Origin of the sequence: Verrucomicrobium sp. BvORR034 (assembly GCF_000739635.1) — a bacterium.
In the GTDB taxonomy this organism is placed as follows: domain Bacteria; phylum Verrucomicrobiota; class Verrucomicrobiia; order Verrucomicrobiales; family Verrucomicrobiaceae; genus Verrucomicrobium.
Genome location: NZ_BATQ01000017.1, coordinates 1 through 44,611 on the forward strand (window position 1 = coordinate 1; position 44,611 = coordinate 44,611).

The window sequence follows — 44,611 nt, forward strand, 5'->3', positions numbered from 1 at the left end:
CCGAAAATCAACCGCAATGCTGTCCGCCTGCGGTTGTCCATCGTATATTGAGCCGAAACCGGCTGAAAACTTTCCTTTAGGTTTCAGATTGGGATTGAGAATACGATATTTTACTCTGCGCGAAACATCTCATTTTTTGTGGGCCAAGGAGGATGTGGAGGCCCTGCATGGTAAACTTAGGGCTATCATTCAGACATTTATCTTGAATGATTCCGCGCGTTATGAGCAGCGAGATGCGTTGCACTCTGGGCCCAATTTTGTGTTTGAGATTCGAACTCCCGAGGCCGAGTTGATGCTTAGATATGTTGTGTTGGATCGGCCTCGAGTTGACCTCGCCGCCGAATGCTATTTCTGGCTTGTGAAGAAGTTTCCGGGCGAATGGATCAAGAAGGTAAACTGGTTTGGCCAGTTTGACCGGTGGAAGTAGGGAGGGGTCACTATTTCACGCTTGATGTGAACTCCTGGTGGGTAAATGGAATGTTGATCGAGATGCTAGTGCCAGAAGACAGACTATTTCAGCGGCTTGCCATAAAACTGTCAACTTTTTGCACACTGACACCATTTCCCCGGCCGCATAGTGCCAAGCTCAGGCTCCGGCGCGGTGGGCAGCAGCGTTGCAGGCCGGAACAGCGTTGCACCCGACCCACGCTCACGAACGCCGCTTGAGCAGCAACCACAGCAGACTACCAGCCGCCGCGATCAACACCACGATGATGCTCCATGGTGTTGATGAGGCTGGTTCTTCGCTCGGTGTCGTCGGTGTGGGCTTTGGTTCGGGTGCCTTTGGCGCTTGTGGCAGCGGCTTTGTTTCCCGAACATCAATTTCCTTTGGAGTTGGGGATTGCGCCGTTTGGGCCTCATCAAATTTGCGGATGGCCTCTGCAGCCTGTGCTTGCACAGAGGGCCACATATCGTCGTTTCTTGAGACTTCTAGAAACTGATTCAAGTATCTCCTTGCGATGGTCTTATCACCGTTGGATTTCTCGAAGACATTTATTATTCGGCTGGCAGTGAGCCACTCTTCGACAGGGACACGGACAAGCTCGGCACCCAAAACTTCGTGGGCAGATGAACCCATCGAAACCAGCTTTTCCATTTTCAATACTTCTTCACCATACAGATCAACTCCCCGAGGCAGTAGCGCGAGAATCTCCTCCTTGGACAGAGTTTTTTCTTCACTTCGCACGCAATTAAGAAGTGAAAACCATGCCAGGAAGAGGAATATGAAACTTCTAAATGCTGGCTTAGTGTGCATGCGAGTTGGATAGGATTTTAGTTGCATCAGATTGCTTGAGCCGTCGCGACCCGCTAATCCCGTTTGTGTCCAAAATATTGGGCTGCATTAAGTGCCAAAGCGGAAAGACGCCCGACGCATCTTCATGACCACCGTTGGTGAGCAGGTGCCCAAGTTCATGCGCTGCTGCATACCCACCCCAAGGCGAAAGTGTCGATTTTGACAGAACCACGTTGTAGGTGAAGGAGTCCTCGCTGGCGGCGAATGCAAAATCGGCAATTGCTGCACCACCGGCTGCACCTCCTGCAACGGTAAGCGTGTTCACATAAAATACATGAATGTCGGCATTAGATGCCCCTGTTCCCCATGCGGTTATCAGATCCTTGGCCTCTTGGGCAACAGTCCCGTTTCCTGCAAGCAGGTCTGCAGCAGACGAATCGGTCACGTTTAGCCCAGGGGGGCTCAGATCGACACCAGTTGGCGGGTCTTTTACACCTGCATGGGTGACATTGAGCTTAACACCGCACTGGGCATAACGCTCCTTCGCGATTCTCCAGAAGTCTGTCACGACTGTTTGTGAAATCACTTCTGTGCCTCCAGCCGCCTGCAGTTTGTCTCTCAGAATGACCGTGGTGACATCCACCGTCTTTTCCGCTGGAACTGGAATCTTGGTGCCAAGCGTTTGCCAAGCTCCAGTGCCGATCTTGATCTCCTCGATCTTAAAGTTTCCTCCAAGCTGGATTTTGTGCGTCCGGTCGTCAGTGGCATCGTCAGCTTTTCCATCAACAGAATGATCATCATCAATATCGTCCGACACGAGGAGCAGCGATTTGGAAATCGCATCAGCTCCATCAGTCACAAGATCAAGCTGTGTGGCGTCGTCGTTGTATGGGGTTGTTGCGCTGTGATCTGGGTTGTCCGTGGTCGAAACCTTAACCGAGATGCCGCCCATTGAAGCACCGCCTTTGACGCGGATGAAGAACCGATCTGAGTCTTTATCGATGTCGAGCGTTGTCGACGCGCCCGTCCCCGTGAGGACACCCGTTTCACTCATCTTGCCAACCTTGAGTTTCGAGACCGCTGCCTTGTTTTTATCCACTAACTCCACCGGGAGGAGGATCACTGGCTCCGTTTTTTGTTGAGGCATTGCAATAGGATTGCCTGTAGGATCTCTAACACGCACTGCAGTACCAGCTATCACGCCGGCTTCATTCAAACAAATCAGCGAGAATTGCTGCCATGCCTGAGTCGGGCCGGGAACGGATTGGCCGGCAAGATCCTTCATGGGGATTGATTTCCCGTTCCTCCAGATCATGGAGCCATAGACTCCCACCCCTTGAGAATTCATGTCGTTCACGACAATGGGCACCGTTGTTCGCTTTCCATTGATTTCTGTCACCCAGTTGCTGCTTTCGATCCAAGTGATCAACGGCTGCCCTAATTGTGATGAGGTGGGATTCTTTACTGACGGAGGGGTTTCGCAGAAGCTAGGATCGCTCCAGGATGGTGCTGTGACGTACTGGCGTCTTCCTCTGCCCCCGTACTGAAGGAGCCAAGGATTTCCGGAGGTGCCGGTGACTAGCCGGAGGAGCGCATGTCCACTTCGAGTGAAGCCTCTCACCGACGGTAGGCCAAGGCTCATCATGGGATGGCGGGGGTTTGTAAGCACTGTCACCGTAGGCTGAGTGCCGCTGGGCGCATTTGCCGCGAGTAGTCTGTTATCAAAAATGCGATAGGTGAGATTTCCCACCAGGAGATTCTGGACTTTCAGGCTGTAAGAAGGTGCGCTGACTTCGGTCAACCACTCGCCATGTTTGGAGTAGTTTTCGTTCCTCAACCAGTACTTGCCATTTGCAAGAACGCGCTTCTCATCATCTTTGTATTCTACATCGACTGCGCCGATATCTGTATCGCCCAGTTTCCGCGGCGTTTCCAGGGAGGCGATCCCGCTCGAATCCCACTTGACCACGCCTGTGCGGATTCCCTCTTTTGTAACGTGGCCATAGACCTCTCCGGTATCCGTCAAGCTGAGCAACCCTCCGGCTTCGGCCTCTATTGGTTGTCCTCCGGCGTCCAGATCCTGGAGTGTGATTTCGGTGGTCAACTGTTGCCAGGCCGCATTTTTCCAAACGGCAATCTGGGTCTTTCCGTTCATTGTTCTTGTAGCCAGCACATCGCCCGCGCTATTTATTCTTAAAGGAGTCCATCCGTTTCCGCCGAGAGCAACAATGGCATAGCGTACTTCAGGTGTTTTGGCCCAGTTGACAATTCCATCAGTTGGTAGGGCATCAACACTGTCCATGATGTTGTCGCCGTCAGAATCAGGGTTGTTAGGTAGAGTTCCCAATGCGGCCTCTTCAGCATTTGTAAGTCCGTCTCCGTCCGAGTCATCGGGTGTCGGGGGCGCAGGCGTGTTGCCGCTGTTTGCCATGCCCGTTCCCGAAGCGTATTCCTTGATGTTGGACGCACCGTCTCCATCGGCATCAAGAATTGCGTCGGCTGGATCCGTAGGGTCCAGCCCGGCGGCCAGTTCTTCTTCATCAGGGATTCCGTCCTCGTCCGAGTCCAGCAACCAAGGATCGGTGCCAGCGATAAACTCTTCGAGATTGGTAAGACCATCTCCATCGACATCATCTCCTGCTGACGCTGCTTCCGCATCAGCGAAGTGGAGCATTTCCCAGTAGTCAGGCAACCCATCGCTGTCGGCATCCTCGTCGGCATCATTGACACTGTCGGCATCACTGTCTACAGCTTGCGGATCAAACTGAAGGGTAAACTCAATCGCGTTGCTGACCCCATCAAGATCGAGGTCATCTTCTGCATCATCGTGTAAGGCGTCCAGACCATTCGAGCTTTCCCATTGGTCTGGGAGGCCATCCTGATCGGTGTCAGAGTCCAAGGGGTTCGTGCCCCCTTGGTATTCTTGCAGGTTGGTCAGGTCATCGTGATCGGCGTCGGCTAGGGGATCAATTAGGATGATCTGACCGAAGTGTTGCTGCTCCCAGTAGTCGGGGAGGCCATTGGCATCGAAATCTCCTTCTACGTCCAATGTGGAGTCGTTATCTGTGTCTGCGGTTGTGGGGTCCAGGTCCAAAATATATTCCTCCTTGTTCCGAATGCCGTCCTGGTCAAGATCCTCAAGCAGATCTGTTGAATCCAGCGGATCCAGTCCTGCGTAGTGCTCCCACCCGTCTGGCAGCCCATCCATGTCGCTGTCATCCAGAGTAGGGTCCGTTCCCGCTTGAAACTCCAGTATGTTGCTCAGTCCATCTTCATCTTCGTCTCCGTTTGGGTCGATGCCGACATAGTAGAAGTATTGCAGCTCCCAAGCGTCACCGATGCCGTTCAGGTCTGCGTCTTCGTCCCGATCAGAAATACCGTCGTTGTTGCTGTCCGAATTACTGGGATTTAGCCCCAGGTAATGTTCTACGACGTTGAAAATGCCGTCTCCATCAGCGTCTGACGTGAAGACATCGGCCGCTAATGGGTCCAAGCCATTGGCTGCCTCCCAAGCGTCTGGAAGGTTGTCGCCATCCGTGTCGACGGAGAAGGGGTCGGTTCCGGCGGTGAATTCTTGTAGGTTTGTCAAAGAGTCACCGTCATCATCCCCGCTTGCAATTGCTGAAGTCGCGGAGTTGTAGTAGCGCAGTTCCCAGTAGTCAGGAAGCCCGTCCGTATCCATATCCTCTGCGGCGTCGCCAATCGTATCAGAATCAGTATCCGGATTCCGAGGGTCAAACGCCAGGATGTACTCTTCTCGATTAAGCACCCCATCCTGATCGACATCCGCATAGGCATCATAACCTATTGGGTTGGTTCCGTGCGTGCTTTCCCAACCATCCGGGATGCTATCTGAATCAGTATCCGCCAAGAGAGGATTAGTCCCCAGCATGAACTCGGCCTGCGTATTGAGTCCATCTCCATCAGAGTCCTGCACAGAGCTCAATGTACTGAGGTTTCCGTAGTATCGATACTCCCAAAAGTCAGGGAAGCCATCGCTGTCACTGTCCTCATAGTCATCTGATATACCGTCGCTGTCGCTGTCTGCCGAATAGGGGTCGGAACCCATGAGATGCTCTTCACGATTACGTACTCCATCACCATCGCTGTCTGCATCAGCGTCGTGCGAACTTAGGGGGTCTAGTCCATTCGATTGTTCCCACCCATCAGTCATTCCGTCACCATCGCTGTCATCGCTTCCGAGGTTAGTTCCCAGCTGAGCTTCCTCCAGATTCGTAAGCCCATCCCCGTCATTGTCCTCGTCGCCATCATTGGTGCCATCGTTGTTGCTGTCTGAAGATTGGGGATCGAGCCCTGAAACATACTCTTGGGCATTCTTCAACCCATCGCCATCAGGATCTTCGTCGGGGGTGTTGTAGTCTCGCAAGTTGAGACCGTTGTAGTATTCCCACTCGTCCGGAAGCCCGTCAGCATCTACATCCCCCAAAGAATTTCCAGAAGGCCAGATTCCTTCAGCATCATAGAGAATGTCTGCAAACTCATAGAAGTCGTGAAACCCGGGAACTGTCTCGTCATGCGCAGGGTTTAGAAAATAGAGAAGTTCTTCAAAAGTCAGCACCCCGTCATAGTCGGGATCATCAACAGGGTTGATGTCCGGATATATTGAACCGCTGTACTGCAACATGGGATGAATCTCCACCCAGTGGGATTCAACTACATCCAGCAGGTAGTCATCATCATTGTCATCCAAGTCAACAATTGCAGCATTTAGTGGCCAATTCCGAGAGTATGCTTTGTGATTGGTAAATCCATCACCGTCCAGATCTTGCGCAGCATCTGCTGGGTCGCTGGGATTCAGGCCGTACGTCAGCTCATCTGTATCGGGAATGCCATCTCCGTCGGTATCCGTCTCCCACGGGTCAGGGAGATAGGTGTCTGGAATGCTATCGCTATCCGTGTCCTGCCATGAACCCGCTTGTAGCCGGGGCAGGGGCAAAAAGCAAAGACAGATACATGCAAACAGAGGAATGCTTAAGGAGAGTAGGCCAGGGAGCTTGCGGAGTTGAGCAAAAGCACTGCCAAGTCGACGGGGGGATCGTTTCATGGGTAGATTGTTTGGCGTGGGGCGGCCAATAATTACTGATATTTACAATACTTGCACCAAAAATGCAAAAAATATACCTGCGAAATGATACATATGCAGATGAGCTAAAGAATTGTATTAGGGCGTGTTTGAAAAGGTGAAGGTTTCAGAGTTTCCCTCGGAGGCACCGGACGGCAATGGCCAGGTGAACGAAGCCTGAGTAGGTTTCGATGAGCTTGTCGTAGCGCGTTGCCACCCGGCGGCAGCGCTTGAGGACTTCCCAGAAGTTCTCGACCACATGGCGTTTCTTAAAGCTCTCCGGGTCGTGGGCGACGGGCTCCTTGCGGTTGCTTCTGGAAGGGATGCAGGCTTACAATCCCTCATCCACACACGCCTGACGGGTAAAGTTGGCATCATAGGCTCTGTTGGCCACGAGTTCTACGATACCAGAGCCCTTGCAGCCTTTGATCAACGCTTCTGCCTGGGTGTTGTCGTGACGGTTGCCTGCCGTGAAGCTCAGAGCAAGAAGTCGCATGTGCTCGTCGACCACTCCATGGATCTTGGTGTTGTTTCCTCCGCGTGATTTGCCAGTGAACTGTGGCGCTTGTCCCCCCCGCCGGATTGGCTCCGTCCCGGTGGACCTTGACATGGGTGGAGTCCATGGCCGCAAGCTCAGCACGCCGCCTGGCATTCCAGGGCACCAGGTCCACCAAGGCCTGGGGAAGACCAAGAGAGATCCAACGCCGCCAGTGTCCATAAACGGTGCGCGAAGCCACACCGACATGGCCAAGCGCACGCCAGCTGACGCCTTCCTTGAGCACGAAGAGCAACCGTTGGATCCACCAAGCCCAAAGGGGCAGGCGGTCGGTGGCCGCGTGTCTACGTATGGTATTTAGGCGTCTATGGTTCTTATAAACCCCTCAATCAGAGGGATCGTTCGCTGGAAACTCTCGTCCAAATGCATGGCCCCATCTGTCATCCATCCCGGCCTCAAGTGCAAGACGCAAGCCTTTTCAAACACGCCCTAGACAGTGTCGACCCAACGAACACGGGCGGTGCAATTTTTGTTCGTAGAGCTCTCGAGCGTACGCGTTGAGTTCAGAGCCGAGCGATTCACATTTTTCTTGCCAGTTCCCTAGAGTCGATAATACGCACTGGATTCTGGGGCTGTACATGCCGAAATCTAGGGTGCAATCGATTTCGTCGTGAAAATCCACATCCTAGTCCTGATCCTCCTGGCATTTCCTGGGTATATGCCAGCCAGGAAACGGTTTGATCTGTTTCTCATCGACGGGAGCAAGATCAAAGGCCGAGTGATGTCAGTGACGGCCTCCGAGGTGACCTTGATGAGCGACTTCGGGATGTTGAGGTTGGATCTCCAGAAACTGACTGCTGAGACCAGGGCGAAGCTGACCGAGTCCAACAAACCTGATTCTACGGCTCTTCTGCAACGGATAGCGGAGCGGGAGGCCACGGTGAGTTGATTGCAGCAGGAGAACGAGCAGCTTCGCAGAAGTGCTCTGTCAGCTTCTACTCCCGCCAGAACGTCTGTGGATACACTCTCGTCGGCTACGGGGAATACGGAGCCTGTCTCCCGAATCCGGTTCAGGCCCCCCCTTCTGTGGAGACTCCCGCATCTTCAAGGTGACCATCAGTCCTACCGGTAAGCGGCACAACTCAGGGTGTTGGTACTACGGATCAGGCCGCTCATGTGGCCCAACGGACGGGATTGAATGCAAAATTTGCGGTGGCTGAGGTGCGAAAGGGAATGCCTCCTCCGCTGCTACAATGAAGTTTGTACTACGAACAGCTTCCCCAAGCCTCAAACTTCAAGCAACGACATCCTCCGCCGGACGAACAACGCCCCTGCACCACCCACAAGCAAAAGGCACCCGGTAAGAGGCTCCGGCACGGCGGATATCTGAATGGTCACGTCATTCCCACCGAGCAAGGAGTTGGTGGCGGCGTTTCCGGTATAGCCAATGTCCACGGTGATGCCCAAGTCCGCGAAAGTCGCCCGACCGTCCAGGATGGATTGAGTGTAGGTGGTGCCATCCAGCATCACGTTCAGGAAGTCGAACTGCCCGAGAACTGAGGAGCTGTCGAGGTTGAATAGGAAATAATTCGCCTCGGGATCCGTGCCGTCCAGATCGTGAAAGTAGGCCATGGTGGAGGCCGTGAGTTGCATTTCCAGGGTAGTACCCGTCCCGACCTTCAGATTTCCAGTGAGGGCAATTTGATCATAGTCCTGCCCGGCAATGGGAGACTCTCCAAGGGAGACCGGAGCACCCAAGGTGAACTTGGCAGTGGATCCCGTTTTGTACTCCAGATTGGCCCCCGAGAAGACCTTTGAGTTTCCGGGATGAGTGGCTCCGCCGTTTTCCACGGTAATGTTACCTGTGACTCTACCACTGCCGCCCAAGGTCCCCGTGCCACTCACCGTCACTGCTCCAGTCCCTGTGCCGGAGCCGGTGGTGTTGTTCACCTTCAGTGTGCCGCCGTTGATTTGAGTGCCCCCTTGATAGGTGCTGGCGGCGGTCAGGATGGTCGTGCCTGCAAGGTGCTGCACTTTCGTGCCACCACTGATCAGGATGCCGCTGTTGACCGCAGTCGTAAACTGGTACCCCGTTTCATTGTGGTTGAAGATGATGGTGGAGTCGGCAGGAGGCACCAGATTGTTGGAGTAAACCCACCCATAGACTTCGGCGACGTTCAGCCTCCCTGCGGCTGCCCCCATGCCAATACGCAGTACCCCAACGCTGGAGGGCGTGCCAGGAGCGCTGTTTGTTGGCATACCTCCTACGGTCAGTTTGCCATCACCCGTTCCTAATGCGGATCCTGCTTTCGAAACGCTGACCACCGCCCCGTCAGAAACCGTCAGGGTTCCCTTCCCGCTGGAATCACCAAGCGTGAGATCGCCGACCACATTCAATTGTGAATCTGCGCCAGTCACCGTCGTGGTGCCTTCCTCGTTCAAGTAGGAGCCGATAAAACTGTTGCTGCGGGCGCTGATGACGCCGCCCGCACTGACGACGGCAGAGTTGGTCGCGGAGCTGTCGATCCTGATCCCTCCCGTGAGGTCCAGAGTGGCCGCTGCCTGGGTGAGGGCGTCCCGCCCGGTCACCACGAGAGTGCTGCCTCTATTCACGGCAAAGCTGGAGGTCGAAATGGCACCTCCGTTGCTGATCGTGAAGCTCGCGGTGCGGTTGTTGGAAGCGTTGCCCACACCGATCCCCATACTGGGGTTGTCCCATTTCGAACCCGCACCGTCCACCAACACGGAAACGGTTCCCGACGTGCTGCCGATGCTTGTCGTCGAAATTGTGGGCAGAGTCGGAACGCCGGTGCTGGTGAGCACAGCCCCTGAACGAATGTTGAGGCTGGCGCTACCCGTCGATCCCAGTGTGATCGATCTGCTGACCGTCATGGTTGCGCCCATCTCAAGATTCAAGGTGCCCTGACCGAATTGGCCTATCGAAAGCTCATTGCTGAGAGTCAGGGTTGTGCCACTCCCAGTCACGGTCACGGTTCCTGGTCCAGAGTAGCGTCCTACACGCAGAGCACTTACGCTAAGACTCGATGCTGCATCAACTAGGAGGCTGCCTGCACCAGCATGGCCGATCGCAGTTTCGGACGCTGTCGAGTAGGTGCTTCCTCCGTACGTAACCTCGGCGACCGCCTTCGTCGCGGGAAGCGACAGGACTAGAATCCCAAACAAACGCAGGCCATTTCGAAATCCGTCCAACCATTCTCTCCCGGGTCTCTTCTGCCCAGGCCTTTGATGGGGAGCGATAAGATGTTTCATGATCAGTCGAGTGGTTGCCATCGGTATGGAAAAACAATCAGACCTCCATCTATGCTGGAGTGGACATGGACCTCAACTTGCCAAACCCAGTAGCGACTACGGGGTTCTCCACAAGGGCGCTAAGACTTCATTCAGCTTCACCCCGGTTCTATCCCCTTATGGGCAAACGGTGCTTTGCAGGGCACAGTCATTTTTCGGCGGGCGCTTGGCCGTCAACCCGCCATCAACGACTTGCGCCGACGCGTAAACACCACCCCCACCACTCCGGCCAGTAGAAGGCAGCCGGTAAAGGGCTCCGGAACGGAGGACACCTGGATCGTCATGTCATTGCCGCCGAGGAGGGAGTTGGTAGCCGCGTCTCCGGTGTAACCCACATCCAAAGTGATGCCCAACTCTGCGAACGTTGCCCGACCCTCCAACATGGATTGCGTGTAGGTGGTGCCGTCCAGCATCAGGTTGAGGAAGTCGAACTTGCCGGTGATGGGAGCGGTCAGGTCAAACAGGAAATAATTCCCCAACGGGTCGGTGCCATTGTGGTCGTGGAAGTAGGACAGGCTGGAGGCGGTGAGCTGAAGCTGAAGCGTGGCTCCGGAATCAATGACCAGATTTCCGGTCATCTGAATGCGGTCGCAGTTCATCCCCGCCGCTGGAACCTCTCCGCCTGCGCCTGTTGTGGCCAGGGTGAACTTCGCCGCGGATCCGGCTTCATATTTCAGGCTGCCCACCTTCAAGATTTGGGAGTCACCGGGAAGCGTGGCTCCACCGCTCGCCACTGTGATGTTTCCTGAAATCGTGCCCCGGCCTCCCAGCACCCCCGTGCCGCTCACGTTCACTGCTCCGCTTCCTGTGCCGGAGCCACTCGCGTTGTTCACGACCAACCGGCCCCCGGTGATCAGCGTTCCGCCTTGGTAGCCACTGGCTGCGGTGAAGATCGTGGTGCCCGCCTCCTGCCTCACCTTGGTGCCGCCATTGATCAGGATGCCAGTCCCGGCCGTGTTGGTGAACTGATAGGCCGTCTCATTGTGATTGAAGACAACAGTGGAATCCGTCGGTGGCACCGGGGGATTGGTGGAGGTAAAACCTGTGATCTCGGAGACATTCAATTTCCCAGCGGCCCCACCAGTGCCAATATGAAGCACTGCCACGCCTATGGGAGTTCCTGGATTGGAGTTCGAGCCCCTTCCTCCTACCGTGAGTGTGCCATCGCCTGTGCCCAGTGCAGATGCGGTCTTGGAGACGCTGAACAATGCACCATCGGTCACCGTGAGGGTGCCCCTGCCGCTGGAGGCACCTATCGTCATGTCGCCCACGACATTCACTTGCGATCCTGCACCCGTGACCGTCATCGTTCCTTGCAGGCCTTGGTAGGAACCGATGAAACTGTTGCCCCGCGCGTTGACAATGCCGCCAGCGCTGACAACGGCTGCATCAGAGCCTGAATTGTCGATGGAAAAACTTCTCTGCAGATCCAAGGTGGCGGCCGCTCCCGTTACGGAATCAAGTCCGGTGACCAGCAAAGCCCCTGTTGAAGTGACTCCAACTCCGGTCGTCGAGATATTCCCCCCATTGCTGACCGTGAGAACGCCCGACACACTGATTCCCAAGTTGGGAATGATCCATTGAGATCCTGCACCGTCTACGGTGGCGGACGACGCTCCCGCCGTAGAGGAGTTGCCGATGAAGATCTGACTTGCCGTGCCGATTTCCGAATTTCCATTGCTGGTGAGCACGGCTCCCGAGCGAATGTTGAGGGTGCCCGTGCCAGTCACTCCAATCTCGACTGACTTGTTGGTCGTCATGGTGGCGCCGAGTTCGAGATTCAGGACCGCGCGTCCCAAGTATCCCATGTTCAGTATTTCGCTAACAGATAGCGACGTGCCGATGCCGGTGACTGTGATGATGCCAATGGCGTCTTTGTATCTCCCTACCGTCAGAAAACCCCTGAGGTAGTCATAGCCTTCGTTGATCACGAGACTGCCCTCGGCCGTAAAGCCCACCCAGGCGTTTGTTGGTTGCAGAACGTTGTCACCCGTGCTGGTGAAGCCCGCTTGGGTGGTGCCTGGCAAAAAGAGGATGGCAATAGCCGCACCGGCGATTGCAGTCAGTCGGGTGAAACGACTGGGGGCTGTGCGTATGGCCGCCGGAGCGATGGGGTGATTCTTCATGCGATTCTTCGGCGTCCAAGCTGCCCTTCTGAATATTGGATTCTGGCGACGCCTTCCATTGCCGTGTCCGGAGTGGGAGTACAACTCGACAAACCCAGTAACGACTACGGGGTTTTTAGGGGCATGGCACTTGCGTTGCGGAAGGAATCAGGGAGTCTCTGCGTCGAATGAATTTCCAGCGTCCCACTCCGTGGCTTGCGTTCGCGGCGGTGCCGTTGATCGTGGTACTGGCGTTGGGCTGGCTGCTGCTGGGGTATGCCGGCCACAGGCATGGCGTGGTACCGTTGCCAGGGACCACCGGCTTTACAGTGGAGCACCTTGGGGATGCAGGGGAGGGGCGGACCCTGCGAGAGGTGGAAGCCTTGCCGCCTGATGCATGGACCCCCTGGACGGGCGACAACTACCATGTGGTGGGCCCCAGCCAGGTTCTCTGGTTGCGGGTTGTGTTGCGAAACAACAGTGCCAGCGAGTTGCGCGGCATCCTTGAGAACGACGACTATTTCGCAGACCGCGTTGAGCTGTGGGTTCAGGAGCCAAGCTCGCCGGCAGTTCAGCCGGACGGGCCCTGGCTGTCCGGCGAAGGCGTGGCCAATGTCGACAAGAGAGTTGCTGGCCGCGAGATCGCCTTCCCGGTGACGCTTGAACCCGCGGCCGTCAAGGTGGCATACCTGCGGCTGGAGAATCACTTCCGGCCATTCGTCCGTCTGGTTTGGTGGCCCGATGCCGGGGCCTTTCACGAGTCGAGGTCCCGCGATGGAATGGCGGAGGGCATCTACCTTGGAGGCCTTCTCGCCCTCCTGGGTTACAATGTGCTTTTGTGGCTTCGACTGCGCCAGCCGGATATGGGCTGGTATGTGCTTTATCTGGGATCCGTGGCTGCGTTCATGTTTCTGGCACGCGCACAACTGCCGGCGCTGGGGCTGCCACTGGCTTCACCCGGACTGGAAACAGTACTGACGTTGATGATGGCGCTCAATGGTCTTTTCTTGACCCAGTTTGCACGGTCGTTTCTTGAACTCAAGACTTCCTTCCCGAAGATGGATCGCTGCATGCAAGGATGGGCCGCATTGATGCTCGTGGCAGCTGTGGCGACCCTGACCACGCCGTGGGCATCTACATCCTGGCTGCCATTCGTGACTCTCTCAAGCGGGCTTACCCACACTGGGTTGCTTGCGGTGGCATTGTCTGCATGGCACGCCCGGAAATGGCAGGCGCGGTTTTTCGTGCTTTCATTCGGCTGCCTGTTTGCAAGTTCGCTGCCGATGGTGGCCGTCTGGTTCTTTGAGGGGCTCCTTCGAGATGTGGCCATGCGCGGCCTGATGGTGGGCTCCGCCCTGGAGATGCTGCTGCTGTCTCTGGCCGTCGCGGATCGCTTCGCGAGGGCACAGACGCAACTGGTGGAGGAAACCGAGCAGCGTCGCATGATCGAGGAGGCCTATGCTGATGAGCTTGAAGAGGAGGTCCGGGAGCGCACCCGCGAACTCCAGGCGGCAAACAACGACAAGGACCGCATGCTTTCCGTGATCGGACATGATCTGCGCGGGCCTCTCACAGGGTTGATGCGCTCCGCCGAGCGTGCCTCAGGGGAGTTTTCTCGTGACGCATCACGCACCAGTCGGGCGCTGCTCCTGATGATTGAAGACCTGGTGCTCTGGGCTCGGCTGCGGGCGGCCAAACAAGCGGTGTCCGTTCACCCCGCGGCGAGCTTGGTGGGGCCGGCGGTGGCTCTGCACGAGTCCCTCGCGGAACAGGCGGACATCGTCCTGCTACAGGAGGTGCCAGAAGAGGTGTGGGTGGAAACCGACTTGGTGCTCGTTCAGACCCTGGTGAGAAACCTTCTGGCCAACGCCCTGAAGTTCGCCATGACCCGGGTGGTGCTGAAAGTCGAGACAAGTGATGGCAAAGTGCGCTTTACGGTTGGCAATGATGGACCCGCCCTCTCGCTGGAAGTGGCTGCGCGGCTGGCTGCGGATCTGGATGAACCCGTCACCGCCACCTCAGGTATGGGGCTGCGTCTCTGCCGCGAAATCTGCCGGGCTCTCGAGATCAAGCTGGAATCTTCCATCGGAGCTGAGGGCGGCACGGAGTTCTCATTCACTTTGAAACAAGCCAGGCTGACATCGACAACAGAGGAGGAGACCTCATGAATGTTCCGGGCAAACTGCCGCCGCCCTACCGGGCCATGATTGTGGAAGACCAAGGAATGGTGCGCGCCTTCTTTGAACGTTGGCTCGCGGATCTACCTGGTTTCATGGTGATCGGTGCTGCCAGGTCAGGGGAGGAAGCGTTGACCCTGGTGCCGACGGTTATGCCGGATGTGGTGCTGGTGGATTTTCAACTTCCCGGGATGGACGGGCTGGAGTTCGTGAAGCTCGCCCGGCAGATCCGTCCCCAGCTTCGCGCTTTGGTCGTTTCCTCGCTCTCGGACGCTCTGGTGCTGACGCGTATTCAGGAATCTGGTGTCGAGGGGTATGTGGAAAAGGATGCGTCCCCCGACCTCCTGGCTGAAGCACTCGTGGCCGTGGCATCCGGTCAGCGTTACTATTCCAGGAAGTTTCATGAAACCATCGCCCGGGAAGGGGCCAATGCCGAAAGCGTCGGCAAGATCCTCTCCCGTCGGGAACAGCAGGTCCTGGGCTTTGTGCTCGACCAAAAGAGCAACCGCGAGATCGCCGAATTGATGGGGCTGAGCGTCCGCACCGTGGAATTTCACCGCGCCAACGTCATGACCAAACTTCAGGCAGGCAACCTGACGGATCTGGTCGCCGCTGCGAAGTCCCGTGGTTGGCGGGACAAGGCGTGAGAACTTGCTGGTTCAGGAAATGCTCGTGGTGCATAGTGTCCACCGCGATCGGTGCAGCCTCCCCGATTTTCCATGATGAAACACTTCCTCTCACTGACAGAACGGGAATTCGAAAGGTTCTACAGTTTGCGTGATCACGCTGCCCCTGGAGGGAAAGAGGGTTTTGAAGAGGAGTGCCTTGTCACTTTGTCAGTTGTGGGGAAGTACCTTGCCCAACGGCTGGAGCCAGGTGACTATCACCTCCACGAGTATTTCAACCGATCACGATTCATTGAGGTTGCCTTTGAAGTAGAGACCTGCTTTCACCTGGATTTCGTTTGGGGCTTGCAAGGTCTTCTGGCGGGATTGAGGCAAAACTGGATGGTGTGTCTTTCTGAGGGGTGCTATCTGTTTGTGACAAGAGAGCAAGTCCTGGGATTTGATCCCACGGGGGAAGATGCCGCATTTCTTCGGCTTCAGTCGGAGTTCGAGGCCTGTGCCTGAATTCGTGCGGGATGTCTTGAGCCGCACCTGTTAGCCCTACTTCAACGCCACAAACGTTCCCTCGAACTCCACGCACACGCGCTCACCTTCCTCCACCGCGACTTTCAGCGTGATGCGGGCCTTGTCGGATTTCGCGAAGAGCTTCTTAAACTTGGTCACGGCTTTGGCATCCGGCCGCTTGCAGGCAGCCCTCAGTTCTCCCCTGACGGGTGCCAGGTAGCGGATCTTGCTGTCCTTGATCACGATGTGGGCCTCCCGGTCCTCCAGCAGGAGCCAGAGCATGCTGTAGCCAGCCAGTGTCGCCAAGGTGGCCAGGCTGCCCCCGAAGGCTGTGCCGAGGTGATTGTGGTTCGCTTCCAAGGGAGCGGTCAGGACCAGTCGGGCTTCGTCGAAGGATGCCACGTGCACCTGCATGGCCTTGGTCAACGGGATCTGCGCATGCAGAAAGCGTTCAGTTTCTTTGAGAAGCTCGTTGGCAAGCATGGTAAACAGGGAGGTGTCGGGTACGGTGAATCCAGAGCGAAGTCGAGAATTTTCGAATTTCGACTTGTATTTGACCGTCTAGTCAACTATTCTTGAACCCATGGGCCGTACCAGTGACGCCAAAGAACGCCTCCTTGAGGCTGCGCTCGATTTGATTTGGGAGCGCAGTTACGGGGTGGTGACGATTGACGCCATCTGCGAAAAGGCCGGGGTGAAGAAGGGGAGCTTCTACTACTTCTTCGATTCCAAGTCTACTCTGGCGGTGGCGGCGCTCAATGAGAACTGGATCCAGGACGGCAAGGCCAAGTGGGATGCCCTGTTCTCAGCTTCTCTGCCGCCGCTGGAGCGCATTCGCGGGTTCATGCAGTCGGTTTACGATGGACAGGTAGAGGTGAAAAAGGAGCACGGAAAAGTGCTCGGTTGCCCCTGCTTTTCCATTGGTTCTGAGACCAGTACGCAGGATGAAGTCATCCGGGCCAAGGCCCAGGAGATCCTGCAGAGCCAGATCCGCTACTTTGAATCGGCCATTCGCGACGCCCAGGCGGAGGGTTCTGTCCCTCCTGGAGATGCGGCGGCCAAGGCCAAATGTCTCTTTGCGTTGTTCGAGGGCAGTCTGGCCCAGGCACGCATTCAGAACGATCTCGATTTCCTTCGCACTCTTCCCGACGCGTCCCTGGACATCTTGGGCGCTCGTTCCCTCAAGGTCGCGGCCTAGCCCCGTTGCCTTTTTTTCGCAGGAAATTGTTTACTATACAGTCAACTACAAGCCTCTATTCCATGAACTCGATTGACCTTGGCTCCATTGCCAACCCTGCCTCCCCCGCACCGCGGAAGTCCCGAGTGCGTGCCTTTGCATGGCTCTCTCTCTTTACGCTCCTCGGCGTGGGAGGGGCCGCCTATTTTGGTGCGCATACGGCCTCCGCTGGCGAAAACGCCGCCCCTCCAGCCTCTACGGCGCCCCCACCGCCCAAGGTAACCGTCGCCCCGGTGGAGGAGCGTACCATCACGGATCATCGGGAACTCCTCGGCCGGGTGGAACCGATCGAGAGTGTGGAGATCCGCCCCCGCGTATCCGGGCACATTGAAAACGTTCTCCTCCAGGCCGGGCAGTCTGTGAAAAAAGGGGACGTGCTTTTCACCATCGACCCCCGCTGGCATCAGGCCCAGTTTGATCTGGCGAAGGCTGGTGTGGAAAAGGCTCGGGTGAGAGTCCGCATTACCGAGCGTGATGCCAAACGCGCTACGGAACTGCTCGCGAGCCGTGCCATCTCCGTCGAGGAGGCTGACACCCGTTCTTCCACTCTGGAAGAAGCCAAAGCGGAGCTTCTGGCTGCTCAGGCCTCTCTGGATACCGCCAAGCTGGACCTCGACTACACCCAGGTTCGCGCTCCCATCAGTGGTCGTGTGAGCCGTGCTTATGTTACGGCGGGCAACCTCGTGTCCGGCGCTCCCGGTGGTGCCACCCTGCTGACCACCATCGTTTCCGAAGGCGAAGTGTATGTGTATGCGGACGTGGACGAAGCCTCCTACCTGGTGATCAACCAGCTCACCAGGGAAAACCGGCTCGCCTCGGAAAACGGCCGGGTACCGGTGGACATGCAGCTCACTGGTGAGACGGGATTTCCGAATCGCGGGGTGATTGAGTCCGCCGACAACCGCCTCGACCCCGGCACCGGCAGCCTGGTGTTGCGCATGGTATTCGCCAACCCGGATGGCAAGCTGGTGCCCGGCCTCTCCGCCCGGGTGCGGGTGCCCGTGAGCGCCCCGTCGTCAGCCCTGGTGATCAGCGAGCGCGCCATTGGCACCAACCAGAGTCAGAAGTTCGTGCTTACCGTGAACCCCGACAACGTGGTCGCGCTCAAGTCCGTGAAGCTGGGTTCCCTGGTGGAAGGCAAGCGTGTGGTCCGCGAAGGTCTCCAACCCGGTGACCGAGTCATCGTCAACGGCACCCAGCGCGTCGCTGCCGGCATGATCGTGAGCCCAGAATCCGCCGCTGTAGCGATGAAATAACCCATCAGTCCGGGCCGCCCCCGTCTCCCCCAGGGCGGCTTTTCTCTCCCCCGCTTCCATCACCTCCTTTGATTGAGATCCGGCTTCTGATGCCGGGATCAGCCGCCGCTTTGTCTCTGCCCTGAACTGCCAACCCGCCCTGTCATGAACTTCTCTGACTTCTTCATCAAGCGCCCCATCTTCGCGGGTGTCTTGTCCATCATCACCCTTCTGGTGGGCGCCATCGCTCTCTGGATCCTGCCGGTGAGTGAGTACCCGGAAGTGGTGCCGCCCACCGTGGTGGTCACGGCCCGCTATCCGGGTGCCAACCCCAAGACCATTGCCGAGACGGTCTCCACCCCGCTGGAGCAGTCCATCAACGGCGTGGAGAACTCCATCTACATGTTCTCCCAGGCGACCACCGACGGGGTGATGACGCTGACGGTGACCTTCAAGCTGGGCACGGATCCGGACAAGGCCCAAGTCATGGTGCAGAACCGCGTGGCCCAGGCGGAGCCCAAGCTGCCTGAGGAAGTGCGCCGCATCGGTGTGACCACTGTGAAGAGTTCGCCGGACATGACGCTGCTCGTGCACCTCTTCTCTCCCGACAACCGATATGATGAAGTCTTCGTGCGCAACTACGCGACGCTCCAGGTGCGCGACGTGCTGGCCCGTCTGCCCGGCGTGGGGCAGGTGCAGCTCTTTGGTTCAGGAGACTATGCCATGCGGGTGTGGCTGGACCCCAACAAGGTGGCGGCCCGTGGGCTGACCGCCAGTGACGTGGTGGCCGCCATCCGGGAGCAGAATGTGCAGGTGGCCGCCGGTTCTGTGGGCCAGCAGCCCAACCCGCATGCGGGCGAGAACGAACTGCTCATCAACACCAAAGGTCGCCTCGTGACCGAGGAGGAGTTCGGTGACATCGTGGTGAAGATTGGAGGCCGCGGCGAACGCGTGCTGCTCAAGGACATCGCCCGCATGGAACTCGGCGCCTCCGAGTACGCACTGCGTTCCTTGCTCAACAACAAAGCGGCCGTGGCCATCCCCGTCTTCCAGCTTCCAGGAGCCAACTCCATCGCCGTGTCCAATGCCGTGCGGGAAAAGATGGCAGAGCTGAAAAAGACCTTCCCTGACGGTCTGGAGTACGCCTTTGCCTATGACCCCACAGTGTTCGTGCGGCACTCCATTGAGGCGGTGGTGCACACGCTGGTGGAGGCCATCATCCTGGTGGTGCTGGTGGTCATTCTCTTCCTCCAGACCTGGCGGGCCTCCATCATCCCGCTGGCCGCCGTCCCTGTCTCCCTGGTGGGCACCTTCGCCATCATGAGTGCGCTCGGGTTCTCCATCAATGCTCTCTCCCTCTTCGGTCTCGTGCTGGCCATCGGGATTGTGGTAGATGACGCCATCGTGGTGGTGGAGAATGTGGAGCGCAACATCGCCCTGGGCTTCACGCCCGTGGAGGCGACCAAGCGGGCCATGAGTGAGGTGACGGGGCCCATTGTGGCCACCGCCCTGGTGCTCTCCGCGGTGTTTATTCCCACGGCCTTCATCACCGGTTTGAGCGGCCAGTTCTACAAGCAGTTTGCCATCACCATCGCCATCTCCACGGTGATCTCGGCGTTCAACTCCCTCACGCTTTCCCCTGCGCTCAGTGCCCTGTTGTTGAAGGACCACCATGCGCCCAAGGACAAGCTTTCCAAGGCGATGGACTGGGCCTTCGGCTGGTTCTTCCGCCCCTTCAACCGCTTCTTTGACTGGGCCTCCCAGAAATACTCCAACGGGGTGGCCCGCATCATCCGCGTGAGCGCCATCGCGATCATCGTTTATGGCGGCCTGTTGGTGCTTACCGCGAACCTTTTCCAGAAGGTGCCTGCGGGGTTTGTGCCAGCGCAGGACAAGCAGTACCTCATCGCTTTTGCCCAGCTTCCCGAAGGTGCTTCGATCGAGCGCACGGACAAGATCATTCGTCGCATGACGGAGATCGCCATGAAGCACGAGGGCGTATCCGACTCCGTGGCCTTTCCCGGCCTGTCGATCAACGGCTTTACCAACAGCCCCAACTCTGGCATTGCCTTCACCACGCTGAAGTCGTTTGAGGAGCGCAAAGGTCCCGGCATGTCCGGCACCGAGATCGCTGCCCAGCTCAACAAGGAGTTTGGCGAGATCCAGGAGGCCTTCATTGCCATCTTCACTCCGCCACCGGTGAACGGCCTGGGCACCACCGGCGGCTTCAAGTTCTACGTCGAAGATCGCGCGGGTCTGGGCTATGACGAGCTCTACAACGCCACCCAGGCCCTGATCGCCAAAGCGAACCAGACCCCAGGCCTCGCGGGGCTCTTCACCAGCTTCACCATCAACAACCCCCAGTTGCAGGCCGATGTGGATCGCGCCAAGGCCAAGCAGCAGGGCGTGCCGCTGGCGAACATCTTCGAGACCATGCAGATCAACCTGGGCTCTCTGTATGTGAATGACTTCAACCGCTTCGGCCGCACCTATCAGGTGGTGGCCCAGGCGGATGCGGAGTTCCGCACCAATGCCGATGACATCCTGCGGCTCAAGACCCGCAATGCCAAAGGCGAGATGGTTCCGCTGGGGTCCTTGGTGACCGTAACGGAGACCTACGGTCCGGATCGTGCCATGCGCTACAACGGCTATCCCGCTGCGGAGATCAGCGGCATGCCCGGGCCGGGATTCAGCTCGGGCCAGGCAGAGGCGATCATGGAGAAGCTGGCTGCAGAGACGCTGCCCAAAGGATTGGCGCTGGACTGGACGGAGCTGACCTATCAGAAGATCCTGGCGGGCAATACCGGCATGTTGGTCTTCCCCATCAGCATCGTCCTCGTGTTCCTCGTGCTGGCCGCCCAGTATGAGAGCTTCAGGCTGCCCTTTGCCGTGCTGCTCATCGTGCCCATGGCCCTTCTCTCGGCTATGGCGGGTGTCTGGCTTACGAAAGGGGACAACAACATCTTCACCCAGATCGGCCTGATCGTGCTGATTGGTCTCGCGGCCAAGAACGCCATTCTGATTGTGGAGTTTGCCGTGAAACTTCGCGAGGAAGGCAAGGGCATTGTCGAGGCGGCCCTGGAGGCTTCCCGTCTGCGTCTGCGCCCCATCTTGATGACCTCCATCGCCTTCATCGCCGGGGTGTTCCCCCTCGTGGTGGCAACCGGGGCAGGCGCAGAGATGCGCCAGGCCATGGGTGTGGCGGTGTTCGCCGGGATGATCGGGGTGACTATTTTTGGTCTCTTCCTCACTCCCATCTTCTACGTGGTGCTGGAGAAGCTCGGGGTGAAGAAGCCGAAGGCGGTGGAGACCCCCTCGGCGCATCAGGCCCCATCGTCCGCCCCCGCTTGAAACTGATCCCTAGATAAATAGAGCCTTCGATCAAGGCGGCCGGGCTTTCCGGCCGCCTTTTTTATGTCCCTTTCCCTGCGCAGACAGCGTTCAGGTCGATGGTGGCGGGGCCCTCGCTTCTCTGATCTCTGAATAGCGAAGTGCGCCTGTGTCTGACAATCCGGTTGCGAGGTGTCAGGCGTAGTCGAATAGCTGGAGCATCTCCCGCTTGCCCATGTGTCCTGACTTGTCGTCCATAGTCCGTCTGACCTGCTTGATTGCCCTCTGCGCTGGCTCTGTGGGGTGCACCATGGGGCCGGGATTTGCAACCCTTACCAGGGTGGTCACCCCGTTGACTTCCACTCCGGCAGCCCAGGGGGGCGTCACGCCGCTCCCTGTTCCTGCGGAGGCGCTCAAGCCGTATCACGAGAGCGTCAAAGCCATTGTCGAATGGTATGATGCCCTGCCACCAGACCGTCGTGCGGCCGAGTGCGAACGAGCCGGCTTGATCGTTGTAAAAGATCCCACCGCGGAAACCGGCCTCGTCCATTTTGAACCTGCAGACCGATATCACTCCGGCCTGCTTGATCAGTATCACACCCGCCCCGGGGTGGGGGTGCCGGTGGTAGCCTGGCGACCGAATGACGGGACTGGACGCTTGGACAATCTGCGTCCCCCGGAGGGCCTCGCCGCAGCTTACACCGCCGTGGTGCTGCCTGCAGGGGAGGGGAAGTGGATGCTGCGCTTCGTGAACCCGGTTGAGCACTCGACGTTGGAGATCGGTGGCAAGCCGGTGACTGTGGCGGCGAACTACTCCGCCCCCATCGCGCAGTTGGTGGAAAAGGCCCGCCCTCTGGCCCGCAGCGGCTTCAGTGGCATGTTGTCCCCCACCAAAAGCAAGCGGCGGGAAAAGCTCTACCTCATGGAGCCCTATGATCCAAAGAAGATCCCTCTTCTCATGGTGCACGGGTTGCAATCCACTCCGGTGGCCTTCATCAACCTGACCAACGATCTTCAGTCAGATCCCATGGTGCGGCAGCGCTACCAGATCTGGCATTATCACTACCAGACCGGCACCCCGGTGCTGCTCAATGCCACGAACTTCCGCCGCGTGCTTTCCTCGACCCTGAAGGAGATTGACCCGCAGGGGGATGACTTTGCCACGAACCATCTTGTTGTCATTGGCCACAGCATGGGGGGCATCCTCACGCACACTCTGGTCTCCGAGCCTGGTTACAAGCTCTGGGACTCCGTCATCAAGGTCCGTCCCGACAAGGTCAAGATGCCGCCTGAATCACTGGCCCAGCTCAAGGATGTGTTTCTCTTTCACCACGACCCCAGGGTGAAGCGGGTCGTGTTCATCTCGGTGCCTCACCGGGGCAGTACCTATGCGGACAACTTTGTGGGCGATCTGGGGCAGACCTTGTTCCGGCCGGATCGCAAGGTGACTGATGTGTTCGGACATTTGGTGAAAGTCCAGCGGGAGGTGGTTCATCCCTTTGTGGTGGGCCTGTATGAGCAGGGCAAGTTCAGCTCCATCCGCACCCTCTCGGCCAGCAGTCCCTCCCTGCAGATGCTGGCCACCTTGCCTCCAGAGGTGCCGTTCCATAGCATCATCGGGCAGAAGGGGGCCGGTCCGCTGGATCTGGGCAGTGACGGCATTGTTACCTATAAAAGCAGTCACCTGGACGGGGCCGAGTCTGAGCTGGTCGTGCGCTCCGGGCACAATTCCTTCCGGAAACAGGAGGCCGTGGCGGAGATCAAAAGCATCCTTTACGAACACTTGCGAAAATCAGGTTCTTGAGGGCATCCTGGCGCGGCGGCAGCTTCGATACGTAATCCCGGAACATGAAAGCCACCCGCATCTATACCGGCACCGACGGTCTCACCCACTTTGACGAAGTGGAGGTCCCGCTGACCGATGGAGGACCGATTGGCCGGCTTTCAGAAGCCCTCCCCGCGTCTGGCATCATCTTTCGCGAGACAGACGGCACGTATGACTACGACTGGCACCCGGCTCCCCGGAAGCAGTGGCTCGTGATGCTTGATGGTCGCATCTCGCTCGAGACAGGCGATGGCGAGACTCGGGAGTTCTCAGGCGGGAGCATCCTGTTGCTGGAGGATGTCACGGGGCGCGGTCATCGCACGCGGCAGCTCAGCCCCGGGGTCCGTCGTTCTCTTTTCATTCCCATCCCCTAAACTCCCTGTAGAACGCCCCATGAGCCATCCCGTCACCGGCATCCACCACGTCACGGCCATCGCCAGTGATCCCCAGCGCAACATTGACTTTTACGCCGGCCTGCTCGGGCTTCGGCTGGTGAAACGAACGGTGAACTTCGACGATCCCTCCGCTTATCATCTCTACTACGGGGATGAATCGGGATCTCCGGGCAGCATCGTCACCTTCTTCTACTGGCCGGGCATGGGGGCCGAGGGGCAGGTGGGTGCCGGGCAGATGACCGCCATCACCTTTTCCGCCGCTCCCGGTGCCCTCGACTACTGGGCAGACCGGCTTTCTCGCCACGGCGTGACGGTGGAGCGCCAGACACGGTTTGAGGAAGAGACACTCGCTTTCAGCGATCCCGACGGCATCCCGCTGGAGATCGTGGCGGTGGCAGAGGATTCCCGGCAGGGATGGGCGGGGGCAGGCATTCCCGTCGAGCACGCCCTGCGTGGACTGCACAGCACCCAGTTGACCGTGCGAAGCGGCATTGCCACCGAGAAGCTGCTGATGGATGACATGGGCTGCCAGTGTGTCCGACGTGAGGGGAATCGCTCCCGCTATGAATTCGGCACGGGCGGCTCCGGGCGTTATGCGGACATTTTGGTGGATGCCTCGGGCCCCTTTGGCATGGGAGGGGTGGGGACCATTCACCACATCGCCTGGAGGGTGGCCACTGATGACGAGGAACTCGCCATGAAGGACCGCCTGCACCGCAGCGGCTTCGCGGTTTCTCCGGTGATGGATCGCGATTACTTCCACTCCATCTACTATCGTGAGCGCGGCGGCATTCTCTTCGAGATCGCCACCGAGTCGCCCGGCTTTGCCGTGGATGAGCCCGCCGCCTCACTGGGGACCGCGCTAAAACTGCCCAAACAATACGTCCCTCTGCGTGAAAAGATCGAGGCCGTGCTCCCGCCGCTGCAACCTCCCGGTCAATTTGCTTGAGGGCGGCGCTTTTCCTTGTCACGATCCCTGGGGAAATCCCATAGCATCATTGGAACATCCAATCTCCGACATCATCCTCCTATGAGCACTCGCATCAAAGTCATCTTCTACAGCCTGTACGGACACATCTACCACATGGCAGAGGCCGTGGCCGCGGGGGCGCGGGAGGTGCCCGGCACGGAGGTCGAACTGCTCCAGGTGGCAGAGACGTTGTCCGATGAGATCATCGCCAAGATGGGGGCCACGGAAGCAAAGAAAGCCTTTGCCCACATCCCCATTGCCGATCCCAAGACCCTCAATGAAGCAGACGGTATTCTCTTCGGCACGGGCACGCGTTTTGGTAGTGCCACTGCGCAGATGCAGACCTTCTTTGATGCCACTGGCTCCCATTGGATGTCTGGCGCTCTCGTAGGCAAGGCCGGTGGTGTCTTCACCTCCACCGCCAGTCAGCATGGCGGCCAGGAGACCACGCTCATCAGCCTGCAGACCTTTCTCTTCCACCAGGGCATGGTGGTGGTGGGCGTGCCCTATGCCGCCCAGGAGCTGCTGAACATGAAGGAAATAACTGGCGGCTCCCCCTACGGAGCCTCCACCATCACGGATGCCCAGGGACAGCGCCTCCCCAGCGAGAATGAACTGGCCATCGCCCGGTATCAGGGCAAACACCTCGCGCAGGTGGCGGCCAAGCTCGCTGCGAAGTAGAGCTCGACATTCCTGCAGCCAGGAACGTAGTTTCTCTCACCATGTCCATTCACCAGATTTCGAACACCCTGCGCTTTGGCGCCCCGCTCAAAGAAGCGCGTGGAGCAGTGATTCTGGTGCATGGACGCGGAGCCTCTGCAGAAGACATCGCTGGCCTGGCGGATGTGTTGCCCCAGACGGGAATTGCCTTCTTGGCCCCCGATGCCACCCAGGGCACCTGGTATCCCCAGCGCTTCTTCATGCCCCTGGCCATGAACGAACCCTGGCTCTCCAGCGGTCTCGCGCTGCTGCATGAGTTGGTACAGGAAATTACCGCTGCCGGTATTCCGCTGGAGCGCATCGGACTGGCGGGTTTTTCCCAAGGCGGTTGCCTGGCCTTGGAGTATCTCGTGCGCCAGCCGGCCGGGCTGGGTTTTGTTGCCGGCATGAGCAGTGCGCTCATTGGTCCGGAAGGAACCGAGCGTCCCGTGGTGGATCTGAAGTCCGTCCCGGTCCTGGTGGCTTGCTCAGAGAGGGATCCCCACATCCCCCTGGAATTTGTGAAGTCCAGTGTGCAGACCCTCAAGGGGCTGGGTGCCAACGTCACCTCCCGCATTTTTCCTGGCGGTGATCATACCGTGTTCCAAGAGGAGATTGATTGGGTGTCTGCCCGCATGAAGGCGTGGAGGTAGCCGGTGCGTCAGTGCGTCAGTGCGTCAGTGCGTCAGTGCGTCAGTGCGTCAGTTGATTGCGCGTTGGCTCATGAACCAGTCGAAACTCTTCCTCGAAGAGGATGGGGCTACAAACCCGACGTTGGCGAGCCTTACGCGAGTCTACGTCGGGTGGACGAACAACAACCATTTACTCCGAAGGAGTTTTGGCGGTCTGGTTTGCTGCCGGTGAGGGGGCATTGGGTAGGCGGAGGTGTTGGGCGGTAGAGATGTGTTAGACGCTTCAGTTAGTGCCTCCTCACGTCGACAGCTACATCGGCGCTGGAGATTTGATCTTCAATCACCAGTGGGTGTGAGCACAGGCGTCAGCAGTCAGCCTGACTACGCGTCCATTGGCTCCTCGATTCCCCCTCTGCCCATGAGCAAACAACACCGTCTGTAGTTGTCGACGTGAGGAGGCACTAACTGAAGCGTCTGCAGCGCGAATCTCACAGGCAATCCCCATCCACCCAATTCCCATCGCTGCCTGCCGGTTTGGGGTGGCCTTCCTCCGGTCACCTTCGGAGGTTGTGCAAGCACAAACCGCCGCTCCTTGGGGGCGCAGGCCTTTGGTGATTTCATGAAGAAAGCGGCCCCGCGACCGCCCCCCGTTTGAAGTTTGGGTTTTGGATTTTTGAAGTTTCCTCTTCCCCTTGTCAAATCCCGTACCCATCCCGGTACACCTTGTGGATAAACGCATCCGCTTCTGGTGCGTTCGTGGCCTTCAGGTTGGCCCCATCCCATTCAATCCTCTTGCCAAACCGCACCGGCAGCAGACCCACCAGCAGCGCTTCCGTAAATGGCGCAGAGTAGTGGAAGCCTGAATGCGCGTCTTCCGGCTTGCCAGCCTTGCAGGCCTCAATCCACTCGCGGCGGTGACCCACCGTGCAACGTGGGATGGACTTCGCCGGCATCACGAACTCCTTCATCTTTGCCTCGGGCACAAGACGCGGTGTGCCCGCCCAGCCACCGGCCAGAATGACCCCTTTGTCACCCACGAAATAGATGCCGTTGTCACCCAGATTGCGCTCAGCTTCCATCCCCGGGGGCTTCGGCGGCAGCTTGCCGCCGTCGTACCACACCATCTTCACCGCTGGCATCGTGCCGCGGGCGGGGAAGTGGTAGGTGATGATGTTCCACTCGGGGAAGGATTGGTTGTTGTTGGGCGCGCTCTCCGCCTCCACCCAGTCGGGGGAGCTCAGATCCAGTGCGTAGAAGGCCGGGTCGGCATTGTGCACGGCCATGTCTCCCAGGGCACCGCAGCCGAAGTCCCACCAGCCACGCCATTTGCGCGGAGCGTACTCGGGGTGGTACTTCACGGGCTTAGCCACGGGGCCCAGCCAGAGATCCCAATCGAGCGTGTCCGGCACCACCGGTGTGTCCGTCGGAGCAGGCTTGCCCTGGCTGTCCCAGAATTTGCCGGGCCGGTCTGACCACACATGCACTTCGGTCACGTTGCCAATCACTCCAGCCTGGATCCATTCACGCGTCAGGCGCAGGCCTTCACTGGCGTGTCCCTGGTTGCCCATTTGGGTGACCAGCTTGCTTTCCTTGGCCACCTTGGCCATCTGGCGGGCTTCGCCAATGGAGTGGGCCAGGGGCTTCTCCACATACACATGCTTGCCAGCGCGCAGGGCCAGGATGCTGGCCGGCGCATGAACGTGATCGGGCGTGGCGATGACCACGGCATCAATGTCCTTCTGCTGATCGATCAGGCGGCGGTAGTCCCGGTGCAGTTTGGCATTGGGATGCTTGCCGATGGTGCCCGCGCCCTGTTTCAAATCCACATCGCAGAGGGCGACGATGTTGACCAGACCCGAGCTGACCATGTCGGCGATGTCGCCTGCGCCCTGACCGCCCACTCCGATGCAGCCCAGATTCAGCTTTTCGCTGGGTGGCGTGAAGCCTGGGCCACCGATGACGTGCCGCGGCACGACCTGAAAACCAAAGGCCGCCGCAGCGGTGGTGGTGACAAAACGACGGCGGCTGAGAGCGCCGGAGGATGCCGGGGCCGGTTGTGAAGCAGGGGAGGGAGCGTTGTCTGACATGGTCAGACCCTTACGTCCGGACACCACCGGCTCTTGCTCCACGCACTGGTGTTCGCCCCGGACCTTATTTCCCGGTGCTGAGCGGCGGCCAGGTCTTTGCATCCAGATACAGCTTGGGCAGGGTATCCAGTTTCACCTCGGCATTTTCCTGCAGCAGGTCCAGCATGACCGGGTCGGTGGCAAAGGTGGCGGCCGTGCCTTTGGGATGATTCACCCGGATGATGGCCCCGCGGTAGCTGGCCTGCGAGCCCGCCCGTTCAGGCTTGCTCAGCTTTTCGTAGTCGTCGGCCCGCCCCTTGTAGGCTCCTTCATTCATGGGCGTCTCGAAGAGGAGCTTTTCTGCCTGGCCCGCCCGCATCTGAAGCTTCTGTTTGGGTTGCCCCATCACATAGTTTTGGCGGTATTTGTCCGTCGTCCCCAGGAAGATGCACTCCACCTCCACCTCGGTGGGGAACATGGACATGTTCGTCACCTCCGCTTGCACCACCCACTTGTAGTCGTTGCGCTTGCTGGGAGTGGAGGCCAGGCGGCTCTGGATGACGATGCTCGGCTTTTGCTGGGCCTTGTCGCCGGCCAGCTTCAGCTGCTCCTTCCAGAGCTGTTCGGCCTCGGCTTTGGTCTGCCCCAGTCCATTCATCTTGGGGCCGTTCTCGATCGAGGCCAGGCTCTTCAAGCCGCTCATCTCGCGTTCGATGACTTTCAACGTGTTGACGTAGGCCAGTTCCCGGTCTGTGGGCTTGGTCCCCTCCGCCCGTTTCCTGCTGGGGGCGACGAGTCTCACATTCGCCACATCGCGGGAGAACTTGGGTGCCAGATTCATGGGCACGATGTACTCAAACACCACCGCCTGCCCGGTGTCTGCCCCCTTGGTGATCTTGCCCGTGAACCGGTTCTGCTCGTCGAAGGCCCCCAAGGCGCGGGCTTCAATCCACATGTTCGTCAGCGTTCCCACGGCGGCATTGCGGTGGGCGGGCCCCACCTGCGGGACGAACATCTCGTACGCTGTCTCCAGCAGATCGTTGGCTCCGGGCCCTCCTGCCACTTGGGACTGCTCCATGCCAGTGAGGATCTTCTGGATCTGGTCCCGGGCTTTGCCCAGTCCACCCGGATCCGCACTAGGAGTCAGGCCTTGGGGCGACAGCTGCCCGGCCAGACTTCTGGCGGCCGGATAGTTTTTCGCCTCCACGATTCCCACCATGGCCAGTCCAGCCACCAGGGGAAAAGCGATTTGTTTCAGAGAGGAGAACGTGCGCATAGGAGGCGAAGCGAGATGAAAAAAATCCCAACAGACCAGCCGGGCGGAACACTTCGTGCATGGCCCTTGTCGTGAAATGTTTTGGAACCCTCTGTTGTTAGGAAAAAAGTGCGTGTTTGACCTGACTCCAGCAGAAGTCTCCACCCGTATCAAGATTGGATAAAAGACTTGCGCGTCGAGCGCGCCGTATGCGACAGTTCAGCCAGTTAGACCGTTCCATTTTTCAACTTTTTCCCAGGCATGGCCCGCGCCTCAAACCTCACTATTTGTTCATTCTGCGGCAAGAGCCACGCAGAAGTGAAGAAGCTTATTGCCGGGCCAGGGGTGTACATTTGTGACAATTGCATTCACGTCTGCAAGACCATCCTGGACAAGGAGACGACGAATGACCTGGATGCGCAGCCGCCCCTGGTGGTGCCGCGCCCGGCCGACATCATGGCCGCGCTGGATCATCATGTGATCGGCCAGGCCCATGCCAAAAAGGTGCTGAGTGTGGCGGTTCACAACCATTACAAGCGCATCCTCAGTGCCCAGGCCAGTACTGACCGCAAGACGGCAGCCATTGGCGAGTACAACGACGTCGAGATTGAGAAGAGCAACGTGCTGCTCGTGGGACCTACGGGCTGCGGCAAGACGCTGCTCGCGAAGACGCTCGCCCGCATTCTCAATGTACCGTTCAGCATCGCGGATGCCACCACGCTGACCGAGGCTGGCTACGTGGGCGAGGATGTGGAAAACATCATCCTGCGCCTCTTGCAGGCCGCGGACTACGATGTGGCCCGCGCAGAGATGGGCATCATCTACGTCGATGAGATCGACAAGATCGGTCGCAAGACGGAGAACGTCAGCATCACCCGCGATGTCAGCGGGGAAGGGGTGCAGCAGGCCCTCTTGAAAATTTTGGAAGGCACCGTGTGCAACGTGCCGCCGCAGGGAGGCCGCAAGCACCCTCAGCAGGAGTACATCCAGGTGAATACGGAGAACATCCTCTTCATCTGCGGTGGCGCTTTCGTGGGTCTTGATCAGTTCATGGCCAAGCGCCGCGGCCGTAAGGTCATGGGCTTCGGCAACGAGATGCTCAATCGGGAGCAGCAGGACGCTGACCTGACGAAGGATGTCCAGCCAGAAGACCTGCTTGGGTTTGGCCTCATTCCGGAATTCATCGGTCGTCTGCCTGTCGTGGTGGCCATGCAACAGCTCACGGAGGAAGAGCTCGTCCGCGTGCTCACCGAGCCCAAGAACGCTCTCATCAAGCAGTACTCCAAGCTGCTGGGCATGGATGGCGTGGACCTCCAGGTGAACCGTGATGCTTTGATCGCCATGGCCCGGGAAGCGCTGAAGCGCGGTACCGGTGCCCGCGGCCTGCGCAGCATCCTGGAGCGGATCATGCTGGACGTCATGTACGACATTCCCAGCCGTCGTGATGTGCGTGCCGTCACGCTCACCGAGGCGGTGGTCAAAGGCGACCGCCCGCCGCTGGTCCGCAAGCGTGTGGACAAGAATGCGGCCTAAGCCCCGATTTAGATCGGTCGCTTGGCCTCAGGTTTTGCCTTCTCGAGGCTGTCCATGAACTCCGTCCAGAGGGCGTCCAGGTTCTTGCCCGTTTTCTCCTCAAAGAGGCTGTCTTTGTAGGTGCCGCGGCGTAGGGCCAGGTTCGCGTCGCGCACGATCGGGGTCTTGTACTGCTTTTCGATCCAGGCCAGGAAGGCTCCGGTCGTACGGTAGCCGTTGCGGTAGTTCTCCTTGGCCCGGTTGAACTGTTTAGGCTGTCCTTCCGGTTCTGCCATCCAGAAGCGGATGTAGTCGGCAATTCCCTCCATCAACCAGACCGATTGAGTGGGCGGGTAGTCCTGAATCACATGCACGAGTTCGTGCAGCACCATGCCCAGATCGTCGGGGTGGGATTTCACCCAACCTGAAGCGATGGTGATGACATTCTTGGAGGTGGCGGCCACGCCCTTCATCTCCTTGAACACCAGTTGGACCTCCTTCTCACCCGGATTCAGCGGCGCATCCAGATAGGCGGATACGATGGGATGCCAAAGTTCCACCATCTCCTTGGCCCGCTGCGCCCAGGCCTGACAGTCAGGCGCGCCGGAGGTGTCCACCACGACCTTTAAGTTGCGGCTTACCAGGGGTTCGATCAGTGCCGGCACCTTCAGCGGAGTGGTCGGAGATGTGGATTCAGCCAGGGCTGGAAACGAAAACACGGCGGTTGCGAGGGCAACCGCCGTGCTGGCGAAAAGAGCATGGGAAACGTCAGAAGCGCGCATGGGGCCGTTCGACAACCTTGCGCGGCAAAAGGCTCATTTCACAGGCAGGAATTTCACGCACACTGGGGAGCCCACTTCGAGCGTCTGGCCCGTGGGGGTGAGCTTGCCTGTGCCCGCATCGATGGCGAAGACCGCCAGGTTGCTGGAGCTCTGGCCAGCCGCGATCAGCCACTTGCCGGAGGGATCGATGCCGAAGTTGCGCGGTGTCTCCACCACGGAGGGCGCGCTCTGGATCAGCTTCAGTTTGCCGCTGGCCTGATCCACGGCATACACCGCGATGGTGTTGTGTCCACGGTTGGACACATAGGCGAACTTACCGCTGGGATGCACCTGGGTCTCGGCGGTGGAAAACTTGGGCTCAACGGCGACGCCATCCGGCAGCGTGGAGAGGGTATCCTTCTCGGTCAGCGCGCCGCGGGCGGCATCGTATTCAAAGGCGGTGACCGTGCAGGTCATCTCGTTGCAGACGTACGCATATTTGCCGCTGGGATGGAAGGCGAAGTGGCGGGGACCGCCGCCAGCGGGGACAGTGCCGAACGCGGGTGCGTTGGGGGTGATTTTGCCTTGGGCGGCATCCAGTTTGTAGATGAAGACCCGGTCGCAGCCCAGGTCGGCGGCAAAGGCAAACTTGTTCGCGGCATCCACGTTGATGGAGTGGGCATGTGGCCCTTCCTGACGCTTCGGGTTCGCCTTGGAGGCGGGCTCGTGCTGGTACACCGTGGCCGCCTTGGCCAGCGAGCCGTCATCCTTCACGGGGAGAGAGGCCACATGGCCGCTGCCGTAGTTGGCCACCAGCAAGGTCTTGCCCGTATGGTCCACGCTCACATGGCAGGGACCGCTGCCCTCACTGGACTCCTGATTCAGCAGGGTGAGCTTGCCCGTTTTCTGATCGATGGAGAAACTGCTTACTCCGCCCGTCGCGGGTTTGCCCGGGGTTGCGGTGCCTACGGGTGCCTCAGACACACAGTAGAGATATTTCCTGGATGGGGCGATGGCCAGGAAGCTCGGGCTCTTGACTTCGCCTGCCAGCCCCATGGGCTCCAGCTTGCCGGACTCTGAGTTGAATCCAAAAACATAGATGCCTTTGCTTTCCACCTTGGCATTCTTCGCCCCGGTGTAGGTGCCAATGTAAACCAGCTGGTCGTGGGCGGCGCTCAGGCCGGCGAGAGGGAGCAACGCGGCCAGGGCCGTGAGTCGGAGGGTGCGAGGTAGTTTCATGGATGTCTAGAACGACACGGAACGCCGGGATTTACCAGTCCAAATAAATCTCATGGGAAATGGAGAAACTCCAGTTGACCAGCCGCCGCGTATCGGAGGATATATGAAGCCATGCTCCCGAAGCTGCGCCGAGTGTTGATCGGGCTGGCCCTCTGTCTGGCTGGCATCATGCCCCCTGCCATTGCGCAGGATGTTTTGAAGTTCCAGGTGGCCGGACAAAATCCGGGTGGGGAGAGTGGTTATGCGGGCACGGTGGAACTCACCAAACAGGGCAAATCCTCCGGAACGATCCGTTGGGTGACGGGCACCAACAAGGAAGTCACCGATGGCATCGTCATCCGTACGGACAAGGCCATCGGCGCTGCTTATGGCGGAGAGGCTCTCTATGCGATGGCGGTGTATGAGCTCAAAGGAAAGAGCATTCAGGCCACGTGGATCACCTCGGCCAAGCCTGGTGAAGCCGGGAACTATGCGCTGACCGGCAGCGACTTCAAAGGCACGTGCAATTTCGCCGATGGCACGGCGGGCAGTGTGACTTTCACTCAAGGCAAAGGAGGCTTGTACAAGGTGGTGTGGGACCTCCAGGCAGGGCGCTATGAGGGCATCGGCGTCCGGCATGGGGAGGTGCTCGTGGCTGCCTCGGGGGACGTGAAGAAGTATTTCGGCGTGGCGGCCTATGCTCCCAAAGGGGACGACATCGCTGGCGTATGGGGAACCACCCAGATGACCTCTCCTGGCAAGGAGACATGGAGCCTGCCAGCGGACGGAGCAGAACCGGTGGCAAAGGCACCCGCCTCGGATGGACGCTCGGTGGTATTCGGCGGTCAGACCTACCAGCTCATGGAAAACAAGAGCGCGCCCGGTCAGGCCACCAGTGAACTGCGTGAGTACCTGCAGTCAGGTGAAGACTGGACCAGCTATCGCAAACTGGTGGGGCTGCGCATGCAGAATGTGAAGGGCGCGGATGCCACCACCCTGGCGCGCGCGACGCTGGAACAGGTGCAAAAACAGCACCCCAGCAGCTTCGTGAATGAGATCGAGATGAAGCCAGACACGGCCACCATTCTCTTCATCCTCGTGACCAACGGAGATGTGGAGTTCAACCTTTGGAACTACCGCAAGACCTCCGCTGGTGTGGCCAGTGCGCAGTTTGTGCTCCGTAACAAGCCACCGTTCGAAACCCAGAAGAAGTTCAAGGCGGAGCAGGACAAGAACTACGACTCATGGATCGCAGAGATCAAAAAGCTCGGCGGGGAAGCCGAAGCGCTCCTGGCAGCCAGTGCCGGAGCTGTCGCCGGTGCCCCCGTGGTGAAGAAGGATGAGAAACCCGCCATGAACGATGCCGAGCTCGCCAAAGCGATCAAAGGCGATCTCGACAAGTGTGTCGCGGTGGCAGAGAAGTTTGTGGATCACATGGAAGCCGGCCGGCTTGCGGAGGGCGTGGCCCTCATGAGTGACCGTACCTTCGAGGCCACCTCCCGACCCGAGTTCATCAAGAAGCTGGAAAAGTCCAACCAGATCTTCGGCAAGCTCAAGAAGTTCGTGCCAGACAAGAAGGCCACCGACTTTGGCGTCAAAGGCGGCATCATGACCTTCACCCTTCAGGGCGATGGCGAGTATGAAAACGGCGTCGTCCGCGAGACCCTCACCTTCATCCGCAACGAACAGGGCGGCGTGGAGTTTGTGGCTTACAACCGCACGGCCAAGCCGTGAATCTTTGCTGTGTGCCTGGGATTCCGTTTCAAACGAACGAAACCCCACGCCAACGGCGTGATACATAAGAGCCCGGGGTCAGACCGCGAAGCGGTCGCCACCCCGGGTGGCCCCTGTTTGACGCCCTTGGCGTCAGATCTCTTGGTCGTCCTTACTCGATGCCCAGGAACTTGGAGATCGCCTTCCAGGACTTCTGGCGATTCTTCTCATAGACCGCCTGGGTTTCTGAAGAGGGGGTTTCCACGTAAGTGATGATCCCCTTGGCGGTGCTGATCAGGAGATCATTGATGATGATCATTTCCTTCACCGCCGCGTCGTCGCCAGAGTTCAGCTTGCCGCTGTCCACCAGGTCGCTCAGGCTCTCTTTTGCCGCAGTCGTCAGGCCCACATACATGTTGGCCAGCTGCACCACCTTGGTCTTCTCATAGACCTGCTTGCCATGAAGGTCCGCGAGTTCCGCGATGGCCATGTAGTTGCAGAAAACCGCCTGGGCACCGATGGCCCCAAACGAGTGCATCACCGGATTCTCGGCATTCGGGTCTTGAGCGCGGGTGGGAGTGGCGGCACCCACGAGCAGGGCCAGCAGCAGAACGGCTAGTGTTTTCATATAGAGAGATGTTGGCGCGCCACAGTGGCCTTCCGGCGCTGCGGAACAAGCAAAATGAGTTCGCAACTTGCCTGCGGGCATTCGAATGGGGGTTGCCAAACGCTCTCCTCCCTCCAATGATGACGGTTTCGGGAGGGGCGCAACCCTCCCGCGTGTTGTTATCATTCGTTCGATCAATCATTCCCTCTTCTATGGCAGAATCCTCCCCTGATCTTTGGCGCGGTCTCAGCGATGTGGCCCGTGCCGCCCTGCAAACTCGTGACTATTCCGGCGGCTCCTTGGGGGAGCGCTTGCAACAGACTGGCCGTGTGGACGCGCGGGAACTGGTGGGCGGCATCCCCGCTGAAGTGGGCATCCCCGGGGTGGAGGTGTTTCATCGTCGCGTATTCCATCAGCGTTACCGTGGCTATTTCTCCGAGTTCGCCCGCGAAGGGGAGGCTCTCTTGGGCAAGATCGGTCTCTGGCCCAAGCAGTGGGCCACCGCCAAGATGTACTCCGGCACCAGCAAGGGATTTCACATTCATCCCCCTGCGATTCCGGCAGACACCACCCCAGAGGCCTGGTTCCAGCGCCTCTTCGTGGAAGAGCCCACGAACTACTCGCTCCGTCCCTACGACAAGGAACAGTGGGACGTGATGTTCTTCATCCAGGGCATTTGCGAGATGTTCCTCATTGATGAGCGCGCCGGCATGCCGCGCAAGAAGATGCGTTTCATCATCGAGGGCGATGACCTCCGCGGTGAAAGCAACGTGGGTGTGGTCATCCCGGCCGGCGTGGCCCACGCCATCCGCAGTGCCAGCTCCCAGGACCTCATCATGGTCTATGGCACCAGCACCGTCTTCCTGCCGGAAAACGAAGGCCGCATTGAACATGGCATTGAGACTCCAGAAACGCCCGCCGACTGGGAGAAGTTCTGGAATCTCGCCTGAGCTTGAGTACTTTACCATCGGGAGTGGTCTCAATACACGTTGAGACCGCTGCCCGTGGTGGTGGCCGAGTTTGACGTGAGATAGAACCTTGAAGTTTGCCAGCCGTGTTTCTCCTCGACGAAGATCAATCCACCCTGGAGCCCGAACGGGGATACGACCGCGAGGTCGTGGAGCGGGTTTGGCAGTTCGCCCGCACTGTTGCGGGGAATGATCCCTCGGTCTGGCGCAAGGACGAGCATGGTGCCTGGATTCACCGTCTGGCCTATCGCAACCGTCACTCCGAGTTTGGCTGGGAGATTGCCGACTGCGCATTCACCCTTCCCGGCTGTGGGGTGGCCGCTCTCCGCCCCACCCAGTGGCAAAACCATCTGGATTTCCTGGTGGCTTCCCGCACCAGCGTGGTGACGGCGGATGGCCTGCGCAATGCCCGCCGGTTGCTCTGACGTAGTCCGTTCCCGACCCACGCAACATCCCGGCGCGGCCCCGCGTCTACTGCAGATGGGAAAGAGATCTTCATGGTCGAGGCGACGGCTGTTGGTTGCCGGAGCGTCTGGCAGCGTGGCCGGATGGCTGGCCCGAAGCTCGCATGGGGCCGAGATTGCCCCGAGGGCCAAGGCCCCCTTCAAGCTGCTCTACAACAGCGACACCACGCACATTCTCACCTGCACCAGTTCCTGGCGCCCTAACAAGGAGCCGCTTGCGGACTTCATGTTTGAAAAAACGGTGGATGAAGCCGTGGACGCGGGTGCCGATGCCTTCCTCATCGCCCCCGGTTTGGGCTGGGTGCCCTGGTGGCCCAGCCAGGTGCTGCCGCTGGCGGAGCATTGCGAATGGTTCAAGAAACGATTCAACCTTCCCAAGGCCTCGACCAGCTTCACAAACTACGTCCTCCGGGGTGGTGATTTCCTAAAACTCACGGTGGATCGCTGCCACGCCCGTGGAGCGGCCTGTCTGGTGAGCTTTCGCCTCAATGATGTGCATCACAAGGAATCGGCGGATGCTCCGGGCAACAGCCACATCGCGAGCGTGCCGCAGTTCTACACCGATCATCCGGAATACCGCCTGGGGGAACAGTCGCGCGAGACCCAGATCAGCTGGGCCCGGCACGTGCAGAACTGGGCCGTCCCCGAGGTGCGGGAGTTCAAGTTTCGGTTCATCGAGGAACTCTGCCGGAAGTACGACATCGACGGCATCGAGCTCGACTTCTACCGCGCGGCCGCCTATTTCCGGGCGGGGGAGACCACTCGCGAGCAGCGCCGCCAGATCATGACAGAATTCATGGGGCGGGTCCGCCGGGCTCTGGATGATCACGCCCGCCCCGGTCGCCGCCGCTGGTTGAGCGTGCGCATTCCAGGGCAGCTGGCGGCCCATGATGCGTTGGGGATCGATGTGCAGGCCTTTGCCGCTGCCGGGGTGGACATGTTCAACCTCTCCGCCTCCTATCACGTGGAGCAGACGACTTCGCTGCCAGAGATCCGCCGTCTGGTGCCCCAGGCTGCTATTTACCTCGAACTCACCCATGTGGTCTCCTTCAATGGCGATACGCGGAACCGCTCACACCGCCGCACCACCACGGAGATTGCCACCACCACCGGGCATCTTGCGTATTCCCGCGGTGCCGACGGGCTTTCGCTTTTCAACTTCCAGTACTACCGGGATTATCGCGATCCTGGGCAGACGGCGGGGGATGGGCCCTATACAGAACCTCCGTTCGAGCTGCTTCAGGTGTTGAAGCGTCCACAATCCGTGGCCACCCTGCCCCAGCACTACTTTGTTGGTTTGATGTATCGCAACGATCCGCGCCGTGCCTACCCGTTCCCGCGCAAGGTCAAAGGGGCTGAGACACTCCGTTATGTCCTCGATCTCGCCCCTCCTGCGCAGGGCTGGAAGCAGGAAGGGAAGATGCGGCTGCAGGCGCGATCCGCATATCCTGATGGAGACGGGTGGCAGGCCCGCATCAATGGACTGCCCCTGTCGGCCACTCCCGATGTGGGAGAACCCTACCCGACTGTTTACACCCAGATGCACGGTCAGCCGGGCGAATGGCTGGCCTGGAAGGTGCCGGTATCAGCCTTGCGTCCGGGCCTCAATGAGGTGGTCATCACCTGCCCTCCTGACATGGCGCTGGAACTCCTCGGGCTGGATTTGGCGCTTCCGTGAGATTCCGGGGTGGCTCTCTTGGGAAGAGATTGAAAAATTCATCGGTGGCAAAGCATTAAAGTGACCTGTGGGACAGATGGGCTACCTTTGTCCTGTCATGTCACAGAACGCTTCCTCACGAAAATTGGGCAGGATCCGGATGCTGGCCCTCAGCTCGGCCGCCGCGTGGCTGATGCTCGCGGCTTCGTGCGGGAAGACCGACCTCTCGAAACCCACTCCGGCAGAAGAGTACAACCTCTCTGCCGCCGAGGTGCAAAGCCTCGCCCGCCTGGCGGATTCCGGCAATGGCGGGGCGGCGATGCGATTGGGCTACTACTACCAGCTTTCCACAGGTTCGCGGAAGGAGGCCGTCAAGTGGTTCGAGAAAGCCAAGGCCAACGGAGTGCGGGAGGCAGAGGCATGGCTTCGTGGAGATGAGCACCAGACCGCCCCGATGGGGAACCTTGAGCCCTGGGTGTTGACGGAGCCCGTCACCCTGGCAGAGGCCGCAATCCGCTTCAACCAGCGCTATCGTGCGGAGCTCACGGCGACCTCTGAACCACCCCTCACAGAGGCGGAGCTGCGCAACGCGCTCGCCCTGGGAAGCGGGGCTTTCCTGCGTCCTGAAAAGCCGTTGGTGGCGGATCTCTGTACGCAAGTTTTTGAATCAGGCGTCCTGCCCAAAGGTTCGGAGCTCTCCATCTGGGTGGGGGAGACGGTGGGCCGCGGCCAGAAGGAGCAGTTCCGCCCCTTTTTCTTCATTCACCTCCGGCTCACCACCGCGCCATCACCCCAAGCACCGGGAAGTGCCAGTGCCGTTGCCAATCCCGCCTCTGCGGCCCTTCCGGTAAGGCTGGCTCCCCGCAAAGTTGAGGCGAAGTAGGAGGGAGGTGCGAAGAAGCACTTTTCGATGTGGATAGACTCCCGTTAAATTGACCCCATGAAACCCATCTTGCATTGGCTCGTCAGTAGCATAGCCGCGCTGGTCCTGGTGAGCTGTGCCGTCCCCAAGCCTCAGCTTTCCTTGGACGCGGCGAAAGAGGTGACGGTGTTCGAGAAAACGCCAGACGCGACGCTTTCCAATCCCAAGGTGCAGAGAGTAGGCAAGCTCGACAGCCGGGGCGTGTCTCATCTGCGGAAATACATTGCCGGTGCCAGGACAAAGAGGCTGGGGTATGTTTCCTCGAATCGGTTTGTGCAAGTTGGAGACCGTCGGCTGGGTGTCGTGGTCTGGAGTGATGGTCGTCTGTTGGGGCTGGATTTCACCGGCCAGGATGCTTCACTCGTGCCCCCGACGACGACTCATTCACTCATGGTGAATGCGGATGAGGTGTTGTCCAAACACCTGCTTGATGCAGTGAAGGAGGCGAAGTGAGTGATGATGAGCGGAACTCCAGTCCAATCCTCGTTTGATGGACGCAGTCTGGTCCCGCATACGCATGCGCGTCAGGAGTTAAGGGACTCACCTTTGTCACACGCGAGTGTGCTCTGACGCCAAGGGCGTCAAACAGAGTAGCCCAGGGTCAGGCGAGGAACGAGCCGCCACCCTGGGTACATGGGAGTGAACCAGAACTCCGAAGCGAGTTCTACAGACCGCGACCATATCCCTGAGGTGTCCACCGCATGCGGGGCGGTCGCATCCAGGTGGTCTGGACGGTTTGTTGAACTCCCTTGGAGTTACCGCGCCCCCTCTATACCTGGGGTGGCGACCACTTCGCGGTCTGATCCTGGGCTATTTTGTATCACGCCGTTGGCGTGGGCTTCCGCCGAAACACGGGATCATCGTCGCGGGCTCGGGTTGTGTAACCTCGTAAACTTGGCGACCCTGCGCATGCAGGACTGCGGAGTACAGCTGACCGACCCCCACGGCACGATGTCGCCACCGCTGTTGATGTCATTCTTTTATTGAACCCACATGGTGCCGCGAAAGCGGCGCTTCACGCACGCACTCCACAGCGACTTCGTCGTCTGGTGTTGTTTCCCAATCGCAATCAAAACCCGATAGAGCTTCCGGCACCTTTCATCGGGGAACATCCACGCGCTTCAGTATCCGGAAATAGAAGTCCGGCTCGATGCCGGGGAACGCGGCGACCTCCGTGAAGAGCGACTTGTCGTCCAGTTGTTTGAACCCTTCCGCAAGCACGGTGCGATTGAAGTTGGCGTAACCGTAGATCGCATAGAGCGGGCGCTTCTCCTTTTCGGCCTTGGCCACGATGGCTGCAAGTTCTGCACCGGATCCAGCCGGCAGGCAGTGGCGTTCGTAGAGTGGCATGGCCTCTTTTCCCAGACCGTAGCAGACAATGACGGGCGCGGGTTTGAGACCCCGCGCATGCTTCTGGATAAAAGACGCCACATCATGCAAAGGCTCAATCGGGTGGGTGAGGAGAAGCTGCCAGCCGGGATACACCACCCATCCATAGAGAGCCGCCACGGCCAGGGCAGGCAGGCTGGCCAGAGGTTTGCCAGGTCTCTTCCCCAGCCAGATGCTCAGCTCGGACATCGCCTGCACCGTGAGCAGGATCAGGCAGGGCAGGACGGCAATGATGAAGCGGGGATAAAAGTAGCTGTCCGCCAGTTGGGTCAGCGCGGCGAACACGCTTGCGGAGACCAGGAACGTAACCGGGAGCACCCAGCGGAGGTGATGGTCTCGAACCAGAGCCCTCCAGGCTCCATAGAGCACGCTGCCAGCGATCACGAGCGCCAGGGTGCCGGCGGTCAGCCCGTGGGCGCTGAGAGCGGGAATGCCGGTCGCCTCCACCAGTTGTGATGGTATGTAGTGGTCCAGTCCCGACAGCAGGTTGGAGGCGGTTTGATCCAGAAGCTGGCCGGTCAGCACGTGGTGGTCTTTCTCGGCGCCCGCCCATCGTCGGGCCTGCAGGACATTGGGCAGAAAGACCTGGGTCAGCAGGAGCGCCGCAAACAGATTGGTGGCCAGCAGCCGCCACCAGGCGGTCCACCGGTCACGAGTGGTTTCCTGAACTCGGAGGAGGAAGACCAGCGTCACCAGATTCAGCACCGCCACATCCACGAGGGCATTGGGGAAGGCCCAGAGCCAGAGAAACTCCGCACCACCCAGCGCCACCAGCCCACCGGTGCTTCGCCCGTGACTCCGGATGACCGCTGTGGCCGCCAACATGGCCGCCGGGCAGAGCGGCAGGATCAGGGAATAGGCACGCGTGTCTACGCCGTAGCGGATCGCCCACGGATGCACCGCCAGTACCAGCGCCGCCGCAACGCCTGCTCCCGGATGTCCCCATGTTCGCAACAGGCAGGCCATCAGCAGGACTGCTGCTGCCGCAGCGAGGAGCGCTGGCATCCGGGCCGCCAGATCGCTGAAGTCCTCACGTTTCGCTTTTGTGATTTTCTGCCAGACGGTCAGGCTGGTTTTTTGAGCCAGGGAGAGAGGGACGTGATTCGTCGGCTTCTGGTAGTAGAAGGCGCACCGTTTCCAGTCATGAGGCAGAAAGCGCAGCCCGTCCGGCTTCTTGGGATCTTCCTTCCACTTGCCATGAGAAGCCTGCTGCACTGCCCAGGCCTCATCCCACCAGAGGCTTCGGCTGGCCATCGGCAACCGCAGCCCCAGGCCCGCCAGCATCGCCATCAGCACCAGCGGCCAGAACCACCGGGGACTGGATATCGGGCGGTCAGCCGATTGCCCCGAAGGTGCTCTTTCCCAACCTCGTGCCCATATCCTATGGGTGCCCGTCAGCAGGATCCACCCTGCCAGACCTATCCAGGCTCCATAGTGAATCCCCATGGCAGCATCGTGCCACCAGTCTGGTTTCTCCCCGGCTGCCAGCGCGGCGGTGATGGCAGCCTGATGCTCTACAGGGCGTGGACCCCAGATGAGCAGGGCCCCGTCTCCAAGGACCAGGGCGGCCAGCACCACGAAGGTCTTGTGGCGGTGCAGAGCTCTCCAGATCTCGATCATGGCGGGTATTTCCGGGGGACAATTTTTTGGAAACAGCCACAGAATCTTGCGCCTGTTGAGATGCCGTCGTATGAATGTTTCTTAATTCCTTCAGCAGGTGGATCACTTCCAGAGGCGCGGCGAAAGCGACACGCGAACCTCCTTGACGGCCTTGATGACCACCTGTTGCATCAGGACGTTCCCTATCTCCCACCATGAAATCCTCCTTCGCTGCGTTCGCGGTTGGCTTCGGCCTGGCCTTCGCTCCCGCTTTTGTCCCGGCCCAGACTCCGGCCCCCGCTCCCACTGCAGCCGAGGCAGAGCCTTCGGCGGAAGAGGAAGCCAAAAAAGAGGCCGCGATGCTCAAGTCTCTTGGTGCCCAGTTCGAAGGCATTGGCAAGATCGGGTCGCGGGCCGAGGTGCAGATCCCCGAGGGCTACGTCTTCTTTGGTCCCTCTGGCACGAAGAAGCTCCTCAAGCAGTGGGGAAACCTCATCGGTGGGAACGAAGACGGCCTGCTCATGAATCAAGAGAAGGGCTGGTCCGTGGTGTTTGAGTTCGACGACGTCGGTTACGTGAAGGACGACGACAAAGACGAGCTCAATGCGGACAAGATGATGAAGATGTTCAAGGACAACGAGCCTGCTGTGAATGAGGCCCGTAAAGAAGCTGGTCTCTCTGCACAGCACACCCTGGGCTTCACCCTTCCCCCCCGATACAATCCTGACACCAACAACCTGGAGTGGGCCATCCGCTTCAACTTCGAAGGCACCCCGGGCGAGCAGGTCAACCACAACACCAAGCTGCTCGGCCGCAAAGGCGTGATGCAGGCCACCCTGCTTTGCAATCCTGAGGAGCTTGAGGCCGTCCAGCCGGACTACCAGAAGGTGCTGACCGGATTCAAATTCAACCAGGGCGAAACCTATGCGGAGTTCCGCCAGGGTGACAAGGTGGCCACTTACGGTCTTGTGGGCCTCGTGGCAGGTGGTGCTGCCTTTGCTGCTGGCAAGGCCGGCCTCTTTGCCAAGCTGGGAGTGGTGCTTGCCAAGTTCTACAAGGTCATCATCGGGGGGGTGATTGCCCTCTTCATTGGCATCAAGAAACTCTTCGGCGGCCGGGACAGCTCCCAGTACCAGTAAGGTGGCATGGCATGACGGACGGACAATTCCTGCTCCTCATCTTCGCCCTGCTCTATTTGTATGAGTGCCTGCGCTGGGTTCCCGGCCGGGCAGTCATCTGGAAATTGTTTGGCCGGGCCACCGAGCCTGGGGCATGGAGCCGCAGCATCCCGTTGGAGCTTTTTCGCACGCGAGGTGGGGCTTTTGCCCTCCTCCCACCGCTGCCCCCAGTGGGGGCTCACCTGGTCACGGCCGCCTGGCCGGCGGTGCCTCATGCGCAAGGCTTGTGCCTGTGGGATGAGGTGAACGGTACCGCAAGCCACATTCCTTGGTCGGAGGTGGAGGCCTCAGCTGAAGAGGCCACGCTGCGCATCACCCCGGGTAGGGCGGTGAGATGTGTCCACGGCTGGCAGGCAGCAGAATGGGCCAAGCTGATCAAGAGCTGGAAAACGCTGCCGCAGGAGGAGCGTCAGGCCCAGTTTTTGACCAAGGCGGCGACTCTGTTGGATGAGCAACCGTTGCGTGATGCTGGGATTGAAGTGGCACGCGCCACCCGCAGCCTTCGGTGGAATGGCACGTTGCTGGTCCTCTGGGCCCTCGGCATCTTGCCCTACACTTACTGGCGGTTTGGTGACACGCTCCCCACGCTGGTCGCGATCGGATCCCTCTACTTCGTGATGCTCTGTCAGGCAGTGACGTTGTGGTGGATCTCTCGCCGTGATCCCCGCCTGAAGTACGGTCGGTGGAGCCACATCCTGGGCGCAGCGTTTTACCCCCCTTCCTCCATCCGGGCGGCGGACTGGGTTTGCGCGATGAAGAGCCCTGAGATCCATCCGCTGCTGGCAGCTTTCACATTTGGCCAGCGTGAGGCGGCGGAGAAACTGGCTGCCCAGGCTTGGCGACTCGCCCGCTGGCCTGTGGGCAGTATTTCCGACCGTCCCTGGGATGGTCCCGAAGTGCAGGCGTTGCGGACGTTCTTTGCCAAAGTGAACCTGGAACTATCCCAGTTGGAAACCCCACCTGCTCTTCCAGAAGGAGCCAGCAGGCATTGCCCGCGCTGCCTCGCCACCTATGGTGACAAAGCAGAGACTTGCAGCGATTGCGGAGGTATGCCTCTTGTGAAACGCGAAGCCAAGCCTGAAGCGGCGGCGGCTGCGTAAAGGGGGCAAGTGGAGAATCCCATGTCGAAGAGAGAAATCCGCATCCTCGTCGGGAAGCAAAGGTGTTGTCCAGAGGTCTCTTCAACCCACAGCCTCGCGGCCATGTGGCACCCCTTGGGCACGCGGTCGCTCTCGGCGAGGTAGACATCGCATACGGGGAAGTTAGTGCCTGCCAAGGAACCTGGGGGACTGACGTGGAGGTGTTGATGGCGGTGGGGAGAAAGCGGATGCCGTCGGCTTTCCCACCTGATCGTCCTACGCGTAGGTACCCAGGGTTGACTCGCTTAGAGCTCGTCCAACCACTGGGCTGTGCTAGAAATCCCCTTCGGGGATTAACTGCGGACT

33 protein-coding genes are annotated in these 44,611 nt (G+C 59.3%); 21 read left to right on the plus strand and 12 right to left on the minus strand.

Features of this window, described 5'->3' with window-relative positions; all coding sequences use genetic code 11:
* Window positions 1-427 (plus strand): hypothetical protein (locus BV034_RS03775; RefSeq protein ID WP_265592592.1); only part of this gene is annotated, 427 nt, incomplete at its 5' end.
* 222 nt (window positions 428-649) lie between these two features.
* On the opposite strand, the gene BV034_RS03780 is transcribed toward BV034_RS03775, so the two are convergent.
* The 3 genes from BV034_RS03780 to BV034_RS34420 all read right to left on the minus strand — a co-directional run bounded on the left by BV034_RS03780 (window position 650) and on the right by BV034_RS34420 (window position 7,062).
* Complete coding sequence (locus tag BV034_RS03780) at window positions 650-1,255, minus strand: hypothetical protein (protein ID WP_050024281.1); 606 nt, start codon at window positions 1,253-1,255, stop codon at window positions 650-652.
* A complete protein-coding gene (locus tag BV034_RS03785; RefSeq protein ID WP_265592593.1) occupies window positions 1,245-6,299 on the minus strand; it encodes a hypothetical protein in 5,055 nt (1,684 codons plus the stop codon). The genes BV034_RS03780 and BV034_RS03785 overlap by 11 nt, the downstream gene beginning before the upstream one ends.
* Before the next feature lie 349 nt (window positions 6,300-6,648).
* Window positions 6,649-7,062: a transposase gene (locus BV034_RS34420; protein WP_343123282.1), complete on the minus strand. Its 414-nt coding sequence runs from the start codon at window positions 7,060-7,062 to the stop codon at window positions 6,649-6,651.
* A gap of 421 nt (window positions 7,063-7,483) precedes the next feature.
* Between BV034_RS34420 and BV034_RS03795 the strand changes: the two genes are divergently transcribed.
* Complete coding sequence (locus BV034_RS03795; protein WP_050024287.1) at window positions 7,484-7,762, plus strand: hypothetical protein; 279 nt, start codon at window positions 7,484-7,486, stop codon at window positions 7,760-7,762.
* A 338-nt stretch (window positions 7,763-8,100) separates the two neighbouring features.
* On the opposite strand, the gene BV034_RS03800 is transcribed toward BV034_RS03795, so the two are convergent.
* Both BV034_RS03800 and BV034_RS03805 read right to left on the minus strand, forming a co-directional pair.
* Complete coding sequence (locus tag BV034_RS03800) at window positions 8,101-9,705, minus strand: autotransporter-associated beta strand repeat-containing protein (RefSeq protein ID WP_265592595.1); 1,605 nt, start codon at window positions 9,703-9,705, stop codon at window positions 8,101-8,103.
* A gap of 590 nt (window positions 9,706-10,295) precedes the next feature.
* Complete coding sequence (locus BV034_RS03805; RefSeq protein WP_050024290.1) at window positions 10,296-12,248, minus strand: hypothetical protein; 1,953 nt, start codon at window positions 12,246-12,248, stop codon at window positions 10,296-10,298.
* A gap of 167 nt (window positions 12,249-12,415) precedes the next feature.
* On the opposite strand from BV034_RS03805, the gene BV034_RS03810 reads away from it, so the two are divergent.
* Together BV034_RS03810 and BV034_RS03815 are read left to right on the plus strand one after the other, a co-directional pair.
* Window positions 12,416-14,395: a sensor histidine kinase gene (locus BV034_RS03810; RefSeq protein WP_050024292.1), complete on the plus strand. Its 1,980-nt coding sequence runs from the start codon at window positions 12,416-12,418 to the stop codon at window positions 14,393-14,395.
* Window positions 14,392-15,051, plus strand: coding sequence for a response regulator transcription factor (locus BV034_RS03815; RefSeq protein WP_050024294.1), 660 nt, complete (start codon window positions 14,392-14,394; stop codon window positions 15,049-15,051). The genes BV034_RS03810 and BV034_RS03815 overlap by 4 nt, the downstream gene beginning before the upstream one ends.
* 519 nt (window positions 15,052-15,570) lie before the next feature.
* On the opposite strand, the gene BV034_RS03825 is transcribed toward BV034_RS03815, so the two are convergent.
* A complete protein-coding gene (locus tag BV034_RS03825) occupies window positions 15,571-16,017 on the minus strand; it encodes a thioesterase domain-containing protein (RefSeq protein WP_050024297.1) in 447 nt (148 codons plus the stop codon).
* A gap of 100 nt (window positions 16,018-16,117) precedes the next feature.
* Between BV034_RS03825 and BV034_RS03830 the strand changes: the two genes are divergently transcribed.
* From BV034_RS03830 to BV034_RS03865, 8 genes are all read left to right on the plus strand, one after another.
* Window positions 16,118-16,732 (plus strand): TetR/AcrR family transcriptional regulator, encoded by a 615-nt coding sequence (locus BV034_RS03830; protein WP_050024299.1) that lies wholly within the window; start codon window positions 16,118-16,120, stop codon window positions 16,730-16,732.
* Between the two features lie 62 nt (window positions 16,733-16,794).
* Window positions 16,795-18,027 (plus strand): efflux RND transporter periplasmic adaptor subunit, encoded by a 1,233-nt coding sequence (locus BV034_RS03835; RefSeq protein ID WP_050024302.1) that lies wholly within the window; start codon window positions 16,795-16,797, stop codon window positions 18,025-18,027.
* A 144-nt stretch (window positions 18,028-18,171) separates the two neighbouring features.
* Window positions 18,172-21,357, plus strand: a complete 3,186-nt coding sequence (locus BV034_RS03840; protein WP_050024303.1) for an efflux RND transporter permease subunit — start codon at window positions 18,172-18,174, stop codon at window positions 21,355-21,357.
* A 319-nt stretch (window positions 21,358-21,676) separates the two neighbouring features.
* Entirely contained in the window at window positions 21,677-23,140 is a 1,464-nt protein-coding gene (locus BV034_RS03845) for a hypothetical protein (RefSeq protein WP_265592596.1), read from the plus strand.
* Between the two features lie 44 nt (window positions 23,141-23,184).
* On the plus strand, window positions 23,185-23,535 hold the full coding sequence (locus BV034_RS03850; RefSeq protein WP_050024308.1) for a hypothetical protein: 351 nt from the start codon (window positions 23,185-23,187) through the stop codon (window positions 23,533-23,535).
* A gap of 19 nt (window positions 23,536-23,554) precedes the next feature.
* Window positions 23,555-24,505 carry a VOC family protein gene (locus BV034_RS03855; protein WP_050024309.1) on the plus strand — a complete coding sequence of 317 codons (951 nt, stop codon included), beginning with the start codon at window positions 23,555-23,557 and terminating at the stop codon, window positions 24,503-24,505.
* Window positions 24,506-24,586: 81 nt separating this feature from the next.
* On the plus strand, window positions 24,587-25,207 hold the full coding sequence (gene wrbA / locus BV034_RS03860; RefSeq protein WP_050024311.1) for an NAD(P)H:quinone oxidoreductase: 621 nt from the start codon (window positions 24,587-24,589) through the stop codon (window positions 25,205-25,207).
* A gap of 41 nt (window positions 25,208-25,248) precedes the next feature.
* Window positions 25,249-25,878, plus strand: a complete 630-nt coding sequence (locus tag BV034_RS03865; RefSeq protein WP_050024313.1) for a dienelactone hydrolase family protein — start codon at window positions 25,249-25,251, stop codon at window positions 25,876-25,878.
* 674 nt (window positions 25,879-26,552) lie between these two features.
* Here the strand turns inward: BV034_RS03865 and BV034_RS03870 are convergent.
* Together BV034_RS03870 and BV034_RS03875 are read right to left on the minus strand one after the other, a co-directional pair.
* The gene (locus BV034_RS03870) at window positions 26,553-27,944 is read right to left on the minus strand and encodes a Gfo/Idh/MocA family oxidoreductase (RefSeq protein WP_050024315.1); all 1,392 of its coding nucleotides are present in this window, start codon (window positions 27,942-27,944) and stop codon (window positions 26,553-26,555) included.
* Between the two features lie 64 nt (window positions 27,945-28,008).
* Complete coding sequence (locus BV034_RS03875) at window positions 28,009-29,199, minus strand: hypothetical protein (protein ID WP_050024317.1); 1,191 nt, start codon at window positions 29,197-29,199, stop codon at window positions 28,009-28,011.
* Between the two features lie 240 nt (window positions 29,200-29,439).
* Between BV034_RS03875 and clpX the strand changes: the two genes are divergently transcribed.
* The gene (gene clpX, locus BV034_RS03880; RefSeq protein ID WP_050024318.1) at window positions 29,440-30,711 is read left to right on the plus strand and encodes an ATP-dependent Clp protease ATP-binding subunit ClpX; all 1,272 of its coding nucleotides are present in this window, start codon (window positions 29,440-29,442) and stop codon (window positions 30,709-30,711) included.
* Between the two features lie 8 nt (window positions 30,712-30,719).
* Here clpX and BV034_RS03885 read toward each other — a convergent pair whose 3' ends face one another.
* A complete protein-coding gene (locus tag BV034_RS03885; RefSeq protein ID WP_050024319.1) occupies window positions 30,720-31,472 on the minus strand; it encodes a basic secretory protein-like protein in 753 nt (250 codons plus the stop codon).
* Window positions 31,473-31,505: 33 nt separating this feature from the next.
* Window positions 31,506-32,690: a lactonase family protein gene (locus BV034_RS03890; RefSeq protein WP_050024321.1), complete on the minus strand. Its 1,185-nt coding sequence runs from the start codon at window positions 32,688-32,690 to the stop codon at window positions 31,506-31,508.
* Between the two features lie 111 nt (window positions 32,691-32,801).
* Here BV034_RS03890 and BV034_RS03895 point away from each other — a divergent pair, with 111 nt between their 5' ends.
* Window positions 32,802-34,403: a hypothetical protein gene (locus BV034_RS03895; protein ID WP_050024323.1), complete on the plus strand. Its 1,602-nt coding sequence runs from the start codon at window positions 32,802-32,804 to the stop codon at window positions 34,401-34,403.
* A gap of 151 nt (window positions 34,404-34,554) precedes the next feature.
* On the opposite strand, the gene BV034_RS03900 is transcribed toward BV034_RS03895, so the two are convergent.
* On the minus strand, window positions 34,555-35,010 hold the full coding sequence (locus BV034_RS03900; RefSeq protein ID WP_050024325.1) for a hypothetical protein: 456 nt from the start codon (window positions 35,008-35,010) through the stop codon (window positions 34,555-34,557).
* A gap of 191 nt (window positions 35,011-35,201) precedes the next feature.
* Here BV034_RS03900 and BV034_RS03905 point away from each other — a divergent pair, with 191 nt between their 5' ends.
* The 5 genes from BV034_RS03905 (at window position 35,202) to BV034_RS03925 (ending at window position 39,453) form a co-directional block, all read left to right on the plus strand.
* On the plus strand, window positions 35,202-35,939 hold the full coding sequence (locus BV034_RS03905; RefSeq protein WP_050024328.1) for a hypothetical protein: 738 nt from the start codon (window positions 35,202-35,204) through the stop codon (window positions 35,937-35,939).
* Window positions 35,940-36,043: 104 nt separating this feature from the next.
* Window positions 36,044-36,382: a hypothetical protein gene (locus BV034_RS03910; protein ID WP_050024330.1), complete on the plus strand. Its 339-nt coding sequence runs from the start codon at window positions 36,044-36,046 to the stop codon at window positions 36,380-36,382.
* Between the two features lie 55 nt (window positions 36,383-36,437).
* The gene (locus BV034_RS03915) at window positions 36,438-38,099 is read left to right on the plus strand and encodes a family 10 glycosylhydrolase (RefSeq protein WP_265592597.1); all 1,662 of its coding nucleotides are present in this window, start codon (window positions 36,438-36,440) and stop codon (window positions 38,097-38,099) included.
* A gap of 97 nt (window positions 38,100-38,196) precedes the next feature.
* The gene (locus BV034_RS03920; protein ID WP_265592598.1) at window positions 38,197-38,961 is read left to right on the plus strand and encodes a hypothetical protein; all 765 of its coding nucleotides are present in this window, start codon (window positions 38,197-38,199) and stop codon (window positions 38,959-38,961) included.
* Between the two features lie 57 nt (window positions 38,962-39,018).
* Window positions 39,019-39,453: a hypothetical protein gene (locus BV034_RS03925; RefSeq protein ID WP_050024336.1), complete on the plus strand. Its 435-nt coding sequence runs from the start codon at window positions 39,019-39,021 to the stop codon at window positions 39,451-39,453.
* A gap of 645 nt (window positions 39,454-40,098) precedes the next feature.
* Here BV034_RS03925 and BV034_RS03930 read toward each other — a convergent pair.
* Window positions 40,099-42,009, minus strand: coding sequence for a hypothetical protein (locus BV034_RS03930; RefSeq protein ID WP_050024338.1), 1,911 nt, complete (start codon window positions 42,007-42,009; stop codon window positions 40,099-40,101).
* 194 nt (window positions 42,010-42,203) lie between these two features.
* On the opposite strand from BV034_RS03930, the gene BV034_RS03935 reads away from it, so the two are divergent.
* Both BV034_RS03935 and BV034_RS03940 read left to right on the plus strand, forming a co-directional pair.
* On the plus strand, window positions 42,204-43,127 hold the full coding sequence (locus BV034_RS03935) for a DUF2167 domain-containing protein (protein ID WP_050024340.1): 924 nt from the start codon (window positions 42,204-42,206) through the stop codon (window positions 43,125-43,127).
* Between the two features lie 11 nt (window positions 43,128-43,138).
* Entirely contained in the window at window positions 43,139-44,266 is a 1,128-nt protein-coding gene (locus BV034_RS03940) for a hypothetical protein (protein WP_050024342.1), read from the plus strand.
* Window positions 44,267-44,611: the final 345 nt, after the last annotated feature.

What these genes read in the sequence shown, in the direction of transcription:
- BV034_RS03780 (WP_050024281.1), bottom strand. Translation starts at nt 1,255, where the DNA reads ATGCACACTAAGCCAGCATTTAGAAGTTTCATATTCCTCTTCCTGGCA.
- BV034_RS03785 (WP_265592593.1), bottom strand. Translation starts at nt 6,299, where the DNA reads ATGAAACGATCCCCCCGTCGACTTGGCAGTGCTTTTGCTCAACTCCGC.
- BV034_RS34420 (WP_343123282.1), bottom strand. Translation starts at nt 7,062, where the DNA reads ATGTCGGTGTGGCTTCGCGCACCGTTTATGGACACTGGCGGCGTTGGA.
- BV034_RS03800 (WP_265592595.1), bottom strand. Translation starts at nt 9,705, where the DNA reads ATGACGGTCAGCAGATCGATCACACTGGGATCGACGGGTAGCGCCAGC.
- BV034_RS03805 (WP_050024290.1), bottom strand. Translation starts at nt 12,248, where the DNA reads ATGAAGAATCACCCCATCGCTCCGGCGGCCATACGCACAGCCCCCAGT.
- BV034_RS03810 (WP_050024292.1), top strand. Translation starts at nt 12,416, where the DNA reads ATGAATTTCCAGCGTCCCACTCCGTGGCTTGCGTTCGCGGCGGTGCCG.
- BV034_RS03815 (WP_050024294.1), top strand. Translation starts at nt 14,392, where the DNA reads ATGAATGTTCCGGGCAAACTGCCGCCGCCCTACCGGGCCATGATTGTG.
- BV034_RS03825 (WP_050024297.1), bottom strand. Translation starts at nt 16,017, where the DNA reads ATGCTTGCCAACGAGCTTCTCAAAGAAACTGAACGCTTTCTGCATGCG.
- BV034_RS03830 (WP_050024299.1), top strand. Translation starts at nt 16,118, where the DNA reads ATGGGCCGTACCAGTGACGCCAAAGAACGCCTCCTTGAGGCTGCGCTC.
- BV034_RS03835 (WP_050024302.1), top strand. Translation starts at nt 16,795, where the DNA reads ATGAACTCGATTGACCTTGGCTCCATTGCCAACCCTGCCTCCCCCGCA.
- BV034_RS03840 (WP_050024303.1), top strand. Translation starts at nt 18,172, where the DNA reads ATGAACTTCTCTGACTTCTTCATCAAGCGCCCCATCTTCGCGGGTGTC.
- BV034_RS03850 (WP_050024308.1), top strand. Translation starts at nt 23,185, where the DNA reads ATGAAAGCCACCCGCATCTATACCGGCACCGACGGTCTCACCCACTTT.
- BV034_RS03855 (WP_050024309.1), top strand. Translation starts at nt 23,555, where the DNA reads ATGAGCCATCCCGTCACCGGCATCCACCACGTCACGGCCATCGCCAGT.
- wrbA (WP_050024311.1), top strand. Translation starts at nt 24,587, where the DNA reads ATGAGCACTCGCATCAAAGTCATCTTCTACAGCCTGTACGGACACATC.
- BV034_RS03865 (WP_050024313.1), top strand. Translation starts at nt 25,249, where the DNA reads ATGTCCATTCACCAGATTTCGAACACCCTGCGCTTTGGCGCCCCGCTC.
- BV034_RS03870 (WP_050024315.1), bottom strand. Translation starts at nt 27,944, where the DNA reads ATGTCAGACAACGCTCCCTCCCCTGCTTCACAACCGGCCCCGGCATCC.
- BV034_RS03875 (WP_050024317.1), bottom strand. Translation starts at nt 29,199, where the DNA reads ATGCGCACGTTCTCCTCTCTGAAACAAATCGCTTTTCCCCTGGTGGCT.
- clpX (WP_050024318.1), top strand. Translation starts at nt 29,440, where the DNA reads ATGGCCCGCGCCTCAAACCTCACTATTTGTTCATTCTGCGGCAAGAGC.
- BV034_RS03885 (WP_050024319.1), bottom strand. Translation starts at nt 31,472, where the DNA reads ATGCGCGCTTCTGACGTTTCCCATGCTCTTTTCGCCAGCACGGCGGTT.
- BV034_RS03890 (WP_050024321.1), bottom strand. Translation starts at nt 32,690, where the DNA reads ATGAAACTACCTCGCACCCTCCGACTCACGGCCCTGGCCGCGTTGCTC.
- BV034_RS03895 (WP_050024323.1), top strand. Translation starts at nt 32,802, where the DNA reads ATGCTCCCGAAGCTGCGCCGAGTGTTGATCGGGCTGGCCCTCTGTCTG.
- BV034_RS03900 (WP_050024325.1), bottom strand. Translation starts at nt 35,010, where the DNA reads ATGAAAACACTAGCCGTTCTGCTGCTGGCCCTGCTCGTGGGTGCCGCC.
- BV034_RS03905 (WP_050024328.1), top strand. Translation starts at nt 35,202, where the DNA reads ATGGCAGAATCCTCCCCTGATCTTTGGCGCGGTCTCAGCGATGTGGCC.
- BV034_RS03915 (WP_265592597.1), top strand. Translation starts at nt 36,438, where the DNA reads ATGGGAAAGAGATCTTCATGGTCGAGGCGACGGCTGTTGGTTGCCGGA.
- BV034_RS03920 (WP_265592598.1), top strand. Translation starts at nt 38,197, where the DNA reads ATGTCACAGAACGCTTCCTCACGAAAATTGGGCAGGATCCGGATGCTG.
- BV034_RS03925 (WP_050024336.1), top strand. Translation starts at nt 39,019, where the DNA reads ATGAAACCCATCTTGCATTGGCTCGTCAGTAGCATAGCCGCGCTGGTC.
- BV034_RS03930 (WP_050024338.1), bottom strand. Translation starts at nt 42,009, where the DNA reads ATGATCGAGATCTGGAGAGCTCTGCACCGCCACAAGACCTTCGTGGTG.
- BV034_RS03935 (WP_050024340.1), top strand. Translation starts at nt 42,204, where the DNA reads ATGAAATCCTCCTTCGCTGCGTTCGCGGTTGGCTTCGGCCTGGCCTTC.
- BV034_RS03940 (WP_050024342.1), top strand. Translation starts at nt 43,139, where the DNA reads ATGACGGACGGACAATTCCTGCTCCTCATCTTCGCCCTGCTCTATTTG.